Source organism: Rhodovarius lipocyclicus, from assembly GCF_009900765.1.
Lineage (GTDB): Bacteria > Pseudomonadota > Alphaproteobacteria > Acetobacterales > Acetobacteraceae > Rhodovarius > Rhodovarius lipocyclicus.
Genome location: NZ_JAAABL010000009.1, coordinates 1 through 56,279 on the forward strand (window position 1 = coordinate 1; position 56,279 = coordinate 56,279).

At 70.8% G+C, this 56,279-nt stretch carries 51 protein-coding genes (1 of these 51 running past the window's edge); 23 read left to right on the forward strand and 28 right to left on the reverse strand.

The genetic code is table 11. From position 1 onward, the window contains the following. Window positions 1-146 precede the first annotated feature (146 nt). Genes ccmI through ccmC form a run of 7 tightly spaced genes read right to left on the reverse strand, consistent with a single transcriptional unit; the run spans window position 147 to window position 5,303 of the window. Window positions 147-929, reverse strand: coding sequence for a c-type cytochrome biogenesis protein CcmI (gene ccmI, locus GT007_RS09710; protein ID WP_160121407.1), 783 nt, complete (start codon window positions 927-929; stop codon window positions 147-149). Continuing rightward, entirely contained in the window at window positions 926-1,369 is a 444-nt protein-coding gene (locus GT007_RS09715) for a cytochrome c-type biogenesis protein (protein WP_201451861.1), read from the reverse strand. Before GT007_RS09715 ends, ccmI begins: the two co-directional genes overlap by 4 nt. Further along, a complete protein-coding gene (locus tag GT007_RS09720) occupies window positions 1,366-1,929 on the reverse strand; it encodes a DsbE family thiol:disulfide interchange protein (RefSeq protein ID WP_160121408.1) in 564 nt (187 codons plus the stop codon). Before GT007_RS09720 ends, GT007_RS09715 begins: the two co-directional genes overlap by 4 nt. Further along, entirely contained in the window at window positions 1,926-3,902 is a 1,977-nt protein-coding gene (locus GT007_RS09725) for a heme lyase CcmF/NrfE family subunit (RefSeq protein WP_160121409.1), read from the reverse strand. Before GT007_RS09725 ends, GT007_RS09720 begins: the two co-directional genes overlap by 4 nt. Then, window positions 3,899-4,420, reverse strand: coding sequence for a cytochrome c maturation protein CcmE (gene ccmE / locus GT007_RS09730; RefSeq protein ID WP_160121410.1), 522 nt, complete (start codon window positions 4,418-4,420; stop codon window positions 3,899-3,901). The genes GT007_RS09725 and ccmE overlap by 4 nt, the downstream gene beginning before the upstream one ends. After that, the gene (locus GT007_RS09735) at window positions 4,417-4,554 is read right to left on the reverse strand and encodes a hypothetical protein (protein WP_160121411.1); all 138 of its coding nucleotides are present in this window, start codon (window positions 4,552-4,554) and stop codon (window positions 4,417-4,419) included. The genes ccmE and GT007_RS09735 overlap by 4 nt, the downstream gene beginning before the upstream one ends. Further along, on the reverse strand, window positions 4,551-5,303 hold the full coding sequence (gene ccmC, locus GT007_RS09740; protein ID WP_160121481.1) for a heme ABC transporter permease CcmC: 753 nt from the start codon (window positions 5,301-5,303) through the stop codon (window positions 4,551-4,553). The genes GT007_RS09735 and ccmC overlap by 4 nt, the downstream gene beginning before the upstream one ends. Window positions 5,304-5,399: 96 nt before the next feature. Here ccmC and GT007_RS09745 point away from each other — a divergent pair, with 96 nt between their 5' ends. Both GT007_RS09745 and GT007_RS09750 read left to right on the forward strand, forming a co-directional pair. Further along, entirely contained in the window at window positions 5,400-5,810 is a 411-nt protein-coding gene (locus GT007_RS09745; protein WP_160121412.1) for an EVE domain-containing protein, read from the forward strand. Then, a complete protein-coding gene (locus GT007_RS09750; RefSeq protein ID WP_160121413.1) occupies window positions 5,807-6,151 on the forward strand; it encodes a Rieske (2Fe-2S) protein in 345 nt (114 codons plus the stop codon). Before GT007_RS09745 ends, GT007_RS09750 begins: the two co-directional genes overlap by 4 nt. Before the next feature lie 264 nt (window positions 6,152-6,415). Here the strand turns inward: GT007_RS09750 and GT007_RS09755 are convergent, their stop codons facing one another. After that, the gene (locus tag GT007_RS09755; protein WP_160121414.1) at window positions 6,416-7,144 is read right to left on the reverse strand and encodes a pyridoxamine 5'-phosphate oxidase family protein; all 729 of its coding nucleotides are present in this window, start codon (window positions 7,142-7,144) and stop codon (window positions 6,416-6,418) included. A gap of 83 nt (window positions 7,145-7,227) precedes the next feature. Here GT007_RS09755 and pdxR point away from each other — a divergent pair, with 83 nt between their 5' ends. Further along, on the forward strand, window positions 7,228-8,697 hold the full coding sequence (gene pdxR / locus GT007_RS09760) for a MocR-like pyridoxine biosynthesis transcription factor PdxR (protein ID WP_236571584.1): 1,470 nt from the start codon (window positions 7,228-7,230) through the stop codon (window positions 8,695-8,697). A 39-nt stretch (window positions 8,698-8,736) separates the two neighbouring features. Here the strand turns inward: pdxR and GT007_RS09765 are convergent, their stop codons facing one another. The 8 genes from GT007_RS09765 to GT007_RS09800 form a co-directional block, all read right to left on the reverse strand. Then, window positions 8,737-9,159, reverse strand: coding sequence for a hypothetical protein (locus GT007_RS09765; protein ID WP_160121415.1), 423 nt, complete (start codon window positions 9,157-9,159; stop codon window positions 8,737-8,739). After that, on the reverse strand, window positions 9,159-11,054 hold the full coding sequence (locus GT007_RS09770; RefSeq protein WP_160121416.1) for an AMP-binding protein: 1,896 nt from the start codon (window positions 11,052-11,054) through the stop codon (window positions 9,159-9,161). Before GT007_RS09770 ends, GT007_RS09765 begins: the two co-directional genes overlap by 1 nt. A gap of 80 nt (window positions 11,055-11,134) precedes the next feature. Beyond that, window positions 11,135-11,908 (reverse strand): short-chain dehydrogenase/reductase, encoded by a 774-nt coding sequence (locus GT007_RS09775; protein ID WP_160121417.1) that lies wholly within the window; start codon window positions 11,906-11,908, stop codon window positions 11,135-11,137. A 22-nt stretch (window positions 11,909-11,930) separates the two neighbouring features. Next, entirely contained in the window at window positions 11,931-12,662 is a 732-nt protein-coding gene (locus GT007_RS09780; protein WP_160121418.1) for a trypsin-like serine peptidase, read from the reverse strand. Beyond that, window positions 12,650-13,342: an NAD-dependent deacylase gene (locus GT007_RS09785; protein ID WP_160121419.1), complete on the reverse strand. Its 693-nt coding sequence runs from the start codon at window positions 13,340-13,342 to the stop codon at window positions 12,650-12,652. The genes GT007_RS09780 and GT007_RS09785 overlap by 13 nt, the downstream gene beginning before the upstream one ends. Window position 13,343: 1 nt before the next feature. After that, complete coding sequence (locus GT007_RS09790; RefSeq protein ID WP_160121420.1) at window positions 13,344-13,835, reverse strand: nucleoside deaminase; 492 nt, start codon at window positions 13,833-13,835, stop codon at window positions 13,344-13,346. A gap of 66 nt (window positions 13,836-13,901) precedes the next feature. Continuing rightward, on the reverse strand, window positions 13,902-14,819 hold the full coding sequence (locus GT007_RS09795; protein WP_160121421.1) for a Bug family tripartite tricarboxylate transporter substrate binding protein: 918 nt from the start codon (window positions 14,817-14,819) through the stop codon (window positions 13,902-13,904). Window positions 14,820-15,216: 397 nt separating this feature from the next. Then, window positions 15,217-17,061, reverse strand: coding sequence for an ABC-F family ATP-binding cassette domain-containing protein (locus tag GT007_RS09800; RefSeq protein WP_160121422.1), 1,845 nt, complete (start codon window positions 17,059-17,061; stop codon window positions 15,217-15,219). 134 nt (window positions 17,062-17,195) lie between these two features. Between GT007_RS09800 and mdh the strand changes: the two genes are divergently transcribed. Genes mdh through sucD form a run of 4 tightly spaced genes read left to right on the forward strand, consistent with a single transcriptional unit; the run spans window position 17,196 to window position 21,005 of the window. Beyond that, on the forward strand, window positions 17,196-18,149 hold the full coding sequence (gene mdh, locus GT007_RS09805) for a malate dehydrogenase (RefSeq protein ID WP_160121423.1): 954 nt from the start codon (window positions 17,196-17,198) through the stop codon (window positions 18,147-18,149). A gap of 5 nt (window positions 18,150-18,154) precedes the next feature. Then, window positions 18,155-18,904: a metallophosphoesterase family protein gene (locus tag GT007_RS09810; protein ID WP_160121424.1), complete on the forward strand. Its 750-nt coding sequence runs from the start codon at window positions 18,155-18,157 to the stop codon at window positions 18,902-18,904. A 10-nt stretch (window positions 18,905-18,914) separates the two neighbouring features. Then, a complete protein-coding gene (sucC, locus tag GT007_RS09815) occupies window positions 18,915-20,108 on the forward strand; it encodes an ADP-forming succinate--CoA ligase subunit beta (protein ID WP_160121425.1) in 1,194 nt (397 codons plus the stop codon). A 3-nt stretch (window positions 20,109-20,111) separates the two neighbouring features. Further along, window positions 20,112-21,005: a succinate--CoA ligase subunit alpha gene (gene sucD / locus GT007_RS09820; RefSeq protein ID WP_160121426.1), complete on the forward strand. Its 894-nt coding sequence runs from the start codon at window positions 20,112-20,114 to the stop codon at window positions 21,003-21,005. A gap of 63 nt (window positions 21,006-21,068) precedes the next feature. On the opposite strand, the gene GT007_RS09825 is transcribed toward sucD, so the two are convergent. Together GT007_RS09825 and GT007_RS09830 are read right to left on the reverse strand one after the other, a co-directional pair. Further along, window positions 21,069-21,839 (reverse strand): class I SAM-dependent methyltransferase, encoded by a 771-nt coding sequence (locus GT007_RS09825; RefSeq protein ID WP_160121427.1) that lies wholly within the window; start codon window positions 21,837-21,839, stop codon window positions 21,069-21,071. A 78-nt stretch (window positions 21,840-21,917) separates the two neighbouring features. Beyond that, on the reverse strand, window positions 21,918-22,817 hold the full coding sequence (locus tag GT007_RS09830; RefSeq protein WP_160121428.1) for a fumarylacetoacetate hydrolase family protein: 900 nt from the start codon (window positions 22,815-22,817) through the stop codon (window positions 21,918-21,920). Window positions 22,818-23,050: 233 nt separating this feature from the next. Between GT007_RS09830 and GT007_RS09835 the strand changes: the two genes are divergently transcribed. The 6 genes from GT007_RS09835 (at window position 23,051) to bcsD (ending at window position 34,520) form a co-directional block, all read left to right on the forward strand. Then, a complete protein-coding gene (locus GT007_RS09835; protein ID WP_160121429.1) occupies window positions 23,051-24,079 on the forward strand; it encodes a glycosyl hydrolase family 8 in 1,029 nt (342 codons plus the stop codon). 95 nt (window positions 24,080-24,174) lie between these two features. Then, window positions 24,175-24,984 carry a hypothetical protein gene (locus GT007_RS09840; RefSeq protein WP_160121430.1) on the forward strand — a complete coding sequence of 270 codons (810 nt, stop codon included), beginning with the start codon at window positions 24,175-24,177 and terminating at the stop codon, window positions 24,982-24,984. Window positions 24,985-25,002: 18 nt separating this feature from the next. Further along, on the forward strand, window positions 25,003-25,803 hold the full coding sequence (gene bcsQ, locus GT007_RS09845) for a cellulose biosynthesis protein BcsQ (RefSeq protein WP_160121431.1): 801 nt from the start codon (window positions 25,003-25,005) through the stop codon (window positions 25,801-25,803). Next, complete coding sequence (gene bcsA, locus GT007_RS09850) at window positions 25,800-30,281, forward strand: UDP-forming cellulose synthase catalytic subunit (protein WP_160121432.1); 4,482 nt, start codon at window positions 25,800-25,802, stop codon at window positions 30,279-30,281. The genes bcsQ and bcsA overlap by 4 nt, the downstream gene beginning before the upstream one ends. Next, window positions 30,281-34,036, forward strand: a complete 3,756-nt coding sequence (locus tag GT007_RS22780; RefSeq protein WP_160121433.1) for a cellulose biosynthesis protein BcsC — start codon at window positions 30,281-30,283, stop codon at window positions 34,034-34,036. Before bcsA ends, GT007_RS22780 begins: the two co-directional genes overlap by 1 nt. 7 nt (window positions 34,037-34,043) lie before the next feature. After that, a complete protein-coding gene (gene bcsD, locus GT007_RS09860; RefSeq protein WP_160121434.1) occupies window positions 34,044-34,520 on the forward strand; it encodes a cellulose biosynthesis protein BcsD in 477 nt (158 codons plus the stop codon). Window positions 34,521-34,551: 31 nt separating this feature from the next. Here bcsD and GT007_RS09865 read toward each other — a convergent pair whose 3' ends face one another. From GT007_RS09865 to GT007_RS09875, 3 genes are all read right to left on the reverse strand, one after another. Then, window positions 34,552-35,073 (reverse strand): GNAT family N-acetyltransferase, encoded by a 522-nt coding sequence (locus tag GT007_RS09865; protein ID WP_160121435.1) that lies wholly within the window; start codon window positions 35,071-35,073, stop codon window positions 34,552-34,554. Next, window positions 35,070-36,272: an amidase gene (locus tag GT007_RS09870; protein WP_160121436.1), complete on the reverse strand. Its 1,203-nt coding sequence runs from the start codon at window positions 36,270-36,272 to the stop codon at window positions 35,070-35,072. Before GT007_RS09870 ends, GT007_RS09865 begins: the two co-directional genes overlap by 4 nt. 73 nt (window positions 36,273-36,345) lie before the next feature. After that, a complete protein-coding gene (locus tag GT007_RS09875) occupies window positions 36,346-37,731 on the reverse strand; it encodes an esterase-like activity of phytase family protein (RefSeq protein ID WP_160121437.1) in 1,386 nt (461 codons plus the stop codon). Between the two features lie 218 nt (window positions 37,732-37,949). On the opposite strand from GT007_RS09875, the gene GT007_RS09880 reads away from it, so the two are divergent. After that, complete coding sequence (locus GT007_RS09880) at window positions 37,950-39,554, forward strand: ABC transporter substrate-binding protein (RefSeq protein WP_201451862.1); 1,605 nt, start codon at window positions 37,950-37,952, stop codon at window positions 39,552-39,554. Window positions 39,555-39,733: 179 nt separating this feature from the next. Here the strand turns inward: GT007_RS09880 and GT007_RS09885 are convergent, their stop codons facing one another. Next, window positions 39,734-40,402: an alpha/beta hydrolase gene (locus tag GT007_RS09885; protein WP_160121438.1), complete on the reverse strand. Its 669-nt coding sequence runs from the start codon at window positions 40,400-40,402 to the stop codon at window positions 39,734-39,736. A gap of 403 nt (window positions 40,403-40,805) precedes the next feature. Here GT007_RS09885 and GT007_RS09890 point away from each other — a divergent pair, with 403 nt between their 5' ends. From GT007_RS09890 to GT007_RS09900, 3 genes are read left to right on the forward strand one after another with little or no spacing between them, the layout of a single operon-like run. Further along, a complete protein-coding gene (locus GT007_RS09890; RefSeq protein ID WP_160121439.1) occupies window positions 40,806-41,291 on the forward strand; it encodes an Rrf2 family transcriptional regulator in 486 nt (161 codons plus the stop codon). An 18-nt stretch (window positions 41,292-41,309) separates the two neighbouring features. Beyond that, window positions 41,310-42,365, forward strand: coding sequence for a cysteine desulfurase family protein (locus GT007_RS09895; RefSeq protein ID WP_160121440.1), 1,056 nt, complete (start codon window positions 41,310-41,312; stop codon window positions 42,363-42,365). A gap of 57 nt (window positions 42,366-42,422) precedes the next feature. Further along, complete coding sequence (locus GT007_RS09900; RefSeq protein ID WP_201451863.1) at window positions 42,423-43,925, forward strand: tannase/feruloyl esterase family alpha/beta hydrolase; 1,503 nt, start codon at window positions 42,423-42,425, stop codon at window positions 43,923-43,925. Window positions 43,926-44,167: 242 nt separating this feature from the next. Here the strand turns inward: GT007_RS09900 and GT007_RS09905 are convergent, their stop codons facing one another. From GT007_RS09905 to GT007_RS09920, 4 genes are all read right to left on the reverse strand, one after another. Then, window positions 44,168-45,496 carry an MmgE/PrpD family protein gene (locus GT007_RS09905; RefSeq protein WP_160121441.1) on the reverse strand — a complete coding sequence of 443 codons (1,329 nt, stop codon included), beginning with the start codon at window positions 45,494-45,496 and terminating at the stop codon, window positions 44,168-44,170. Between the two features lie 114 nt (window positions 45,497-45,610). Then, the gene (locus tag GT007_RS09910) at window positions 45,611-46,582 is read right to left on the reverse strand and encodes a hydroxyacid dehydrogenase (RefSeq protein ID WP_160121442.1); all 972 of its coding nucleotides are present in this window, start codon (window positions 46,580-46,582) and stop codon (window positions 45,611-45,613) included. Between the two features lie 9 nt (window positions 46,583-46,591). After that, entirely contained in the window at window positions 46,592-47,191 is a 600-nt protein-coding gene (locus GT007_RS09915) for a thiamine pyrophosphate-dependent enzyme (protein WP_160121443.1), read from the reverse strand. A 4-nt stretch (window positions 47,192-47,195) separates the two neighbouring features. After that, window positions 47,196-47,732, reverse strand: coding sequence for a thiamine pyrophosphate-binding protein (locus GT007_RS09920; protein ID WP_457852340.1), 537 nt, complete (start codon window positions 47,730-47,732; stop codon window positions 47,196-47,198). A gap of 76 nt (window positions 47,733-47,808) precedes the next feature. On the opposite strand from GT007_RS09920, the gene GT007_RS09925 reads away from it, so the two are divergent. From GT007_RS09925 to arfB, 3 genes are read left to right on the forward strand one after another with little or no spacing between them, the layout of a single operon-like run. Then, window positions 47,809-49,164: an ethanolamine ammonia-lyase subunit EutB gene (locus GT007_RS09925; protein WP_160121445.1), complete on the forward strand. Its 1,356-nt coding sequence runs from the start codon at window positions 47,809-47,811 to the stop codon at window positions 49,162-49,164. Further along, on the forward strand, window positions 49,161-49,886 hold the full coding sequence (gene eutC / locus GT007_RS09930) for an ethanolamine ammonia-lyase subunit EutC (RefSeq protein ID WP_160121446.1): 726 nt from the start codon (window positions 49,161-49,163) through the stop codon (window positions 49,884-49,886). The genes GT007_RS09925 and eutC overlap by 4 nt, the downstream gene beginning before the upstream one ends. Beyond that, a complete protein-coding gene (gene arfB / locus GT007_RS09935) occupies window positions 49,883-50,302 on the forward strand; it encodes an alternative ribosome rescue aminoacyl-tRNA hydrolase ArfB (protein WP_160121447.1) in 420 nt (139 codons plus the stop codon). The genes eutC and arfB overlap by 4 nt, the downstream gene beginning before the upstream one ends. A gap of 7 nt (window positions 50,303-50,309) precedes the next feature. Here the strand turns inward: arfB and GT007_RS09940 are convergent, their stop codons facing one another. Both GT007_RS09940 and GT007_RS09945 read right to left on the reverse strand, forming a co-directional pair. Continuing rightward, a complete protein-coding gene (locus GT007_RS09940) occupies window positions 50,310-51,479 on the reverse strand; it encodes a Fic family protein (RefSeq protein ID WP_160121448.1) in 1,170 nt (389 codons plus the stop codon). Between the two features lie 80 nt (window positions 51,480-51,559). Next, a complete protein-coding gene (locus GT007_RS09945; RefSeq protein ID WP_201451864.1) occupies window positions 51,560-52,153 on the reverse strand; it encodes an ABC transporter substrate-binding protein in 594 nt (197 codons plus the stop codon). Between the two features lie 77 nt (window positions 52,154-52,230). Between GT007_RS09945 and hpnA the strand changes: the two genes are divergently transcribed. From hpnA to shc, 3 genes are all read left to right on the forward strand, one after another. Then, window positions 52,231-53,226: a hopanoid-associated sugar epimerase gene (gene hpnA, locus GT007_RS09950; protein ID WP_160121449.1), complete on the forward strand. Its 996-nt coding sequence runs from the start codon at window positions 52,231-52,233 to the stop codon at window positions 53,224-53,226. Further along, window positions 53,223-54,344, forward strand: coding sequence for a glycosyltransferase (locus GT007_RS09955; RefSeq protein WP_201451865.1), 1,122 nt, complete (start codon window positions 53,223-53,225; stop codon window positions 54,342-54,344). Before hpnA ends, GT007_RS09955 begins: the two co-directional genes overlap by 4 nt. 113 nt (window positions 54,345-54,457) lie before the next feature. Further along, window positions 54,458-56,279, forward strand: the 5' portion of a protein-coding gene (shc, locus tag GT007_RS09960; protein ID WP_160121487.1) for a squalene--hopene cyclase. Its footprint extends 179 nt past the window's final position; 1,822 of the gene's 2,001 nt are visible here — the first part of the coding sequence; its start codon is at window positions 54,458-54,460; its stop codon lies off the right edge, out of view.

Below are 56,279 nucleotides of genomic sequence, written 5' to 3' on the forward strand. Positions count from 1 at the left end.
CAAAGCACAGCCGCGCATCCATCGTGGATATCTCCGTCCAGGGCATCGACCGGTCCTCCCAGTCGATAACAAAGACTGTCACCCAGGTCGCCGGTCCAAACTGTCACCAACCTAGCCGGTTTGTACCGGGGCGGAGCCCCTGACTGCTACTGCCCCCGCAGCCTCTGCTCCAGCATCCCCCGCCAAGGCGCATCCGCCGGCGTATCGTTCAGCAGGGCCTGCCACACGCTACGCGCATTCGCGGCCCGGCCCGCCGCCTGTTCCGCCGCCCCTGCCAGGAAGCGCAGGCGCGGATCGGTGGGCGCGGCTTCCAGCGCGCGGGTCAGCACCGCCACGGCGGCATCCACCTGGCCGCGCTGCAATTCCACCTCGGCCAGTTCGCCCGCCAGCCCGGCGTCGAAGCGCGCCTCCAGTGCCTCCCGCAGGGCGGTGGCGGCGGCGTCGTTCTGGCCACGGTTGCGCTCGGCGCCCGCCAGCAGGATCAGGCCCTGGCGGCGCGCCTCACCGGGCGGCATCTGGGCGATGCGGGCGCGCAGCTGGTTCAGCAGGGCTTCGTCGCGCGCCGCGACTTCCTGCCGCAGGGCCAGCCCGGCCGAGGGCATCTCCGGCGTGCCGCGCATCAGGTACAGGCCCAGCGCCATGCCGGGGGCGGCCAGCAGCACGAAGACCAGCGGTAGCTTGTTGCCGGCGGGGGCCGGTTCCGGCGCCGGGGCGGCGAGCAGGCGGCGCTGCACCTCCAGCACCGCGTCGCGGTGGGCGGCGGCGTCCATGCGGCCTTCGGCCAGTTCGCGGTCGAGTTCCGCGAGCTGGCCGTGGAACAGGGCGCGGTCGGCCTCGGCGCGGCCGCGGGCGCGGGGGGCGCGCAGCAGCACCCAGCCCAGCGGCGCCATCACGGCCAGCGCCAGGGCGGCAATCCAGGCCCAGATCATGGGGAGTCCTTCAACCGGGCCAGCGCGGCCTCTTCCTCGGGCGACAGGGCGGCGGGGGGCGGGGTGGGCCGGCGGCGCAGCAGCATCAGCAGCACCAGCCCGAAGCCCAGCGCCAGCACCGGCGTGCCCCACAGCAGCGCCGTGGCGAAGGAGAAGGGCGGCCGCAGCAGGATGAAATCGCCATAGCGCGCGTGCAGGAAATCGCGGATCTGCGCCTCGTTCTGCCCGGCCACCAGCTTCTCGCGGATGATGCGGCGCAGGTCGCGGGCCAGGTCCGCCTCGCTGTCCTCGATGCTCTGCCCCTGGCAGACCATGCAGCGGATCTCGCGCCCGATGGTCTGGGCGCGGGCCTCGGCGGCGGGGTCCGCCAGCCGGTCGGCCGGCATCGTCTGGGCCAGGGCCGGGGCGGCCCACAGCAGCAGCAGGAACAGCCACCTCACGCGAAGCGCCTCAACAGCGGCCGCAGATCCTGTTCCAGCACCTCGGTGGTGATGGGCCCCGGCCAGCGCCAGCGGATGATCCCCTGCCGGTCCACCAGATAGGTTTCCGGCACCCCATACACCCCGAATTCGATGGCGGCCCGCCCCGGCTCATCCGCCGCCAGCCGGGCATAGGGGTTGCCGCGCCGCGCCAGGAAGGCGCGGGCGTCGCCGGCCTTGTCCTTGTAGTTCACGCCGAACACCGGGATGCCCTCGCGTTGCAGGGTCATCAGCTGCGGGTGTTCGATGATGCAGGGCACGCACCAGCTGGCCCAGAAATTCACCAGCACCGGGCGGGGCAGGTTCAGCAGATCGGCGCGGGCCAGCCCCGCCAGGGGCTGTTCGTCCACCGGCGGCAGGCTGAATTCCGGCACCGGCCGCCCCAGCAGGGCGGAAGGCACGGTGCGCGGGTCATAGCTGCCATCCTGCAGCCCATCCAGCATGTACCAGAAGCCGACACCGCCAGCCGCGGCTAGCCCCAGCGGGGCCGCCAGCAACAGGCGCCGGGATGTCTTGCTCATGCCTGCCCCATTCCGGCTTGCGCCACCTTCGCGCGGCGCTGCGGGGCGGCCACCCGCACCCGCCGGTCCGCCAGGGAGACGACGGCCCCCAGCGCCATGATCAGCCCGCCCAGCCAGATCCAGGGGGCCAGGGTATTGTTGTGCAGGCGCAGCACCGCCTGGCCTTCCCGCTCCTCGCCCAGCACGGCGTAGAGGTCGCGCAGGAAGTTGGTGCTGATCGCGGCCTCGGTGGTGGTGGTGCGGCCGATGGGGAAATAGCGGCGCTGGGGCCGCATGGTCACCACCGCGCGGCCGTCGCGCAGCACCGTCACCTCGGCGCGGCGGGATGTCCAGTTGGGGCCCTGGGCGTCGCGCACGCCCTCCAGCCGCCATTCATAGCCGGCGAAATGGGTGGATTGCCCCGGGGCCAGTGCCACCAGGGTTTCCGTCGCCAGCCCCATCCCCGCGATGCCGAGCGCCGAAACACCCAGCCCCGCATGCGCGATGGCGGCCCCCCAGGCCGAGAGCGGCAGCCCCCGCGCGCGGGCCAGCGCGGTGCGCAACGGCACGCGGAACAGCTGGATGCGCTCGATGATATCGGCCTTGGCGCCCGCGATCAGCCAGACGCCGACGCCGAAGCCCAGCGCCGGCCAGAACGGCACGCGCAGAATGGTCCAGGTGACGGCGAAGACGGCCGCCATGGCCAGCGCCGCCCACCACAGCCGCTGCACCACGGGCCACAGCACCGCGCGCTTCCAGGGCATCAGCGGCCCCAGCGCCATGGCCGCGACCAGCGGCAGCGCCAGCGGCAGGGTGGCCGAATTGAAGAAGGGCGGCCCGACCGAGATCAGCCGCCCCGCGATCAGGTCCAGGAACATCGGGTACAGCGTGCCCACCAGCACCACGGCGGCGATGCAGCACAGCAGCAGGTTGTTCAGCACCAGCGCGCCTTCGCGGGAGATCGGCGCGAAACTGCCCTGCGGCACCATGGACGGCGCGCGCCAGGCGAACAGCGCGAAGGCGCCCCCCACATACACCGCCAGCATGCCCAGGATGAACACGCCCCGCGCCGGGTCGGCCGCGAAGGAATGCACGCTGTTCAGCACGCCCGAGCGCACCATGAAGGTGCCCAGCAGCGACAGCGCGAAGGCCAGCAGCGCCAGCAGCACGGTCCAGATCTTCAGCGCGCCGCGCTTTTCCACCACGATCGCGGAATGCAGCAGCGCGGTGGTGGCCAGCCACGGCAGCAGGGAGGCGTTCTCCACCGGGTCCCAGAACCAGTAGCCGCCCCAGCCCAACTCGTAATACGCCCACCAGGACCCCAGCGTGATGCCCGCGGTCAGGAAGGCCCAGGCGCTGAGCGCCCAGGGCCGCACCCAGGCGCCCCAGGCGGCGTCCACCCGGCCCTCGATCAGCGCGGCCACGGCGAAGGCGAAGGTCACGGCCGTGCCGACGTAGCCGCCGTAGAGCAGCGGCGGATGCAGCGCGAGCCCGATATCCTGCAACAGCGGGTTCAGTCCCTGGCCGTCCGGCGCCGGCGGCCAGACGCGGGTGAAGGGGTTGGAGGTCATGAGGATGAACAGGGCGAAGCCCGTCATGATCATCCCCAGCACCGCCAGCACGCGCGCCTGTAGGCTGCTGGGCAGGTTCCGCCCGAAGCTGGCGACGGCCGCGCCGCACAGCGCCAGCACCAGCAGCCACAGCAGCATGGAACCCTCATGGTTCCCCCACACGCCGCTGATCTTGTACAGCAGCGGCTTCGCGGAGTGGCTGTTCTGCACCACGTTCAGCACGGTGGTGTCGTTCTGCACGAAGGCCGCGATCAACGCCCCGAAGGCGATGATGACCGCGAGCGCCGAGCCCAGCGCCAGCGGCGCCGCGGCGCCCATCAGCCGCGCGTCGCGCCATTGCGCGCCCATCACCGGCAGCACGGACTGCGCGAGCGCCAGGGCCAGCGCCAAGGCCAGCGCGAAATGACCGAGTTCGGGGATCAACCGCCGCTGCTCCGTTCGCTGGCCTGCGCGGGCTGCAACCGGTTCCAGCCCGCGGCCGGCGGCGGGTCGCCGCTGGCGGGGTTCCAGTGGCCGGAACGGCGCAGCGCGTCGGCCACCTCGGGCGGCATGTAGTTCTCGTCGTGGCGGGCCAGCACTTCCCGCGCGTGGAACACGCCATCGGGGCCGATCTGGCCCAGCGTGACCACGCCCTGGCCCTCCCGGAACAGGTCGGGCACCACGCCGCTGTACTGCACGCGCACGGTGTGCGCGCCGTCGGTGACGTTGAAGGTGATGTTGGGGCGGCCTTCGGCGGTGGTGCCGCGCGCCACGCTGCCCTGTTCGACCAGCCCGCCCAGGCGGAAGTTGCGGCCGGGGGGCGGCGGTTCGGCCGCGATGTCGGCGGGCGAGCGGAAGAAGACCAGATTGTCCTGGAAGGCGGTCAGCGTCAGGGCGGTCGCGGTGCCCAGCCCCAGCGCCGCCAGCAGCAGGATGGTCAGGCGGCGGCGTTTCGGCGTCATCGTTCGGCACTCTCCAGCCGGGCCAGGCGCCGGCGCGCCGCCCTGGCCCGGGCGGATATCATGAGGGCGGCCCCGGCGAAACCGCCCAGCACCGCCACCCAGCTGAGCGCCACATGCCACCAATGGAGCGTCATGCCACGTCCGCCCGGCGGGCCGCGGCCAGTTGCAGGGCGCGCAGGCGCCGTTCCAGCAGCCCCGCGCGCGTGGCCGCCAGCGCCAGCGCCGCGAAGGCCAGCGAGAAGCCCAGCCCATTCACCAGCAGCGGGTACAGAATGTCCTGATGCAGGCCCGGGGCGGCCAGCCGCGCCACGCTGGCGGGCTGGTGCAGGGTGTTCCACCAATCCACGCTGAATTTCACGATAGGCACGTTCACCGCCCCCACCAGCGCCAGGATCGCGCCCATGCGCGCCCCCCGGTCCGGGTCGTCGAAGGCGCGGGTCAGCGCCGCATGGCCCACCCACAGGAAGAACAGCACCAGCACGCTGGTCAGCCGCGCATCCCACACCCACCAGGTGCCCCACATGGGCCGGCCCCACAGGCTGCCCGTCAGCAGGCACAGCCCGGTGGCCAGCGCGCCGATCGGCGACAGCTCCCGCGCCGCGACATCGGCCAGCGGGTGCTTCCACACCAGCCCCAGCACCGAAAGCAGCACCAGCCCCGAGTAGCCACCCATGGCCAGCCAGGCCATCGGCACATGCACATACATGATGCGCACCGTCTCACCCTGCTGCCAGTCGGGCGGGGAGTAGGCGAGGCCCCACACCGCCCCCACGGCCAGCACGAGCAGCGCCGCCACGCTCAGCGCGGGCAGCAGCCATCGGGTGACGCGCAGGAACCGGCCCGGATTGGCCAGGAACTGCCAGCGGGAAGCCTGCTTGGGCATCGGGGCGGTGGTTGCGGTGCTCACAGGCTCAATCTAGGTGTTCACAGGGCGCCCGGAAAGCTCCGGGCCCCCTCGGATGGCTGAAGAGGAATGCATATGGCCCATTGGCTGGTGAAAAGCGAACCCGACGCCTTCAGCTGGGACCAGCAGGTGGCCAACAAGATCGAGCCCTGGACCGGCGTGCGCAACCACCAGGCGGCCGCCAACATGAAGGCGATGAAGAAGGGCGACCTCGCCTTCTTCTACCATTCCAATGTCGGCAAGGAGATCGTGGGCGTCGTGCGCGTTCATCGCGAGGCATACCCCGACCCCACCGACGAAACCGGCCGCTTCGTGTGCGTGGACATGCAGGCCGTAAAGCCGATGCCGGTGCCCGTCACCTTGTCGCAGATCAAGGCCACCCCGGAATTGGCCGATGTTTCGCTGATCCGGCAATCCCGCCTCTCGGTCATGCCGATCTCGGACGAGCATTGGGCCATCCTGTGCCGGATGGGCGGCTACAAGTGAGCGACCGCGTGCTGGGCGCGCTGGCCGATATCCCCGACGGCGGCGCGCGCGGCTATCCGCCCGCGCCCGGCGGCTTCACCGGCCTGTTCGCTATCCGGCGCGGGGAACAGGTGTTCGTCTATGTGAACTCCTGCCCGCATGTGGGCCTGCCGCTGGAAATGCAGCCCGACCGCTTCCTGGACCGCAAGGGCGAACGCATCATCTGCGCGGCCCACGGGGCGCGCTTTCAGGTGGAGGACGGGCTGTGCGTGTCCGGCCCCTGCATGGGCGATACGCTGGAAGCCGTGCCCGCGCGGGTGGTGGATGGGCAGGTGCTGGTGAGCGCTACGGCGGGGGTGTGAGGGCGCCTGTCAGGGCAGGGCGTAAAGGCCGAGGGGCGCCGCCCCTCGGGCACCCCGCAAAGGGTTGTAGCAACCCTTTGAGCCCATGAGTTTGGCGCCTTACCTTGCCAGGCGCGGCGCCATTTTCATTATTAAAATCAATAAGAAATACCTTCCCAGGATCGGCGCCAAACTCCTGGGGTCCAGGGGCCTTTCGGCTCCTGGCGGGGATGCAAGGGGCAGCGCCCCTTGCCCGGGGCCGGGGGCAGCGCCCCCGTCGTCGCCCTACTTCTCGTAATGCTCCCGGTACATTTCCAGCATGATGTCATCCAGCTTCCGGCCTTCGGTCCAGCCTTTCATGCCTTCGGGCATGGTCACGCCGGGCAGTTGGCGCGGGCATTCCTCGGCGGCGCCGATCACCTGCTTCACCGGGTACAGCGCGGTCCAGGCCGGCCAGGCGTAGTCTTCCTCGTCATCGGCGATGTGCATGTTGCGCACCTTGGCCGAGGCTTCGTCGATCGGCATGCGGATGAAGGTGGTGGCCTTCACCTCCTGCACCGTCGCGGGCCGCATGGTGGCGGCGCGGCCGGGGAAGAAGCGGTCGAGGAAGGCGTCGATCAGCTTGTGCTTCTCATCCAGGTCATCGACGATCGAGGCGGTGCCATAGGCCATGACGGAGCGGTAGTTGACCGAATGGTTGAAGCCGCAGCGCGCCAGGATCACGGCATCCAGATGCGTCACCGTCAGGCACACCGGCACGCCGCCCGACTGCGCGCGCACCATGCGGCTGGCGGAGGAACCGTGCCAGATCAGGTCATCGCCCTCACGCCAGAAGCTGGTGGGGGTGCAATAGGGCTGGCCGTCGATGACATAGGCGATGTGGCAGATCATCGCGGAATCCAGGATGTCGTAGACCGCCTGCTTGTCATAGGAACCGCGCTGGGGCTTGCGCTTCACCTTGTTGCGGTTGGTGACGGGGTAGGAATCCGGGGCGGGGGTTTCGGTTTCGGACATCAGGCGCTCCTGGCGGCGATACGGCTTGGTGGTCCCAGTCAACGCGCTTGATCGGTTTGCCAAAAGGTCCAATCCTGACCCAAATGAACATACCAATCGCCCCCGACTGGTCGGAATTGCTGGACCTGCCGCTGGACAGAGCCTCGGTGGTGCCGGTGTTCCGGCAGATCTATCTGGGGCTGCGGCGGCTGATCCTGGCCGGCGCCATCCCCGCCGGCGCGCGGCTGCCGCCCAGCCGGCGGCTGGCGGAACGGCTGGCGGTCTCCCGCACCTCCGTCGTCGGCGTGTATGAGCAATTGCTGGCCGAGGGCTATGTGACCGGGCGCGTGGGCGCGGGCACCTTCGTGGCGGCGGGCTTGCGGGAACCGCCGGAGCCAGCGCCCACCAGCGCGCCCCCGCGGCCTCACCCCCTGCCGGCGCCCGCCCTGCGCTTGGCGGCGCTGATGCCGGACCTGGCGCAATTCGGCCCCGCCCCCTTCAACACCGGCCGCTGCGGCATGGATGCGCGCAGCCTGGCGGAATGGCGCGGCCTGATCGCGCGCCACATGCGCCGGGCGGACCCCGATCTGCTGGGCTACACCGACCCGCGCGGCAACCCGCGGCTGAGGGAGGCGGTGGCGCGCTATCTGCGCACCTCCCGCGCCGTGCATTGCGAGCCGGAGCAGATCCTCATCCTCTCGGGCACGCAGCAGGGCATGGACCTGCTGGTGAAGGTGCTGCTGGAACCGGGCGACGCGGTGTGGGTGGAGGACCCCTGCTATCCCGCCCTGCTGGGCGCGATGCGGGCCGCCCGCGCCCGGGTGGTGCCGGTGCCGGTGGATGCCGCGGGCATGCAGGTGGCGCGCGGCATCGCCGCCGCCCCTCGGGCGCGGGTGGCCTATGTCACGCCCTCTCATCAGGCGCCGCTGGGGGTGGTGCTGTCCATGGCGCGGCGCCTCGAACTGCTGGCCTGGGCGCGGGAGGAAGGCGCCTGGATCATCGAGGACGATTACGACAGCGAATTCCGCTACGCCGGCCGCCCGCTCGCCAGCCTGCAGGGCATCGACGGAGAGGAAGGGCGGGTGATCTACCTGGGCAGCTTCAGCAAGGTGCTGTTTCCGGGGCTGCGGCTGGGCTACGCGGTGGTGCCGCGCCCGCTGGTGCCGGCCTTCACCGCCGCGCGCTATCTGGCGGACCGCCAGCCGCCCGGGCTGATGGAGGCGGTGGTGGCGGACTTCCTGGAGGAAGGCCATTTCAGCGCCCACCTGCGCCGCATGCGCGCCGAATACCGCACCGCGCGGGACCTGCTGGCGGAGGCCCTGCGAGAGCGCCTGGGCGGGCGGCTGGACATCACGCTGCCCGACCAGGGCATGCAGATGCTGGCCCGGCTGCCGGCGGGGGAAAGCGACATGGCCCTGTCGCAGCGCGGGGCCCAGGCCGGGCTGATGCTGCGCCCCGCCAGCGCCTATTTCCTGGAGGCCGAACCCCTGAACGCGCTGATGCTGGGCTTCACCGGGCACGCGCCGGAGGCCCTGCGCAACGGGGTGGAGGCACTGCGGGCGCTGATGGGGTGAGGGGGAGCCGCCAGGGGGCGCCGCCCCCTGGACCCCCGCTCAGGCCCCGCCCACCAGCCCGTCGGGCAGGTTGAACCGTTGCTGCCAATCCGGCCCTGGCGGGTATGGCGCGCCCGCCACCAGGTCCAGCACCTGCCAGCCGCCGTCCTGCCAGCCCAGCAGCACGTGGCAATCCGCATCGGGCACCGCCACGCGGCCGCGGAAGTCCGTATCCTGCCAGGCGATCACGCGCCCGCCCGGGCGGCGGGCCCGCACCCGGGCATAGGCCAGGTCGCCCGATTGCCGCATCGCCCGCACGCGCAGGTCCACCGGGCCGTAGGTGGCGTTGCGGAACAGGGGTTGCAGCAGGTCCAGCACCGCGCGCCGTCCGGTGCCTTGGGGGCCTACCTCCTCCACCTTCGGCGCCTGGGCGCGGGTGGTGGCGGGAAGGGCCAGCAGGCCGAACAGCGCGCGTCGCAGCATCAATCCTCGCCTCTCAGCTTGGCCGCGATCTCATCCAGGATCGCGGGGTCGTCGATCGTGGCCGGCACCGGAAAGGGCTCGCACTCGGCGATCTTGCGGATGGTGGCGCGCAGGATCTTGCCGCTGCGGGTCTTGGGCAGGCGGGCCACGATATGCACTTCCCGGAAGGCAGCCACAGGCCCGATATGTTCACGAACGCGGGAGACGAGTTCGCTCGCCACCAGCGCCTCCGGCCGGTTCACGCCGGCCTTCAGCACCACCAGCCCCATGGGCAGCTGGCCCTTCACCGCATCCGACCGGCCGATCACGGCGCATTCCGCCACGTCCCGGTGGCCGGAGAGCACCTCCTCCATCTCCCCGGTCGAGAGGCGGTGGCCGGCCACGTTGATCACGTCGTCCGTGCGGCCCATGACCCAGACATAGCCGTCCTGGTCCACCATCCCGGCGTCCGAGGTGTCGTAGTAGCCGGGGAAATGCGCCAGGTAGCTCTGGTGGAAGCGTTCGGGCGTGCGCCACAGCGTGTTCAGCGCGCCCGGCGGCAGGGGCAGGCGCAGGGCCAGCTGGCCCATGGTGCCGCGCGGCAGCTCGTGCCCGCCCTCATCCAGCGCCACCACGTCGAAGCCCGGCGCCGCGCGCCCGCCGGAGCCCGGGCGCAGCGGGAACATCCCCAACCCCCGGAAGGCGCCGGTGATGGGCCAGCCGGTCTCGGTCTGCCACCAATGGTCGATCACGGGGCGGTCGAGCAGTTTCTCGGCCCACAGCACCGTGTCCGGGTCGCAGCGCTCGCCGGCCAGGAACAGGGCCTCCAGCTTCGACAGGTCATGGCCGGCCGTGAGCCTGCCCTCCGGGTCGTCCTTCTTGATGGCGCGCATGGCGGTGGGGGCGGTGAACATCACCTTCACCCCATGTTCCGCGCAGATGCGCCAATAGGTGGAGGCATCGGGCGTGCCGACCGGCTTGCCCTCGAAGAACACGCTGGTCAGGCCCGCCATCAGCGGGCCGTAGACGATGTAGCAATGCCCCACCACCCAGCCGACATCGCTGGCGGTGAACATCACATCCCCCGCGCGCAGCCCATACATGTTGCCGATGGAGGCATGCAGCGCCACCGCGTGGCCGCCATTCTCGCGCACGATGCCCTTGGGCTTCCCGGTCGTGCCGGAGGTGTAGAGGATATACAGCGGGTCGGTGGCGGCGACCGGCACGCAGGGGTGCGGGGCGGCGGCGGCCACGGCTTCGCGCCAATCCTCGTCGCGGCCCGGGACCAGCTCGGCGCGCTGCTGGTCGCGCTGCAGGATCAGGCAGTGGGCGGGCTTGTGGGTGGCCTGCTCGATGGCGGCATCCAGCAGCGGCTTGTAGGGCACGATCCGCCCCGGCTCGATCCCGCAGCTGGCGGCCAGCACTAGGCGGGGCTGGGCGTCGTCGATGCGCGCGGCCAGTTCCGGCGCCGCGAAGCCGCCGAACACCACGGAATGGATGGCGCCCAGCCGCGCGCAGGCCAGCATGGCCATCGCGGCCTCCGGCACCATGGGCATGTAGATGACCACCCGGTCGCCCCGGCCCACGCCGCGCGCGGCCATGGCGCCGGCCAGGCGCTCCACCTCATGCAGCAGCTCGGCGTAGGTGATGTCGCGCCTGGTGCCGGTGACGGGGCTATCATAGGCCAGCGCCACGCGCCCGCCATGGCCGCGCGCCACATGGCGGTCCAGCGCGTTGTAGCAGGTGTTCAGCTCGCCATCCGCGAACCACAGGCCATAGGCGCCCTGGCCCGGGAAAAACGCCTTCGACGGCGGCTTGAACCAGTCGATGCCCCGGGCGGCTTCCATCCACCAGCCCTCGGGGTCGGCGGCCCAGGCCGCGCGCGCGGCATCGTACCCGACGGTGAGTCCGTCCATGGTTTCCTCCCTTTGTTGCGGATGGGATAGGGCGGCGCGCGCCCGGCTGTCCAGCACGATGAAAGGGAGGAGGGCGGAGCTTACCCCCTGTACATTCCCCCGCCATCCACATCGATGACGGTGCCCGACAGATACCCCCCGCGCGGGCTGGCGCAGAACACCGCCAGATCGCCGATCTCGGCCGGCGCGATGGGCCGGCCGAGCGGCAGTTTCGTCAGTGTCTCCCGCCAGCGATCGGCGTCGCCCAGGGCTTTTTCGGCGTTGAAGCGGGCCTGGCGTTCCATGCGCTCCGTCGCGGTCACGGCGGGGTTGATGCCCACCACGCGCACATTGTCGGCGGGCGTGGCCGCCCCCAACGCCTGGGTGAAGGCGATCAGCGCCGCATTGCCCGCGCTGCCGGCGATATAGCCCGCCTTGTTGGCCCGGCCCGCCATGCCGATCACATTCACCACCACGCCATCCTGCCGGGCCTGCATGCGCGGCAGGAACAGCTGCGTCAGGTGGATATAGCCGAACACCTTCAGGTCCCACGCGGCCTTCCAGCGTTCCATCGTCAGGTCCGCGATGCCGCCGGAGGGGATGGCCCCCGCATTGTTCACCAGCACGTCGATATCCGGATAGGCGGCGAACAGGCCCTCGCGCTCCTCATCGCGCGACAGGTCGGCGGCGACGGCGGTCACGGGCACCTGGAAACGGGCGCGCAGCCCCTCCGCCGCCTCGACCAGCGCGGCGGGGTCGCGCGCGGCCAGGATCACGGCGGCACCCTCGGCGGCGAAGGCCTCGGCGCAGGCCAAGCCGATGCCCTTGGAACCGCCGGTGATCAGCACCTGGCGGCCGGAAAGCTGCATGTCCATGGAACGATCTCCCGTTTCGGGGCTATCGTATCGCTTCCGCGGGCACCGCATAGCCGCGCGCGGCCCCCAGCTGCATGGCGACCACCACCCCCGCCACCGCGTATTGCCCGTCCGCCAGCTGCGTCAGCAGCGGCGCGCCGGAGCTGCCGCGCGTGCCGGCGCAGCCATGCACCAGCACCAGCCGGTTGGAATCGTCGCGCGCCGTGCCCAGCGCCTCGCAACGGGTGTCGGCCATCAGCACCTCCGGCCGGTCCTGCTGATAGCCGCCCAGCATCAACGGCGTGCCGCCCGGCAGCCCCCCTTCCAGCAGCCCCACATAAGGGCCCGGCAGGGGTGAGGCCAGGAACAGCACCGCCCAGTCCGAGCCGATCGGCCGGCGGTTGGCGGCATTGAACCCATCCCCCAGCCGGAAGCCGCGGATCCGGGCCTCCACCACATGCTCGCCCTGATGATAGCCCAGCAGGAAATGCACCGAGGACGCCCGCACCACCCGCCCCGTGCGCGCGCTGACCAGGCAATGGGCGGAGGTCAGCACCCGGTCCGGCGCGATGAGGGTGCCGGTGCAGCGCCCACCCACATCCGTCTGCACCCGGCCCAGCGCGTTCCAGGGCGGCTGGTGGCTGTCCACGGGCTGGCGCGGGTCCTCCGGCCCCAGCCCCGGCAGGGCGCTGCGCGGGATCACGCGCTGGGTGGGCGCCACCTGGGCCAAGGCCAACCCCGGCAGCAGGGCCAGCAGCGCGATTAGCCGCCGCACAGCAATTCCTCCACCAGCGCGGGCACCAGCACCCCGGCCGGGCCCTGCCGCAATTCATCGAAGCCATCCGCGACCGCCGAGGCCTCCGTGTTGACCTCGATGCTGCGGGCGTGGGGCGGCAGCATGCGCACGAAGCCCGCCGCCGGATAGACGGTGCCGGAGGTGCCGATGGATACGAACAGGTCCGCGTCCTCCAGCGCCGCCATGATGCGGGGCATGTCCATCGGCATCTCCCCGAACCAGACGATATCCGGCCGCAGGCGCGGGGCCGCACAGGCGGGGCAGGGGGTGGCGCGGGGCAGGGCGGCCGCCCATTCATGCACCGCGCCGCAGGCCTGGCAGCGCACGCGCTTCAGCGCGCCGTGCATCTGGATCATGGCCCGGCTGCCGGCGCGGGCGTGCAGGTCGTCCACATTCTGCGTCACCAGCAGGAATTCGCCCGGCCATTCGCGTTCCAGCCGCGCCAGCGCCAGATGGGCGGGGTTTGGCTCGACCTCGGCCAATTGCGCGCGGCGGGCGTCGTACCAGCCCAGCACCAGCTCGGGGTCGCGCGCGAAGGCCTCGGGCGTCGCCAGATCCTGCGGGCGGTAACGCCGCCACAGCCCGCCCGGGTCGCGGAACGTCGCCAGCCCGCTCTCGGCGCTGATGCCCGCGCCGGTCAGCACCACGAGGTTCGTCATCTCAGCCGCCCATCTGGCGGGCCCAGGCGTGCAGGATGGCCTCGGCTTCCGCGCTGGGATGCGCCTCGGCGCCGATGCGGCTTTCGGCCACCGGCACCCCGGCATCGGCGCGCAGCGCCGCCACGTCGCCCTGGCGGCGGATGGCCTCCGGCACGGCGGAGAGGATGGCGTTCGACCCCTCCAGGCTGCCCGCGTAATACACCCGCGCGATGCCCACGATGTGCATGGTGGCGACACACAGCGCGCAGGGCTCGCAGGAGGAATACAGCTCCGCCCCGCTCAGGTCCGTGCATTCCAGGCGCCGGCAGGCGTCGCGGATCGCCTCCGTCTCCCCGTGCGAGGTCGGGTCGTTGTGCAGGCGGGAGAGGTTGACCCCCCGGCCCACGATCTCCTCCCCCTTCACCACCACGGCGCCGAAGGGCTCGGCGCCGGGTTCGGACAGGGCGCGGCGGGATTGCGCGATGGCCTCGGCCATGAATGCGGGGCGGAACATGCCCACCTTATATCAGCGCCTTGCGGCGATGGGCGCTGATATGCGTGCTTTTTTTGCCCCGCGCCGTCAGTTCACCGAGAGGTTCATCGCCCGCACGGCGGCCCCCACCGTGTCGATCTGCTGCTGCACGAAGGCCGCGAATTCCGGCTGGCTCATGCTGCCCGGGGTGATGCCGTTCTGGGCCAGGCGCTCCAGCATCGCGGGCTGGGTCAGGGCCCAGTTCACCTCCGCATGCAGCCGGGCCACGATGGGCGCCGGCAGCCCCGCGGGCGCGGACAGGCCCAGCCAGTTCTCGGCCAGCAGCCCCTCCAGCCCGGCCTCGGCCGTGGTCGGCACCTCGGGCAGCATGGGGTTGCGGGCGGGGGCGCTGACGGCATAGGCCCGGGTGCGCCCGGCGCGCACATTCTCCACATTCTCCGGCAGGGTATCGAAGGACAGCAGGATCGAACCCCCCAGCAGGTCCGCCTGCATCGGCTGCGCGCCGCGATAGGGCGCGTGGGTCAGCGCGATGCCCGTGCGCGTTTCGAACATCGAGCCCAGGATATGCCCCACCGAGCCCACCCCCGAGCTGCCATAGACCGGCGGTGCGGGCTGCGCGCGCATCCAGGCCATCAGCTCCTGCATGTTGCGTGCGGGCACCGAATTGTGCGTGACCACCACCATCGGCGTCGCCCCGATATAGGCGATATGCGTGAAGCCCCGCGCCGGGTCATAGCCGGTGTTCCGGTAGATCGGCGGGGAGGTCACGATCGGCGCGGTGTTGGACAGCATCAGCGTGTAGCCATCCGCCGGCTGCTGGCTGACATGCAGCGCCGCCACCGTGCCGCCCGCACCCGGCCGGTTGTCCACCACGATGCGCTGGTTCAGCCGCGGGGCGATGGTGTCCGCCAACACCCGGGCCACGATGTCCGAACTGCCGCCAGGCGGGAACACCACCACGATGCGGATCGGCCGGCTGGGCCACTCCTGGGCCGAAGCGGGCATATGCCCATGAATCAAGCAGGCCAGGACGGCCAACACGACATTCCGCAGCAGGCGCATGCGCAAACTCCCCGATTCGATCCCGGCAGGGAGGGCTGTGCAAGGATGGTGCCAGGGCGGTCGGGGCGAAAAGACCGAGGGGCTCTGCCCCTCGGGCACCCCGCCAGGAGCCGAAAGGCCCCTGGACCCCAGGAGTTTGGCGCTGGTCCTGGGAAGGTGTTTCCTGTTGATATTTATAATGAAAATGGCGCCAAACCTGCCAAGGTAAGGCGCCAGATTCATGGGATCAAAGGGTTGCTACAACCCTTTGCGGGGATGCAAGGGGCGGCGCCCCTTGCCCAGGGTCCAGGGGGCGGAGCCCCTTGGCGGCCCCCTCGGGGGCCAACCCCCCTGAGCGGCCCTACTCCGCCAATTCCAACCATTCCTCTTCCAGCGCCGCGATTTCCTTCGCCACGGTCGCTTGCCGCTGCGTCGCGCGCAGGATCAGGTCCACATTGTTGTTTTCGTACAGTTTCGGGTTGGCCAGCGCGTCCGTCAGCGTTTTGGCTTCGGCCTGCAGTTTCTCCAGCGCCTTTTCCACCTGTTGCAGGCGCGCGCGGCGGGGGGCCTGGGCGGCGCGGGCCTCGGCGGCGGCGCGGCGGTCGTCGCGGCGGGTGGGGGCGGTTTCGGTCTTGGGGCCGCGGGCGCGTTCGGCCAGCCAGACGCGATAGTCGTCGATATCGCCGTCGAAGGGCGTGACGGCGCCATCGGCCACCAGCCACAGGCTGTCGGCCGCCAGCTCCACCAGATGCGGGTCGTGGGTGATCAGGATGACGGCGCCCTTGTAGTCCGCCAGCGCCCGCACCAGCGCGTCGCGCGCGTCGATATCCAGGTGGTTGGTGGGCTCGTCCAGGATCAGCAGGTGCGGCGCCTCGCGCGTCGTCAGCGACAGCAGCAGGCGTGCCTTTTCACCGCCTGAGAGCGAGGCGACGGTGGTGGTCGCCTTGTCCTGGTCCAGGCCGAAGCGCGCGAGCTGGGCGCGGCACTGGGTCTCGGTGGCCAGCGGCAGCGCCGCCTGCATGTGGCTCAGGGGTGAGCCGCGCAGGTCCAGCTCCTCCGCCTGGTGCTGGGCGAAGTAGCCGACGCGCAGCTTGGGGGCCAGGCGCACCTCGCCGGCCATGGGCTCCATGCGGCCGGCCAGCAGCTTGGCGAAGGTGGATTTGCCGTTGCCGTTGGCGCCCAGCAGCGCCACCCGGTCCTCCTGGTCCAGCCGCAGGGTCAGGTTGCGCAGGATGGGCCGGCCGTCATAGCCCGCGACGGCGTTGGTCATGGTCACGATGGGGGGCGGCAGCTCACCGGGGTCGGGGAACTCGAAGCGGGTGGCCGCGTCCTCGATCACCGCCTCGATGGCGGGCAGGCGTTCCAGCGCCTTCAGCCGGGATTGCGCCTGCCGGGCCTTGGTGGCCTTGGCGCGGAAGCGGTCCACGAAGGACTGCATATGCGCGCGCTGGGCCGCGATCCGGGCGTTCTGCGCCACGGTCTGGGCCATGCGCTCCGCCCGCACCCGGGTGAAGGTGGTGAAATTGCCCGAGTAGTAGGTCAGCTTCCGCTGATCCAGGTGCAGGATGCCGTCCACCGCGCGGTCCAGCAGGAAGCGGTCGTGGCTGACCAGCAGCACCGCGCCGGGGAAGCGGTTCAGCCAGCCCTCCAGCCACAGCGCGGCTTCCAGGTCGAGGTGGTTGGTCGGTTCGTCCAGCAGCAGCAGGTCGGGTTCCAGGAACAGCGCCTGGGCGAGGGCCACGCGCATGCGCCAGCCGCCGCTGAACTCCCCGCTCGGGCGGTTCTGGGCGGCCTCGTCGAAACCCAGGCCCGCGAGCACGGTGGCGGCGCGGGCGGGGGCTGCATCGGCGCGGATGGCGTCCAGCCGCGCATGGATGTCGGCCGCGCGCTCAGGCGGCGCGTGGTCCAGCTCGGCCAGCAGGGCGCTGCGCTCGGTGTCGGCGGCCAGCACGGTCTCCAGCAGGGTGGCCTCGCCGCCCGGGGCCTCCTGCTTGACGTAGCCCATGCGGATGCGCGCGGCGAAGCGGATGCGCCCGCCATCGGGTTCGAACTCGCCGGCGATGGCCTTCAGCAGGGTGGATTTGCCCGCGCCGTTGCGGCCCACCAGGCCCAGCTTGCGGCCGGGGTCCAAGTTGAAGCTCGCGCCCTCCAGCAGGGTGCGGCCGGCCACCCGCAGCGTCACGTCATCCAGGGTCAGAACGGTCATGGCGGGGTTCTAGCAGAAACCGGCCACTGCCCAAGAGATGGGCAGCACAACCAGCACGTTCCGCCCCGCCTTGCCGGGCCCCCGGATTGGTTCTAGGGAACCCGCAGACTCTTGACACCGCGAGGGAGGCCCTGATGGCCCGCAAGAAGATCGCTTTGGTGGGTGCCGGTAATATTGGCGGCACCCTGGCCCACCTCATCGGGCTGAAGGAGCTCGGCGATGTGGTGATGTTCGACGTGTTCCCGGGCGTGGCCTCGGGCAAGGCGCTCGACATCATGCAGTCCGGCCCCGTGGACGGCTTCGACAGCCACATGGTCGGCACCGGGGACTACTCCGCCATTGCCGGCGCCGACGTGGTGATCGTGACCGCCGGCTTCCCCCGCATGCCGGGCATGAGCCGTGACGACCTGGTCTCCAAGAACGCCGGCGTGATCGCGCAGGTGGCCGAGGGCATCAAGAACAACTGCCCGGACGCCTTCGTCATCGTCATCACCAACCCGCTCGACGCGATGGTGTGGGTGATGCAGCAGAAGTCCGGCCTGCCCCCGCAGAAGGTCGTCGGCATGGCCGGCGTGCTGGACAGCAGCCGCTTCCGCCTGTTCCTGGCGCAGGAATTCAATGTGTCGGTCGAGGACGTGACGGCCTTCGTGCTGGGCGGCCATGGCGACACGATGGTGCCGCTGACCCGCTACTCCACCGTGGCCGGCATCCCGGTGCCCGATCTGGTGAAGATGGGCTGGACCACGCAGGAGAAGATCGACGCGATCGTCGCCCGCACCGCCAATGGCGGCGGTGAGATCGTGAAGCTGCTGGAGCGCGGCTCCGCCTTCTACGCCCCGGCTGCTTCCGCGATCGCGATGGCCGAGGCCTATCTGAAGGACAAGAAGCGCGTGCTGCCCGCCGCGGCCCACCTGGATGGCCAGTATGGCATCAAGGACCTGTACGTGGGCGTGCCGGTCGTGATCGGCGCCGGCGGCGTGGAGCGCGTGGTCGAAGTGCAGTTCACCCCCGAGGAAGACGCGGCCTTCAAGAAGTCCGTGGCCTCCGTCGAGGAACTGATCGCCGCCTCGAAGAAGCTGGTCGGCTAAAGCCGGTGCGGCTTGCTGTGCTCTCCGATGTGCACGGCAACGCCCTCGCGCTGGAGGCGGTGCTCGCGGATGCGCGGGCCATCGGCTTCGACGCGATGGTGGACCTCGGCGACACCGTCTCGGGCCCCTTGTGGCCCGAGGACACGCTGGCGCTGATGGAAACGGCGGGCGCGCTCGCCATCCGGGGCAATCATGACCGGGTGGTGGGCTGCGACGCGCCGGAGACGATGTACGCGACCGACCGTTTCGCCCATGAACGGCTGGGCGCCGGGGCCCGCGCCGCGCTGGCCGCCAGGCCCGCCACGCTGCGGATCGGCCCGGTGCTGGCCGTGCACGGCACCCCCGCCAGCGACATGGACTATCTGCTGCATGAGGCCACGGCGGCGGGCGTGCTGGAACGGCGCGGCGACGCGGTGGCGGCCCTGCTGGGCGACACCGGCGATGCCGAGGTGGTCCTGTGCGGTCACACCCACCGCGCGCACAGCGTGCGCCTGGCGGATGGGCGGCTGGTGGTGAACCCCGGCAGCGTGGGCCAGCCCGGCTACAGCTGGGATGTGCCCGTGCCGCATGTGATGGAAGCCGGCGCGCCGCACGCGCGCTGGGCCCTGCTGGAACGCATCGGAACAGGTGCGCGGGCGGGATGGGAGATGACCCACCGGATGGTGGTCTACGACTGGGAAAAGGCTTCGGCCGAAGCCGCGCGCCATGGGCGGGCGGAATGGGCACGCAGCCTGGCTACGGGCTTCACAGCTTGAGGACGAACGAATGAACATCCATGAATTCCAGGGCAAAGAGCTGCTGAAGCGCTACGGCGTTGCGGTGCTCGACGGCTATGTGGCCGCCACGCCGGAGGAGGCCGAGGCGGCTGCGAAGAAGCTGCCTGGCCCGATCTACGTGGTCAAAAGCCAGATCCATGCGGGCGGCCGCGGTGCCGGCCGCTTCAAGGACGACCCGAACGGCAAGGGCGGCGTGCGCCTGGCGAAAAGCGTGGAGGAGGTGAAGACCAACGCCGCCGCCATGCTGGGCCATGTGCTGGTCACCAAGCAGACCGGGCCCGAGGGCAAGCAGGTCAACCGCCTGTACATCGAGGCCGGCTGCGACATCGCGCGTGAGCTGTACGTCGCGCTGCTGCTGGACCGCGAGACCTCGACCATCGCCATCATGGCCTCCACCGAGGGTGGCATGGAGATCGAGGAGGTGGCCGAGCACCACCCCGAGAAGATCCTGAAGGTGCATGTGGACCCCGCCACGGGTGTCTCCGGCTTCCATGGCCGCAAGCTGGCCTACGGCCTCGGCCTCGAAGGCAAGCAGGTCGCTTCCTTCGTGAAGTTCGTGACCGCGCTGTACCAGGCCTATATCGAGCTGGAATGCGCGATCGTGGAGATCAACCCGCTGGTGGTCACCAAGGCCGGCGACGTGGTGGCGCTCGACGCCAAGGTCTCCTTCGACGACAACGCCCTGTTCCGCCACAAGGACCTGGAAGCGCTGCGCGACGACACCGAGATGGACCCGAAGGAGCTGGACGCCGCCAAGTTCGACCTGAACTACGTGGCGCTCGACGGCGAGATCGGCTGCATGGTGAACGGCGCGGGCCTGGCGATGTCCACCATGGACATCATCAAGCTGTACGGTTCCTCGCCCGCGAACTTCCTGGACGTGGGCGGCACGGCTGACGCGGCCCGCGTGACCGAGGCGTTCCGCATCATCACCTCCGACCCGAATGTGAAGGCCATCCTGGTCAACATCTTCGGCGGCATCGCCAAGTGCGACATGATCGCCAACGGCATCGTGGTGGCCAGCAAGAACCTGCACCTGAAGGTGCCCCTGGTCGTGCGCCTTGAGGGCACGAACGTGGAGCTGGGCAAGAAGATCCTGGCCGAATCGGGCCTTGCGATCATCCCCGCCGACAATCTCGCCGACGCGGCGCAGAAGGTCGTCGCCGCTGTTAAGGGAGCCTGAACCATGGCCATTCTGATCGACGCCAACACCCGCGTCATGACCCAGGGCTTCACCGGCTCCCAGGGCACCTTCCATGCCAGCCAGGGCATCGCCTATGGCAGCACCTATGTCGGCGGCGTGACGCCGGGCAAGGGCGGCACCATGCACCCGGAGCTGAACCTGCCGGTGTTCAACACGGTGGCCGAATGCGTGGAGAAGACGGGCGCCAATGCCTCCGTCATCTACGTGCCGGCGGCCTTCGCGGCCGATAGCATCCTGGAGGCGATCGACGCCGAGGTGCCGCTGATCATCTGCATCACCGAAGGCATCCCAGTGCTGGACATGGTGCGGGTGAAGCGGGCGCTGGGCACCAGCAAGTCCCGCCTGGTGGGCCCGAACTGCCCGGGCGTGATCACGCCCGACGCCTGCAAGATCGGCATCATGCCCGGCCACATCCATCGCCGCGGCTCGGTCGGCATCGTGTCGCGCTCCGGCACGCTGACCTATGAGGCGGTGGCCCAGACCACGGCGGCCGGCCTCGGCCAGTCCACCTGCGTGGGCATCGGCGGCGACCCGGTGAAGGGCATGGACTTCATCGACGTGCTGGAGATGTTCCTGAAGGACGACGAGACCAAGTCGATCATCATGATCGGCGAGATCGGCGGCCAGTCGGAAGTGATCGGCGCGGAATACCTGAAGGCCAACAACTTCGGCCCCGGCAAGCCGAACAAGCCCGTGGTCGGCTTCATCGCCGGCGCCACCGCCCCTCCGGGCCGGCGCATGGGCCATGCGGGCGCCGTGATCTCGGGCGGCAAGGACACGGCCGCGGCGAAGATGGAAGCCATGGCCGCCGCCGGCATCCACATCGCGGACAGCCCGGCGGCGCTGGGTTCGACCATGGTCAAGGCGCTGGGCTGAGTTCAGCCGACGCATCCGAAGCCGGGGGAGGGCGACCTCCCCCGGTTTTTTTGTGCCCGGACGTCAGCCCCGGCTGGCGACCAGGTATTGCGCGAAGCCCGTCTTCAGCCACAGCGCGATGGTGCCGCGCACCACGTCGTCGGTCCGGTGCGCCACCAGCCGCATCGCATCCGCCAGCCAGGGCATGTGCACGCGGCCCATGGTTTCCAGCACGAAGCCGCGCGCGGAAAGCTGTTCCAGCACCTGTTCCATCGGCCAGGCCCGCACATGGGTCTTGTCGTCGTGGAAGTTGCTGATGAACACCGGCAGGCCCTGGTCGATGATGTCCGCGCGGGGCGGCAGGCGCCTGGCCGCGGGGCTCGGCCATTCCAGGTACAGCCGCGCGCCGGGCTTCAGCCGGTCCCGCAGATAGTTGAAGCTGCGGTCCAGGCTGTGCATGTGCTCGATGAAATGGGCGCAGATGGCGGCATCGAATTGCCGGCCGCCGAAATCCATCGGCGCTTGCTCGAAATCCCCGATCTCCACCCCGGCATAGCGCTGGAACAGCGGCGCGTCCTCCAGCGACAGCGCGTACAGCGCCAGGTCAGGCCGGGCGGGATGGGGCCAGTCCAGATGGCGGGCGAGCCCGCCATCCCCCGCGCCCATGTCCAGCACCTGCGCCCCCGGGGCCAGGTTCTTCAGGAAGACGGTGCGGGGGGAGATGGTCTGGTAATACAGGTCCACCGCATCCCGCCCCGGGTCCTCGCCCTGCCAGGCGCCGGCCCAGTCGAGCAACAGGCGCGCCAGCTCCTCCTCATCCAGACGATCGAGCGGAATGCCGGGTTGCGGAATCATGGCGCCTGCGCAGCTTGTGGTTGAAGGGATGCGATACCGCCCGCATCCCCCGCCCGCAAGCGTCGCCGCCCGCCAGCATCAGGCCTTCACGGGGTTCTTCAGCTTCCCGATGCCCTCCACCTCGATCTCGACCACGTCGCCGTCCTTCAGCACGCGCGGCGGCACCATGGCATAGCCCACGCCCTCCGGCGTGCCGGTCATGATCAGGTCGCCCGGCAGCAGGGTGAACCCCTGGCTGAGCTGGTGGATGATCGCCTTCACGTCGAAGATCATCTTGGAGGTGCGGGAAGACTGCCGCTGCTCCCCGTTCACCCACAGGCGGATGCCGACATCGCCGGTGTCCAGCTCGTCCGCCGGGATGATCCAGGGGCCCATGGGGCAGGAGCGGTCCAGCGACTTGCCCTTGAACCACTGGCCATGGCGGCGCTGCAGGTCGCGGCCGGTCACGTCATTGGCGATGGTCCAGCCGAAGACATGGTCCAGCGCCTTCTCGGGCGCGATGTTGGCGCCGGCGGTGCCGATCACGATGGTCAGCTCGGCCTCATAGTCCAGATACTGGGTGATGCCGGTGGCGCCGTGGTCCGGGATGGCGGCGTCGGGGCCGATCACGCATTCCGGGGCCTTGGTGAAGAATTGGGGATACTTCGGCATCTCCGTCTCGCGGCCCGCCACGCGGTCGCCCTCGGCCACATGGTCCATGTAGTTGCGGCCGACGCAGAACACGTTGCGCGCGGGGCGGGGGATGGGGGCCAGCAGCGTGACGGCCGCGGCCTCCAGCACGGCGGCGGGGGCCGGGGCCTTCAGGGCCGCGCGGATGGCGGCCAGGGCGGGCGCGCCCGCGGCCACGATGCCCTGCATGCAAGTGATGCCGCCGGGCAGCGCGCCGGCCGCCAGCAGGTCCAGCACCTGGGTGTCGCCCAGCATGGCGCCGGGGCGCGGGCCCTTGGCATCGGTGAAGGTGGCGAGTTTCAGCGCCATGGTTTCCTCTCCTTGGTCTCGGTGGCGCAGCCTGCTGTGGGGGCGGCGGGTTGACAAGGTGGGGCCGTTTCATCCCTGGGCATGCACGCGTTCGGGGAATCTTAGTACCAGCGCGGGAGAATGGTTGCTGTCAGCGCGCTGGCTCGCTACCTCTGGCGCCGGAGCTTGCCTTGCCCATGTCGATGTCCCGCCGATCCATGCTGTGTGTTGGAGCCTCCGCCGGTGTGGCTGGCTTGCGGCCTGCCCAGGCCCAGCCTGGTGCCAGCGACGCGGCCCAGGCCCGCGTGCGCGATGTCTGGGGCCAGTTCCGCTCCCGCTTCATGGCGCCCGAGGGGCGGATCATCGACACCGGCAACCGCAACATCTCGCATTCCGAGGGGCAGGGCTATGGCATGCTGCTCGCGGTCAATGCGGGGGACCGGCAGAGCTTCGACAGCCTGTGGGCCTGGACGCGGCGCAGCCTGCGCCGCCCGCGCGACCACCTGACGGCCTGGCGCTGGCGCCCCAACGCCCAGCATCCGGTCGAGGACCTGAACAACGCCAGCGACGGTGACCTGATGATCGCCTGGGCGCTGCTGCGGGCCGCCAGCACCTGGAATGTGCCCGAGTATCAGGAGCAGGGCGTGGCGATCGGGCGGGACATCCTGCGGCTGCTGGTGCGCAATGCCGGGGGGCTGACGGTGCTGCTGCCCGGCGCGCGCGGGTTCGAGCGGCGGGAATCCGTCACCATCAACCCCAGCTACTATTGCTTCCCGGCGATCCGGGCCCTGGCGGCGGCGGTGCCGGACCCGGCCTGGGTGCGGCTGGCCGCCGATGGGCTGCAGATTCTGCGCGCGGCGCGTTTCGGCCGCTGGAACCTGCCGCCGGACTGGCTGACCCTAGCGCGCAGCGACCGCCGTTTAAGCCTGCCTGAAAATTGGGCGCCGCGATTTTCCTATGACGCGGTGCGGGTGCCGCTGTTCCTGGGCTGGGCCGGGCTGGGGCAGGAACCCGCCGTGCAGTCCGCCGCCGGCTTCTGGGCGGACCCCGCCCACAACCACCTGCCGGCCTGGACCGATTTCTCGAACAACGGGGTTTCGCCCTACAACGCCTCCCCCGGGATCGCGGCCATCGCGGGGTTCTCCGCCTCCGTCTCCGGCCGGGGGCTGCGGGTTCCGGCGGCCGCCCAGGCGCCGGCCGACCCGATGCCGGACTACTATTCCGGTGTGCTGACTGCCCTCGTTTCGCTCGCGCGGCGCGATTCAGGTGCGGATTTCTGGTGACAACTGCCGGAAAATGATCCGAATGGGGGACGAGGCCGGTTTCGCTCCCGAGATGTTGAGGGCATTGTGCCCGCCGAGTCTGGGGATATGAGGATATGGCACAGGACAGTGATGTGGCCCGCGTGGCCGCCGCGCTGAATACGCCCGGCTTGCGGTACCGCAGCTTCGGTAACGAGCCTGTGCGCGTGCGCCCCGCGCCACCCGTCGTGGTGGAGGAGGTGTTCCCCGAGGCGCTGGAACCCGAATTCGCGCCTGAATCCGAGTTCCTGCCCGAATCCGCGCCCGAGTCGATGGCCGAGCCGGAACTGCCCCCGCTGCCGCCGTTGAATTTCGAGCCGCTGCCCGAGCCCCCGCCGGTTGTGGCCGCTGCCCCGGTGGAGCCGCCGCCGGCGCCCGAACCCCCGCCGCCGCCGCCCCCGCCGCAGCCCGAGCCCCCGGTGCTGCGGCCCGCGGCACCCGAGCCGGTGAGCGCCCCGCTGTTTTCCTGGCCCGAGACCACCCCGGTCGCGGCCCCGCCCGCGCCGTCCCTGCTGCCGGAGGTAGCGTCGAGCTATGCCGCGCAACCCAAGCCGGCCGCCAGTTTCCGCCTGTTGGAAGCGATCGGGATGAACCCGGAGGAACAGGCGGCAGCCACCGTTCCCGCCCCGCAGGGCGGTACCCTGGCCCTGCTGCGCAGCGCGGTGGCCGAACCCGCGGCGGCCCCGCAGGAATTTTTCAGGACCGGCGGCGCGCAACCCCAGGTTGCGCCGGCGTCGCCTCTGGGTTCCGTGATCGGGTTGCTGCCAGCTGCGGCCGTGACAGTTCCTCTTTCTGACGTTATGCGCCTAGTGGCGGGCGGGTCTGCCCCACTCGCATCCCCCTTTGACGCGTTTCGTGCTGCGCTTGGTGCGCAGCCGCAGCGCTAAGAGAATGCCGGAGGCCCCATGCCCCTGATTGTGTTCGCGTCTCCTAAGGGGGGCGTCGGTAAGACCACCATGGCTGTGAACATCGCGGACGCCATGCGCCGCAATGGTCGCCGCGTGCTGGTGATCGATTTCGACCCTCAGAACACGCTGCGCCTGCACTTCGGTGTACCGCTCTCCGATACAGCGGGTTTCCTGGCCGATCTGCCGAAGCGCCCCGACTGGCGCAATGTGGTGCGCCAGACGCCTTCGGGCGTGATGCTGCTGCCGCACGGCGCCATCGACATCCGTGGCGCGCTGGGCCTGTCCTCGGCCCTGGAACGCGACCCGGAGCTGCTGGCAGCGCCCCTGCGCTCCATCCTGGCGGACCCCGGCCTGCTGGTCATCGCCGACACGCCCCCGGGGCCCAGCCACGCGCTGAACCTGCTGGCGCCGATGGCCAGCATGGTGGTGGCGGTGCTGCTGGCGGACGCCACCTCGGCGGCGCTGGTGCCCGATATCGACAATGGCCGCTTCCTCGGCTCGGGCACCATGGCGGCGCTGTTCGCCGGGCGCCTGCGCGTGGTGCTGAACCAGGTGGACCCGAACACCCGCCTCTCCCGCGCCGCGGCGGAGACGGTGGCCCGCCACCTGGGCCCGCGCCTGCTGGGTGCGGTGTGCCGCGACGAGGCGGTGGCCGAGGCGCTGGCCGCCCAGCGCATGCTGCTGGACCTGGCGCCGAACAGCCGCGCCGCGGAGGATATCCGCGAAGTGGCCCGTGGCGTGGAGGCAGCGCTGCCTGTCGTGCCTGATACCTTGCAAACCGGCTGGGGTGCTCGATGAGCTTTGTGGCACCTCGGCGCGAGCTGATCGCGCGCCTGCCCTTCATGCGCAGCCGCCTGTTCGGCTGGGTGTCCTTTCTGGTCGGCGTCCTCGCGGCGCTGACCTTCATCGTCGTGCCGCTGCAGCCGGAATACCAGCTCTGGCTGGCGCTCGGCGGCGTTGTCATTTTCCTGGTGTTGAATCGGTTCCAGGGCCGGACCGTCACGCTGGCGCTGTGCATGCTCTCCGTCATCGTGTCATTGCGCTACATCTACTGGCGCCTGGCGGAGACGCTGGACTACACGGGCTTCTGGCAAACCTTCCTGGGCACCGGCCTGCTGATGGCCGAGGTCTACGCCGTGGTCGCGCTGGTGCTGTCCTATTTCCAGGTGCTGTGGCCGCTGGACCGCAAGCCGGTGCCGTTGCCCGACGACCCGGAAACCTGGCCCACTATCGACGTCTTCATCCCGACCTACAACGAGCCGCTGGAGGTCGTGCGCCCGACGGTGTTCGCCGCGCTGGCGCTGGACTGGCCGCGCCACAAGCTGAACGTCTATGTGCTGGACGATGGCCGGCGTGAGGAATTCCGCCAGTTCGCCGCCGAATGTGGCGCGGGCTACATCATCCGCCCCGACAACAAGGGGGCCAAGGCCGGCAACATCAACCACGCCCTGGCGCAGACCGACGGCGAATACGTCGTCATCTTCGACTGCGACCACGTGACGACGCGCGCCTTCCTGCAGATGACCGTGGGCTGGATGCTGCGCGACCGTGGGCTCGCGATGGTGCAGACGCCGCACTACTTCTATTCGCCCGACCCGTTCGAGCGGAACCTGGCCTCCGGCCAGCGCGTCCCGAACGAGGGCCTGCTGTTCTACGGGCTGATCCAGCAGGGCAATGATTTCTGGGGTGCGTCCTTCTTCTGCGGCTCCTGCGCGGTGCTGCGGCGGACGGCGGTGGAAGAAGTGGGCGGCGTGCCCACCACCACCGTGACCGAGGACTGCCACCTGTCGCTGAAGATGCAGAAGGCGGGCTGGCGCACGGCCTATCTGCGCGTGCCGCTGGCCGCGGGCCTGGCGACCGAGCGCCTGATGCTGCACATCGGCCAGCGCATGCGCTGGGCGCGCGGCATGGTGCAGATCCTGCGCCTGGAGAACCCGCTGCTGGCCACCGGCCTCAGCATCCCCCAGCGCATCTGCTACTTCCTGGCGATGTTCCACTTCCTGTTCCCGCTGCCGCGCTTCGTGTTCCTCACGGCGCCGCTGGCGTTCCTGCTGCTGGGTGAGAACATCATCGCGGCCTCGCCGCTCGCCATCGTGGCCTATGCCGGCCCGCACATCATCCACTCGGTGGCCACCGCCTCCCGCGTGCAGAAGAAGGTGCGCCACAGCTTCTGGTCCGAGATTTATGAGACGGTGCTGACGGTGTATCTGCTGCCCGTCACGCTCGCGACCCTGCTGGACCCGCGCCGCGGCCGCTTCAACGTGACCGACAAGGGCGGCACGCTGCAGGAAGGCTACTTCGACCTGCGTGCCGTGGGCCCCAACATGGTGCTGGCGCTGTTCCTGGTGCTGGGCGTGCTGTCGGGCATCTACGGCCTGGCGGCGAACCCCCCGGCCAGCCTGGAATTCCAGGCCTACGCGCTGAACCTGGTCTGGGCGACCTTGTGTCTGCTGACGGTGCTGGCGGGCCTCGCCGTGGGCCGCGAACGCCGGCAGATCCGCGAACGCGCGCGTATCGGTGCCGAGATCGGCTCCGCGATCGTGCTGCCGGATGGCCGGCGCATCACCGGCATTTCCGAAGACCTTTCCCTGGGCGGCGCCGCCCTGACGATGGAACGCCCTTCAGGCCTGGAGGAAGATCAGTTGGTAACCGTTGAACTGCAGATCGGTTCCGAGGCCGTGGCCGTGCCCGCCGAAGTGCTGCGCTGGCAGGATGGCCGCGCCCAGATTCGTTTCGTGCCGCAGGATCTGCGGGATGAGGGCCAGATCGTGCGCGCGGTGCTGGGCCGCGCCGATGCGTGGGTGAACTGGGATGCCAACCGCCCTGACCAGCCCTTGCGTTCCTTGAAGGAGGTGGCTGTGTCCATCGGTGGTCTGTTCGCGGGTGGTTCGCAGTTCTCCTTCCGGCGCAAGGATACGTCGCCCCCGCGTGGCCCTGGTGGCCGACAGGGCCTGGGCCGTGCTGCGGCGGTGCTGCTGGCACTCGGCCTGGCGGCCAGCCCGGCCCAGGCGCAGCGCGCGCCGGCCGGCCCCGCCGGCGCCCCGCCGGCCCCCCCCGCCCTGGGTTCGGCCCCGGCCGCGCCCCAGCCGATCATCGACACCACCCCCACCCTGACCACGCAGCAGGGCCAGCCCGGCCCGGGCACGCGGCGCGAAACGCGCACCCTGCGCCAGCTCGGCCTGCGCGGCCCGATGCAGATGCGCGGCGTGAGCGACCTTCAGGGCGTGCTGTTCGGCGTGCGCGGCGATGAGGTGGTGACGCAGGCGACGCTGACGCTCTCGGGCGCCACCTCGCCCGCGCTGATCCCGGAACTGAGCCAGATCGCCATCACGCTGAACGAGCAGTTCATCGGCGCGATCCAGCCCGACCGGGCGCGCCCCGCCTTCGGCCCGCTGCAATTCCCGGTGAACCCGGTGTTCTTCGCGGACAACAACCGCCTGAACTTCCGCTTCTCCGGCCGCTATGCGGTGGAATGCAACGACCCGCTCTCGGGCCTGCTGTGGTCCACGATCAGCGACACCGCCACCCTGTCCATGACGCTGGAGCGCCTGCCGCTGACGCGCGACCTGGCGCGCCTGCCCGAGCCCTTCTTCGACCCCCGCCTGCTGCGGGAGCCGTTGAACCTGCCCGTGGTGGTGAACGAGGGTGCCGGCAATGAGCTGGTGCGCGCGGCGGTCATCGCGTCCTCCTGGTTCGCGGTGCAGGCCGACTATCGCGGCGCCAACTTCCCCGTGCAGGGCACGGTGCCGGAACGCGGCAACGCCGTGATCGTGGCCTCGGGCACCGACAGCGTGCCGGGCCTGACCCTGCCGCGCTTCGATGGCCCGACCCTGGCGCTGGTGGTGAACCCGAACGACCCGAACGGGCTGCTGCTGGTCATCGGCGGCCGCACCCCGGCCGAGGCCGTGACGGCCGCGACCGGCCTGGCGATCGGCCGTGAATCGCTCTCGGGCGAATCGGCCATCGTGCAGACCCAGCAGGTGCCGGTCCGCACCCCCTATGACGCGCCGCGCTGGATCCGCACCGACCGCCCCGTGCGGCTGGGCGACATCATGGACCCGTCGGAGCTGCAGGCCTTCGGCTATGTGCCGGGCCCCATCTCCGTGCCGTTCCGCACCGCGCCCGACATCTACACCTGGCGCAACCGCCCGCTGGAGGCCGATATCCGCTTCCGTGCCCCCCCGGGGCCGGTGATGGACGTGGCGGTCTCGCGCCTCGATGTGGCGGTGAACGACGTGTATCTGCGCAGCCTGCCGCTGCGCGCCAGCGAGCCGTCCTGGCCCTGGTCCTGGATCCAGCGCCAGGTGGGCAGCGGTTCCGACCGCAGCCAGGCCACCTTCGGCATCCCGCCCTGGATGGTGTTCGGCCAGAACGAGCTGCAGCTGCGCTTCGATATGCGCCCGCTGCACCGGGGTGACTGCGTGGCCGTGCCCGGCGACGTGCGCGCCGCGATCGACCCGGACAGCACCATCGACCTGTCCAGCGCGCATCGCTTCGCCACCCTGCCGAACCTGGCGCATTTCGCCAGCTCGGGCTTCCCGTTCACGCGGCTGGCGGATCTTTCCCAGTCCGCCCTGGTGCTGCCGGAACGTCCGAACGCCCAGGAGCTGTCGGTGGCGCTGGGCCTGATCGGCCGCATCTCCGCCATCGTGGGCTACCCGCCGGTGGGCCTGTCCGTGGTGCGCCCGCAGGGGCTTGAGGCCTCGGCGGACCGCGACCTGATCGTGGTCGGCACGCTGGGCCGCCAGCCCGCGCTGCAGACCCTGCTGCGCGACGGCCCTGTAACGGCCGAGGGCAATCGCCTGTCGGTGAACCTGTCCGACCCGCTGGGCGATTTCCGCGCCATCTTCGGTGGCAGCCAGGCGCGGGAGCAGCGCGAGCGCGTCTCCGCCCAGCTCTCCACCCCCGGTGAGGCGCTGGGCCTGCTGGTGGGCTTCGAAAGCCCGCTGCGCAGCGGCCGTTCCGTGGTGGCGCTGACCGGCGCTTCCGCCGCCGGCCTGGAAAACATGCTGGGCGCCCTGCGCGACCCCGAACAGCAGCCCCGCATCCAGGGCGATGTGGCGCTGCTGACCGGTGGCCGGGTGGAGGGCTATCGCCTCGGTTCCACCTATGGTGTCGGCGTCCTGCCGCCCTGGATGTGGCCGCAGTATTATCTGGCTGAGCGCCCGCTGCTGATCCTGGGCATCGCGCTGCTGGCGATGATCCTGGTCTCCGCCCCGATCTACTGGGTGCTGCGCCGCCGCGCTGCCCTGCGCCTGCGAGCGAGGACTCACTGATGAGCTACCGCAAGAGCCTGCTTTCGGCCGTCTTCGGCATGGCGCTCGCCATGCCCGCGATGGCGCAGCAAGACACGCGCGGCATCCAGGCCCTGCTGGACCAGGCGAATTACTGGCGCCTGCAGAACCGGCCGGAACTGGTCGTGCGCACGCTGGAACGGGTTCTGGCGGTGGATCCCTCCAACGCCGACGCGCTGGCCGGGGCCGCCCAGGCCCAGGCCCAGATCGGCAACCGCTCCGCCGCGGAGGGCTATCTGGCCCGTCTGCGGCAGGCCGCCCCGCAGGACCCGCGCGTGAGCGAGACGGACATCAACGTCCGCGCCGCCACCGTGGACCAGGGCGCGCTGGCCGAGGCCCGGCGCCTGGGCCAGGCGGGCCGCACCGCCGAATCCATCGCGCGGTACCGTGAGCTGTTCCGCGGCAACCAGCCGCCGGACAATTACGCCGTCGAATTCTACCAGACCCTGGCCGGCACCGAGGGCGGCTACACCGAGGCACGCGACGGCCTGGCGCGCCTGGCCCGCCGCTTCCCCACCGACCAGCGGCTGGGCCTGGCCTATGCCCAGGTGCTGACCTTCCGCGATGAGACGCGCAGCCAGGGCATCGACCGCCTGCGTGAGCTGGCGCAGAACCCCGAAGTGGCGAACACCGCCGTCGCCGCCTGGCGGCAGGCCGTGTTGTGGCAGGGCGCCAACCGCGCCTCCGTGCCGCAGCTCGAAGCCTTCCTGCAGCGCTTCCCGAACGACACCGTGGTGGCGCAGCGGCTGGAGGAAAGCCGCTCCGCCCAGGCCGGCGGGCCCGACCCCGCCTCCGAGGGCCGCATCCGCGCCTTCGAGAGCCTGAGCGCCGGCCGCCTGCCGGACGCCACGCGCGGCTTCGAGGCCGCGATCCAGGCCAACCCGAATGACGCCGATGCGCTGGGCGGCCTGGGCGTGGTGCGCCTGCGCCAGGGCCGTTTCGCCGATGCCCGGCAGCTGCTGGAACGCGCCATCGCAGCCAACCCCGAGGGCCGCGCCCAGTGGGAGGATGCGCTGAACGGCGCCTCCTACGCCGCCGAGCTGGCCAGCGCCCGCGCCGCCCTGGCCCGTGGCGACCTGGCCACCGCCGAGACCAACCTGCGCCGCGCCATCAACCGCAACACGCCCGACCGCGCGGATGCCGAGGCCCTGCTGGGCGACCTGGCGCTGCGCCGTGGCGACCTGGCTGGCGCCGAGCAGCGTTACCGCGCGGCCCTGGCCCGCCGCCCGAACCTGGGCGCCGCGGCCTCCGGCCTGTTCGAGGTGCTGAACCAGCAGGGCCGCTTCGCCGAGGCCGAGCAGCTGCGTGCCCGCATGGGCAGCGCCTTCGGCGGCGGCAGCCCCGAAACCCAGCGCGCCTATGCCCTGCGCGCCGAGGCCGCCCGGGCCTCCGACCCCGGCCAGGCCGCCGCCCTGCTGACCCAGGCGGTGCAGACCGACCCCAGCAACCCCTGGGCGCGGCTGGATCTGGCCCGCATCTACTCCCGCTTCGGCCGCGCGGCCGAGGGCCGGCAGATCGCCGAGGGCCCCGTGCTCTCGGGCGGCGGCTCGCCCGACCAGCTGCACGCCGCGGCGCTCTACGCCAACGACGATGGCCGGCCCGAGGACGCGCTGCGCTACCTCTCCGGCATTCCGGTGCGGCTGCGCAGCCCGGACATGAACCGCCTGCTGCAATCCGCCCGCACGGAGCAGGAGGCCCGCCAGGGCACCGCCCTGTACCGCGCCGGCCGCCGGGGTGAGGCCCGCGCCGCCCTGACCGCCATCGCCGCCCGACCGGACCCGACGGGGTCCTCCGCCGCTTCCGCCATCCGCGCCATGGGCCGCGCGAACGACCGCGTGGGCGCCGCCGAGGCCGGCCGCGCCTATATCGCCGCCAACCCCAGCGCCGGCGCCCAGGCGCGGCTGGCCGTGGCCGGCGCACTGCTCTCGGCCGGTGCCGCCGCCGAGGCCGCGGCGCTGTCCCGCAGCCTGGAAGTGGCGCCGAACCTGTCCGCCGAGGACCGCCGCCAGGCGGCCGCCCTCTCGACCGGCCTCGCCATCCAGACCTCGGACCAGCTGAACCTGCGCGGCGACCAGGCCGCGGCCTTCGACGTGCTGGCCCCGGCCCTGCAACGCGACCCCGGCTCGGTGCCCGCCAACCTGGCCCTCGCCCGCCTGTACCAGGGCGCCGGCCAGCCGCAGCAGGCCCGCCAGATCACCGAGGGCATCCTGCAGCGCGACCCGCGCAACATCGACGCGCGCGTGGGCTCCATCGAGGCGGCGATCGCCGCCCGCGACTTCGCCCGCGCCGAGGCCCTGCTGGTCGAGGCCCGTGCCCTGAACCCGGGCGACCCGCGCGTGGCCCTGACCGAGGCGCGCATCGCCCGGGCCTCCGGCAATTCCAGCCGCGCGCTGCGCGCCCTGGAACTGGCGGCCGAGCAGCGCCGCGCCCAGGGCATCGTGGCCGATGTGCCCACCGCCGAGCCCGCCGCCGGCGGCTTCGACAACCCCTTCCGCCGCCTGTCCCGCGCGGGTGCGCTGGGCGGGGCCAGCATGGGCCAGTCCGACCCGCTCTCGAACGAGATCGCGCGCGAACTGTCCCAGGTGCGTGAGGAAACGGCGCTGCGCATCCAGGGCGGCATCGGCTTCCGCAGCCGTTCCGGCTCGGCCGGTTTCGACCGGTTGGACGAATACTCCGCGCCGATCGACACCTCCTTCTCGGTGCCGGGCGCGGGCGGGCGTGCCACGCTCAGCGTCACGCCGGTGTCCATCAGCAGCGGCCAGCTGGACAGCACCAGCATCGACTCGCTGCGCCGCTACGGCTCCAACGCGCTCAGCCAGGATCTGCGCCAGCAGATCGGCGCCACCACGCAGATCTCGGCCGCCACGCGTGACCGCTATGCCCCGCGTGACACCAATGCCAGCGGCGCCGGGCTGGGTCTGGCCTATTCGCGCGGCAGCTTCAACGTGGATATCGGCAGCTCGCCCGTGGGCTTCCGGCGCCAGAACATCCTAGGCGGTATCGAGATCGCGCCCGCGATCACCGACAATTTCCGCGTCCGCCTGATCGCGGAACAGCGCGCGGTGACGGACAGCTTGCTGTCCTGGTCCGGCGTGCGGGATCCGAACAGCGGCACCACCTGGGGTGGCGTCGTCCGCTCCGGCGGGCGGTTGCAGCTGGAATACGTGACGGGCCCCGTGGGCGTGTACCTGATGGGCGGCTACAGCGCCTTCACCGGCAGCAACGTGGCGCGCAACCATCGGTATGAGGCCGGCGCGGGCGTGCAGTACACCGTGTGGCGCCTGCCGAACGAGGAGCTGACCACCGGCGTCGATGCCGTGTTCTTCGCCTATGACAACAACCAGCGCCTGTTCACCCTGGGCAATGGCGGCTACTTCTCGCCGCAATCCTATTTCGCGGTGAACATCCCGGTGGATTGGCGGGCGCGGTCGGGCAACTTCGCCTGGCGCCTGGGCGGCACCGTCGGCTACCAGTCCTTCCGCGAGGACAGCGCGAAATACTTCCCGCGTGACGCCGGGCTGCAGACCCAGCTGGAGCAGACCCTCACCAGCGATCCCACCCTGCGTGCCATCCAGGCCGGGCGTTCCGAATCCGGCATCATCGGCGGCGTGCGGGCGGATATCGAATACAGCGTGAGCAGCAGCTTGCGCCTGGGCGCGCTGCTCCGTTACGAGCGGACGGCGAACTGGGAGGAGGCACGCGGCCTTCTCTACGCGCGTTATCGTTTCGACCGGTGAAGATGGCATGAGCGGACACCAGATCACGGACCCCAACGCCATCTCCTACCTCGCGCGGCGCGGTGTGGCGGCGCAGTGGCGCGGCTTCCTGCGGGCGCTGGTGGAAACGCTGGACACCCACCTGGACGCGGCCAGCCGCGACGCGCTGCTGCGCGCCGTGGGTGGGCGCATGGCGCAGCTCGCGGCCATCCCGGCCTGCGGCACGCTGGCCGAACTCGAAACCCGCATGAACGACGTGCTGGCCGCGGCCGATTGGGGCTATGTCCAGATCTCTCTGGATGCGCAGGCCAAGGCGCTGGTCATCAGCCATCACGCGGCCCCGGCGGTGTCCACCCATCATGACGCCCAGGGCGCCTGGGTGGGGGCGGTGCTGGAAGGCCTCTACGCCGGTTGGCTGGCCGCGCAGCCGGGTGCCGAGGGCGGCGTGTCCGTCACGCGCCAGCCCTCCAGCGCCGGGGTCATCACCCTGCGTTACGGGAAGTAAGGGGCGCTACGGGAAGTAAGGGGAGCCCCCCTTACTCCGGAACCGTGCGGTCGGCCTCGCCCAGCGGGCGCTGCATCAGCACGACGTCCACCCAGCGGTTGAACTTCATCCCCACCGCGCGCATCACGCCCACCTGCCGGAAGCCCAGCGCCAGGTGCAGGCCGATCGAGCCCACATTCTCGCTGTCCCCGATCACGGCCAGCATCTGCCGGAAGCCCTGCTTGCCCGCGCGGTCCAGCAGCGCCGCCACCAGCGCCTTGCCCACGCCCTGGCCGCGCACGTCGTCGCGGACATAGATGCTGTCCTCGGCCGAGAAGCGATAGGCGCTGCGGTCCCGGTACTGGGCGTAGTAGCCATAGCCCGCGATACCCCCCGCGTCGTCCTCGGCCACCAGCCAGGCGCAGCCGGCCTTCTGCACCTTGGCCATGCGGGCGGCCATGTCGGCTGCGTTGGGCGGCTCCTCCTCGAAGGTGCCGGTGCCGTGCTGCACATGGTGCGCGTAGATGGCCGCGATGGCCGGAATATCGGCCGCCACGGCGTCGCGGATGATCACAGTCCCAACTCCTTCGCCACTTTCACCGCCAGCCGCATCAGCATGCGGTCCCGCCCCGCGGCCGCCACCAGGGAGAAACCGACCGGCGCGCCATCCACCACGGCCACCGGCATCGAGACCTCCGCCAACCCGCCGAGGCCCGAGATCGCCGTGCCGCCCATGGTGCGCTCGCGCACCGCGTTCTGTTCATCCTGCGTGGCCGTCAGCCTGGGCGGGGGCAGGGGAGAGGTGGGATAGGCCAGCACCGCGCCGCCCTGCAACAGGCTGCGCATGCGGTGCTGGAAGCGGCGGCGGAAGGCGCGGCCGGCCGCGGCCTTTTCCGGGGCCATGTCGCGCGCCGCGTCGAAGCGCGCGCCCACGCCGGGGCCGAATTCGGGCTTCGTGCGGCTGATCCAGCCGCCCAGCGTCGCCCAGGCTTCCTCGGCCTGCATGCAGCGGAAATTCTCGTACAGCTGGTGCAGCCCTTCGGGTGCCACCTCCATGCGCATGGCGGTGCCCATGACGCGCTGCGTGGCCTCCAGCGCCGGCAGCAGGGCGCGCGCCACGGCGGGGTCGGAGTTGATCCAGACGTCCTCGGGCTTCAGCAGCGGGCCGGCGGGCAGGCAGTCGGGCCCGCCCGGTTCCATCGGCAGCAGCTGTTCGCCCACCAGCAGCAGGGTGGCGGCATCGCGCGCGAACCAGCCCGGCGTGTCGAAGCTGGGGCCGAGCGCGCAGGCGCCCGCCAGGCTGATCGCGCCCCAGCTGGGTCGGATGCCGAACACGCCGCAATAGCTGGCCGGGATGCGCACGGAACCGCCCGTGTCGCTGCCCATGGCGAAATCCACCAACCCGGCCGCGACGGCGGCGGCGCTGCCGCAGGAGGAACCGCCCGGGAAGCGGTCCGGCGCCTTGGGGTTGCGAGGGGTGCCGTGCCAGACATTCTCGCCGGTCAGGCCATAGGCGAGTTCGACCGTCTTGGTCTTGCCCGTCAGCGTGGCGCCGGCTTCCAGCAGGGTGGTGACGATGGGGGCGGTGGCCGCGGCCGTGCCGTGGGTGCGGGCCCATTCGGGGTGGCCATAGCTCGTGACCTGGCCGGCCACGTCATACAGATCCTTGACCGCGAAGGTCAGTCCGGCGAGGGGGCCGCTCTCCGCCCCCTTCACCATCACCCTGGGGCCCGGAATGAAGGGGCCCGCAAGGTCGTTGTCCGTCTCAGCCATCCCGCTCCGTCCTTCATGCGCCCTGTAACGGTGGCATGTTAGACGGGGCGGGCGCGTTGAGAAGCCACCTGCCTCAGCGGGCGCGCAGAAGTTCCGGCACCGAGAGCAGGATGAACTCATTGTCGTCCGCCCGCAGCAGGTGGCGGCCGCCCGAGAAGGGCAGGTTGTTGTCATTGCCGACGATGATGTGGTCGGCATCGACCATCGCCACGTTCTCGATGGTGAAGAACGGGAAGGTCAGGCGGTTGGCCGGCGCGTTGGCCGGCAGGTCGCCGCGCTGGCGGGCCAGGTTCTCAGGGTCCTGGATGTTCATCAGGTCGATGTGGGCGATCTTGCGCACGAAGCCCTCGGCGTCCGCCGCACCCAGGTCGATCAGGTAGATGCGCTTGAAGCGGGCGGGGTTGGGGAAGCAGGGCTGCGGGCCGGTGGGCGACTGGCCCTGGGCGCAGGCGCGGCCGGGATCGCCCTCGCCATCGTCACGCTCGATCACCAGGGCGCGGCGGTCGTCGATCATGTTGAAATCGCCGATCGCGGTCGCGCCTTCCTCCAGCCGGTAGCGCAGGTTGCGGCCGGTCCAGGCGCCGGCGCGCACGTCGAACTCGATCATGCGGAGGAAGCGGCCCTCGGGCTCGGCAGTGCCGGCGCGCAGCAGGGGCTGTTCCAGCAGCGCCCACAGGCGGCTGCCATCCGGGGTCTGGGCCATGCCCTCATACCCGCCGGAGCGGCGGGCGCGGAAGGCGTTGGTGGCCGCGGGGGTGGCCGGCAGGTTCAGCGCGGGGTTGTCCGGGCCGATCACCGTCTCCTGGCCCAGGCGGGTGTCGATCACGCGCTGCACCTGGCCCTCGCGGGAGACATGGATCAGGTAGGGGCCGAACTCGTCGCCCAGCATGAAGCTGCCATCGGCCAGCGGCTGGATGCTCTCGATGTCGAAGTCGGCGCCGGTCAGATAGCGGCGCTCGGAGCCCTCGGTCACGATCCGGAAGGACACGCGGCGGGCCGCGTCATTCAGGAAGATCGTCTCCAGCCGCTCCACCCGGCCGGTGGCCCAGTCGGGGCGGATGCGGTGCAGCATCAGCATGGCGTCCGGCGAGTTGCGGCGGTTGCCGAAGCCGTTGTCGGACAGCGTCCAGTAGGTGCCGGGCTGATCGGCGGCGGGCTTGATGCCCGAGAAGCCCTGGATGGGCTGGCCGATGAAGGGCAGGGACAGGCCGGTGGGGCGGCTGCCATGCATCGCGCCTGTGTCACCGGGGATGGTGCCGATCGCGTCCGTGCGGGTGTTGCCCGCGCCGGTGAAACGGCCGGAGAGCAGGAAGTCGCGCGGGGCGTCGGCCGGCGGCAGCACGAAGGTGGCGGCCGGCAGGATGGCGTGCCCCGCGAGACGCGCGGGCAGGGTCTGGTCCGCCCGGGCGGGGCTGGAGATGGCGATGGCCGCGACGGCAGCCAGCAATGAGGCACGCATGGAACACTCTCCGGAATGAATGCCCGGCGGGTTACAGCGCTGTCATTGCGTGCGTTTGTCGGAATCGTGACGGTTGGATGGATGTCGCTGGGCAGCGCTGCCGCCGCTCTGCCCGGCCCATAGGCAACCCGCGCCTGCCGGCGCCGATTCCGCGCCCGCGGCGCGTTGCGCGCGCCACGCCCGCCGCGCGAGCCTGCCCCCAGCACAGGAGAGACCGGATGAACCGCAGGGATATGCTGCTGGGGGGCGCCGCCATGGCCGCCGCCCCGCTTTCGCAGGGGCAGGCGCAGCCCGCCGCCGCCAACACGCTGCGCGTGGCGATGACGGTCGCCGATATCCCCCTGATCACCGGCCAGCCCAGCCAGGGCGCCGAGGGCAACCGCTTCGGCGGCATCACCGTCTATGACCCGCTGATCGCCTGGGACCTGTCCAGCAGCGACCGCGCCGCCGCGCTGAAGCCCAGCCTGGCCGAGCGCTGGTCCGTCGCCGATGACGGCAAGACCTGGACCTTCAACCTGCGCTCCGGCGTGCGGTTCCATGATGGCAGCCTGTTCGATGCTGAAGCGGTCGCCTTCAACCTGGGCAAGCTGATCGACCGCGACGCGCCGCAGTTCGACCGCATGCAGGCGGCCCAGGGCAGCCTGTATTCGACCAACATCGCCCGCTGGCGGGTGAAGGATGCCTCGACCATCGAGGTCGAGACCAAGACGGTCGATGCCGTCTTCCCGTATCTGTTGGCCAATGTGTTCATGTCCTCTCCCGCGCGGTGGCGTGAGATGGGGCAGAACTGGGAGCGCGTGGCGACCAACCCCTCCGGCACCGGGCCCTATGTGGTGGAGCGCATCGTGCCCCGCGAGCGGCTGGAGGCACGCCGTTTCGGCGACCATTGGAACGAGGCCCGCCGCCCGAAGCATGAGCGCCTGGCGCTGATCCCGATGCCGGATGCGCTGACGCGCGTGGCGGCGCTGCTGTCGGGCCAGGTGGATTTCGTGGAGGCACCGCCGCCCGACGCCGTGCCGCGCATCCGCGCCGCCGGGCACCAGGTGGTGACCAACGCCTATCCGCATATCTGGTGCCACCAGCTGTCCATGCTGCCGGACAGTCCGTTCCGGGATGTGCGGGTGCGTCAGGCCGCGAACCTGGCGATCAACCGCCCGGCCATGGTGCAGATGCTGGGGGGGCTGGCGATCGCCGCCAAGGGCATGGTGAACGAGAACCACCCCTGGTTCGGCGCGCCCAGCTTCAAGATCGAGTACGACCCGGACAAGGCCCGCCGCCTGCTGGCGGAGGCCGGGTACAGCCGCGCCAACCCGGTGCGGACGAAGTTCATCATCGCGCCCTCCGGCTCCGGCCAGATGCAGCCGCTGCCGATGAACGAGGCGATCCAGCAGGATTTCCGCGCCGTCGGTATCGAGCTGGAATTCGAGGTGATGGACTGGGAGGCGCTGCGCGCCCGCCGCCGCGCCAGTGCCGAGGGCCCGGAAAACCGGGGCATGCACGGCATCAACAATTCCTGGGGCTTCTGGGACCCGGATATTGGGCTGCTGGGCCCGGCCTATGGCCGCGGGCGCATCGTGGGCGGCTTCAACTGGGGCAATTACCAGGACCCGGTGGCCGACGATTTGTGCGAGGCGGCGCGCCGCACCTTCGACGTGAACGCCCAGAACGCCATCCTGGCGCAGTTGCACAGCCGGCTGGTGGACCAGGCGATGTGGCTGTGGGTGGTGCATGACGTGAACCCGCGCGGCCTGGCGCGGCGCGTGCAGGGCTTTGTACAGGCCCAGAGCTGGTACCAGGACCTGACGCCGATAACCTTGTCCTAGCCCTCGGGCACCGGGCGCGCGCATCCGCGCGCTTGGCTTACGGCGCGCCGAGGGGAGCGCCCGGTGGCGCTGCCTGATGGGCACCGCCGGCCGCTTGCGGCCGGAAACGGCGGGCTACAGGCAACAAAAAAACCCGCCGGGGCTGCCCCCGGCGGGTTTTTTCCGGGCCGCAGACCCGTTCAGTCGGCGGCCAGCGCCATGCGGGACTTGCCCATGATGGCCTGCACATGGTCCTGCGCCATATCGGTCACGCGCTCCACCTGCTCGGGCGTGTAGACATGCCCGGCGTTGCCGATGGTGCGGTAGTCGATCGAGACGCCCTTCTGGGTGTTCAGCTTCTCCACCAGCTTGGAGACACTGCCGACGGGCACCAACTCGTCATCCTCGCCATGCACGACCAGCCCGCCGCAGGGGCAGGGGGCCAGGAAGCCGAAATCATAGTGGCTGGCAGGCGGGGAAATGCAGACGAACCCGCCCATTTCGGGCCGGCGCATCAGCAACTGCATCCCCACATAGGCCCCGAAGGAATAGCCCGCGACCCACAGCATGCTGGCGGCGGGGTTGACGGCCTGCAGGAAGTCGAGCGCGGCGGCGGCATCGCTGATCTCGCCGATGCCGCCATCATAACGGCCCTGGGACTTGCCGACGCCGCGGAAATTGAACCGCAGCACGGAAAAGCCCATGGCCTGGTAACGCTGGAACAGCGCGTGGATCACGCGGTTGTTCATGGTGCCACCGTGCAGCGGGTGCGGGTGCAGCAGCAGCGCGACGGGGGCGTTGGGACGCTTGGCGTGGTGGTAACGGCCTTCGAGACGGCCATCAGGGCCGGCGAACATCACTTCAGGCATCGAACCCAGGCATCCATTTTCTGGGGCGGGCCGCGCCGGAAAACAGGTGCCCATCGCAGCCCCCTGGAGGGCCGCGGTGATGAAGCACATCTCTTCCGGCCCGCGCGCCGCCGCATGCGGGTGGACACCATCCACGCGCCCTCTTTTTCGGGGGCGTTCATGGGAACCCTCGTTCATCCGGCCGATTGACGGCGCATGAACAGGACCATAGCCTTCGCAGGGCAAAGCGCGTTGGGCCAGGCTGAAAGGGTCGCTTTGGCGGTGTCCGTTCCAAAGCTGTTGTAATGATAGTGAGTCCGAGCCGCGTTTTCTAATGGATTCAGCCAGCCGCGTGCATGGCTGGGTTCCACCCGGCGCATGCCAGGAAAAGCACGGCCGGATTAGCACGAAAGGTTCGCTGCCCATGCGCATCTCCACCCGGGGGCGCTACGCCGTCATGGCGCTGGTCGAGCTGGCGGCGCGGGAAGCCACCGCGCCCGCCCCACCGCCCGGCCGCCGCAAGCCCCCTGTGTCGCTGGCGGAGATCGCTGCCTCCCAGATGCTGTCCCTGGCCTATCTCGAACAATTGTTCGGGCCGTTGCGCCGCGCGGGGCTCGTCACCTCCACCCGGGGGCCCGGGGGCGGCTACCGCCTGGTGAACCCGCCGCAGCAGATCACCGTGGCCAGCATCATCGAGGCGGTGGAGGAACCCTATCTCACCCGCACCGAGGGCTCTGAGGCCCTGACCGGCGAGCCCTGCCGCACCGAGCGCCTGTGGCAGGAGCTGGACCTGCATGTGCAGCATTTCCTGGAGGGCATCAGCGTGGCCGATGTGCTGCATGGCCGGGTCTCCGGCCGGGCGGGCGCGCCGCTGCCCGCGCTGAAGCAGGAATTGCCCGAACGCGCCTGAGGGCCCATCTGCCCGCGCATGCTGTACCTCGACGCCAACGCCACCGAATCGCCCCGCCCCGCCGCGCTGGACGCGGCGCTGGCGGCCATGCGGGTGGCGGGCAACCCGTCCTCCATCCACGCCGCCGGCCGCGCCGCCCGCCGCGTGCTGGAGGACGCGCGTGAGGCCATCGCCCGCGCCTTCGGCGGCATCCCCGCCGACACGGTGCTGACCGCCGGCGGCACGGAGGCCGACACGCTGGCCCTGCGCGGGCTTTCCGCCGGCCGCCGCATCCTGGCCGGCGCCACCGAGCACCCGGCCATCCGCGCCATCCCCCACACCGAGATCCCGGTGCAGCCCGATGGCACGCTGGACCTGGCGGCGCTGGAGGCGCTGCTGGCGGAAGGCGAACCCGCCCTGGTGGCCGTAATGGCCGCCAACAACGAAACCGGCGTGCTGCACCCGCTGGAACAGGTGGCCGCCCTGTGCCGCGCCCATGGCGCGCTGCTGCATGTGGATGCCGTGCAGGCCGCGGGCCGCATCGCCATCCCGCCCGGGTGGGACAGCCTGGCCATCTCCGGCCACAAGCTGGGGGCGCCGATGGGGGCGGGGGCGCTGCTGCTGCGCCCGGGCCTGCATCCCCAGGCCATCATCACCGGCGGCGGGCAGGAACGCGGCAGGCGCGGCGGCACCGAGCCCTTGCCCGCCATCGCCGGCATGGGCGTGGCGGCGGGCCTCGCGGTGCCGGACCCCCGCATCGCCGCCCTGCGGGACGCGATCGAGGCCGGCCTGCCCGAGGGCGCGCTGGTCGCGGGCCAGGCCGCGCCCCGCCTGCCCAACACCAGCTGCGTCATCCTGCCCGGTGTCTCGGCGGAGCGGCAGTTGCTGCTGCTGGACCAGGCTGGGGTGTGCGTTTCCTCCGGTTCGGCCTGTTCCTCGGGCAAGGTTTCGCGCTCGCACGTGCTGCTGGCCATGGGGCTGGGGGAGGGGGCGGGCCAGGCCATCCGCGTCTCCCTGCCATGGGACGCGCCGGAGGATACGGCGGAACGCTTCCTGGCGGCTTATCGCGCGATGGCGCAGCGGCTGCGCCGATAGGGATTGCCTCCCGCCCCGCATCCTGGCCAGGATGCGGAAAAATGACGGGAGGAAGCGATGTTCACCAGGATCATCCTGGCCGCCGCGCTGTGGCTGATGGCCAGCGGCGCCCAGGCGCAGACCACTGATTGCGCGGCCCTCGCCGGCATGGCGATCCCTGACACCAACCTGCTCTCCGCCACGCTGGTGCCCGAGCGCGATGGGCTGCCCGCCCATTGCCGGGTGCTGGGCTATGTCCGCCCCGCGATCAATTTCGAGCTGCGGCTGCCGGTCAGCGGCTGGAACGGCAAGTTCTACATGGTGGGCTGCGGCGGCTTCTGCGGCCAGGTGCTGAGCGAGCGGCCGAACTTCACCAACGCCATGAATTTCGGCCTGCGCCGCGGCTATGCCGCCGCCACCACCGATGCCGGCCATTGGGGCGCCGGCGCGACCGACGCGCGCTGGGCCTGGAACAACCGCCAGGGCGAGATCGACTGGGGCACCCGCGCCATTCCGGAGGTCACCCGTGCCTCCCGCGCGCTGGTCGCCGCCTTCTACACGCGCGGGGCGGAGCGCTCCTATTTCGCCGGCTGTTCCACCGGCGGCCGCCAGGCGCTGATCGAGGCGCAGCGCTTCCCCGACGATTTCGACGGCATCATCGCGGGTTCCCCGGCGCTGGACTACACGGGCCTCGTCGCCACCTTCCTGGCCTGGACCACCCGCGCCAACATGGATGCCGAGGGCCGGCCCATCCTGACCCACGCCCGCGTGCCGCTGATCCGCCGCGCCGTGACCGAGGCCTGCGACGCCGCCGACGGGCTGGCGGATGGCCTGATCAACAATCCCCGCGCCTGCCGCTTCGACCCCGCCAGCCTGCAATGCCCAGCCGGGACCAGCGGCGAGCAATGCCTCAACCCCGCCGAGGTGGGCGTGCTGCGCGCCTGGTACCAGGGCCCGCGCAACGCCGCCGGGCAGCAGCTCTACCCGGGCGGCATCCCCCTGGGCTCGGAGGCGTTCTGGCCGGTCTGGCTGACGGGTTCGGCCACGGCACCCGCCGTGAACCCGGCCTTCGCGCTGAACTTCCTGCGCTACATGGCCTTCCAGGACGACCCGGGCGAGACCTACCAGATCACGCAATTCGACTTCGAGCGCGACCCCGCCCGGCTGGCGCCCATGGCCGCGCTGTACAACGCCACCAGCCCGGACATGGCGCGCTTCCGCCAGCGCGGCGGGCGGCTGATCGTCTATCACGGCTGGGCCGATGCGATCGTGACGCCCGAACGCACCGTGGAATGGTTCGAGGCCGCCACCCAGGCCGCCGGCGGCCGCGCCGAGATGGACCAGTTCGCGCGGCTGTTCATGATCCCGGGCTTCGACCATTGCGGCCTGTCCCCCGCTGGGCCCGGCATCAACGAAACCGGGCTGGACCCGCTGACCGCGCTGGAGAACTGGGTGGAACGCGGCCAAGCACCGGCGTCGATCATGACCACCCGCAATACGGAACCGCGCTGGAGCCGGCCGGTGTGCCCCTGGCCGCGGGAAGCACGGTACAACAACGGGAACTTTGCCTGCGCGGAGTGATGCGAGGGGGCGCTGCCCCCTCGCGCTCCCCCGCCAGGAGCCGAAAGGCCCCTGGACCCCAGGAGTTTGGCGCCGACCTTGGGGAGGTGTTTCTTATTGATATTTATAATATAATTGGCGCCCGACCTGCCAAGGTCAGCGCCAAACTCATGGGTCCAAAGGGTTGCTACAACCCTTTGCGGGGATGCAAGGGGCGGCGCCCCTTGCCGGGGGGGGCCAGGGGGCGGAGCCCCTTGGCGGCCCTACTCCGGCAATTCCTCCCCCACCCACAGCCGCGCCAGCAGTGTCTCCGCCGCGTCTTCCCCCAGCACCGGCACGGCCAGTTCCCGAAATTTCGCGGACAGTTCCTCATCGCTCAGCGGCATGTCGGGGTCGCCTTTGCGGGTCGGCTGATGGTGGGTCAGCACGCGGCCGTCGTTCAGTTCCACCTCCACCTGGGCGGCGCGGCGGCGGGGGTAGGCGCTGGCGAGTTCGGGGCTGAGGCTGACGCTGACGCGCGGCATCACGGCGCGGATGGCGGGGTTCACCAGGTTGGCGGGCTCGAAGGCGGCCAGCCGCACGCCGCCGAGGACCAGCAGCGCGCCCATGCAGTATTGCGCCGAGAAGCGGCATTCCTGTTCGGTGCGGGCGTCGGGGCGGTCGGTCACGTCCTTGGTGGCGCTGTAGCCGGCGATGTGGATGCGCTTCACGTCCTCGGCGCCGAAGCCATAGGCGGCGCGCAGGGTCGTCACCGCGTCCAGCGCCGGGAAGATGTGCCCGCAGCAGCCGTGGTTCTTGAAGGTGATCTGGCCGATCACCGGCGTGTCCAGCCCGGCGAGGGCCAGATCCCAGCGGCCGGTGCTGTCGCTGGTGGCGGCGGCGAAGCCCACGGGGCCGTGCAGCACGTCCAGCGCGCCGGTCATGCCGGCGGCGGCGGACAGGGCGGCGAGGGTTCCGGCCTCGGCCGCATGGCCGGGGTGGAGCGGCTTGGACATGCCGTCGCCCCGGAACGCCTGCTGCAACCCGCCGGCCATGGTGGCCGACAGGGCGATGGCGTGGGCGATCTTCTCCTCCTCGCAGCCGAGGATGACGGCGACGGCCGCCGCCGCGCCCATGGTGCCGACGGTGCCGGTGGTGTGCCAGTTCTTGTAATGGCTGGGGGTCACGGCCATGCCGATGCGGCAGGCGACCTCATACCCCGCCGTGATGGCGCGATGCAGGGTCTCCAGGCTGGCGCCGTGGTGCTGGGCGGCGGCCAGGGCGGCGGCGATGGTCACGCTGCCGGGGTGGTGGCCCGAGTCGCGGTGGATGTCGTCGAATTCCACCGTGTGGCTGGCCACCGCGTTCAGCAGCGCCGCGTGGCGGATGCCGGAGAGTTCCCCATCCACATAGCAGCGGGCGCGGCCCGCGCCCCGTTCCCCGGCCAGGGCGGCCGCCATCAGCGTGCCGGGCGCGCGGCGGGCGCCGGGTACCAGGCAGGCGAACCAGTCCACCATCGCGCGGCGCACCGCGTGGCGCGGAGGCTGTACGGTGGCGGCGTGGGCGGCCAGCGCTAGCAATGGATTGGTGGAAACGAGCGGGGCCTCAGGCATAAGAAGATCCTTGTTCTTTTTTGTAAAAAAGAACCAAAAAACTTTTATCAGTTTGAGGTCACCCCAAACTGATAAAGTCTTTTTGCTTCTTTTTCTTCAGAAAAAGAAGGTACTTTAATCGTTCCTTTTCAGCACTTCCCGGTTGATCACCATGTCGGGGTCCAGCTCGCCCTTGAAGTGCCCGACAATGCTCTCGACGCAGGAAAGCCCCATGCGGCGCATGCACTGCACGGTGGCCGCCGCGCTGTGCGGCGTCACGATCATGTTGGGCGCGTGCAGCAGCGGGTTGCCCGGCTTCACGGGTTCATCCCAGAACACGTCCACCCCGGCGGCGGCGATATGGCCGGAGGTCAGCGCATCGGCCAGCGCCTGTTCCTCCACCAGCGTGCCGCGGGCGGTGTTGATGAGGCGCGCGCCCTTCTTCATGCCGCCCAGGAAGGCGCTGTTCACCATGCCCCGGGTTTCGGCGTTGGAGGGGCAGTGCACCGTCACCCAATCCGCCTGCGCCAGCCCTTCCTCCAGCTTCACGGGCGTGTAGCCTTGGCCGACGATGGTGTTGCGCGGCACGTAGGGATCGTGGACCAGCACCTGCATGTCGAAGGCGCTGCACAGCTTCGCCACCTTGCCGCCGATGCGGCCGAACCCCACGATCAGCACCTTCTGCCCCGCCAGGTCCCAGCAGGTGGGCACGTCGGTGTTAGTCCATTTGCCGGCGCGGGTGTTGGTGTCGAAGGTGGGCAGTTGCTTGGCCAGGCTCAGCATCAGCGCCAGCGCGTGCTCGGCCACCGACAGGGCGTTGGCCAGCGCGGTCACGGTCAGCGGAATGCCGCGCTTGGTCAGTTGCGGCACGTCCACCGCGTCATAGCCCACGCCATGGCGGGCCACGATGCCGAGCTTCGGCGAGATGGAGAGGAAGTCCTCATTGATGGGCGTGGCGCGCACGATGATCGCGTCGCCCTCGGCCATGGCCTTTTCCAGCGCGCCCCGGTCGTCGGGGTTCACGGATTCCCAGGTGTAGCCGGGCTCGGCCTCGATGCGGGCGATGGCGTCCTGATGGACGCCGCGCAGCAGAACGATATGGGGCATCGGGGTTCCTTATTCGAAAGCGGCCTGGGGGCCGAGCATGGCTTCGCGCATCCGCGCCTGCAGCACCGCGCCCTCTCTCGGGGGCAGCACGAGCGGCAGGGAGGCCGCGTCGATCTTCGCCAGCGCGAAGACCAGGCCGGATTTCGCGTGGATGGCGCGGCGCAGGGCGGGCACGTCCTCGGGCGTGTTCACCCGCTGGGTGGTCTTGAAGCCGGCGCCCTGGGCCATGGCCACCAGGTCCACGCCGTGATGGGTCGCGGTTTCCTGCATGCCGGTCTCGCCGTAATGCTCGTTGTCCAGCACCAGGATGGTCAGGTTGCGGGGCGCCTTCACCGCGATGGTGGCCAGCGCGCCCACGCCCATCAGCATCTCTCCGTCGCCAGTGATGACCAGCACGGGGCGTTCCGGCTGCGCCAGCGCGATGCCGAGGCCGATCATCGCCGCCCCGCCCATGCCGCCCCACAAAGGCAGGTTCAGGGGCGTGTCGCCCACCGCCGTGATGTCCCAGGCGGGGGCGCCGAGCCCCGCCACCACCGCCAGGTCGCCCCGGCCTTCCAGCACCGCGCCCACCAGCGCGCGGCGATGCAGCTTGCCGCTTTCCGTCAGCATGGGCTCAGTCCTTCCCGAACGTCTTGGCGCCGATGATCCGCTGCCCGATCAGGGTGGCGGTGGGGCGATAGGTGTTGAAGGCGAATTTCAGCGTCGCCTCCACGCTAGCGCCGATGTCCTCTGCCTTGTCGGCGCGGTTCACCAGCGTGCCCATGGCTTCCAGCACGGTCTGGGTCGCCTGGCCCATCGGCACCTGGGCCGGGTTGAATTCGCCATAGTCGCCGCGCATCGTCACCAGCATGGGCATCGGCGTGCGGTGCAGGGCCCCCAGGCTGAGCATGTTGATGCAATTGCCGACGCCGGAGGACTGCATCAGCAGCACGCCGCGCTGCCCGCCCAGCCAGCCGCCGAGCATCATGGCCACGCCCTCCTCCTCGGTCGTGAGGGTGACGACGTTCATGTCGTTGTCGGCGATGCAGCGCTTGATCAGGCGCGAATGCCCGGCATCGGGCACCAGCGCCACCTGCCGGACGTTATACTGCTTCAGCAGCGCATAGATGGTTTCTGGCCAATCGGTGGCCGCACTTGTCGTCGTGCTCACCATTTCCCCCGGTCTTGCTTGTCCGGACAGCTTCCCGCCGCTGGCGTGGCTTGTCCAGAGCGGGCAGGATGGCGCCATGGCATTCGCGCACACATTGGGCGGCACACGATACGTGTTCGAGGATCTGCGCGCGCTGCTCGCGCGGGCCACGCCCTTCCGCTCCGGCGACGCGCTGGCCGGTGTCGCGGCGGGCAGCGCGGCGGAGCGCGTGGCCGCGCAATACGCGCTGGCCGACCTGCCGCTGCGGCATTTCCTGCATGAGGCCGTGGTGCCCTATGAAGCCGATGACGTCACGCGCCTGATCCTGGACACGCATGACAGCGCGGCCTTCGCGCCCGTGGCCCACCTGACGGTCGGCGGCCTGCGCGACTGGCTGCTGGGCCAGGCGGATACGGCGGCGCTGACGGCCCTCGCCCCGGGCCTGACGCCGGAGATGGTGGCAGCCGTCAGCAAGATCATGCGCATCAGCGACATGGTGCAGGTGGCGCAGAAATGCCGGGTGACCACGCGCTTCCGCAACACCATCGGCCTGCCGGGGCGGCTGTCGATCCGGCTGCAGCCCAACCACCCGACCGATGACGCGCGCGGCGTGGCCGCCGCCGTGCTGGACGGGCTGATGATGGGCGCGGGCGATGCCGTGATCGGCGTGAACCCCGCCACCGACAATATCGAGACGGTGCAGCGCCTGCTGTCCATGCTGGACGAGGTGCGGGACCGTTTCGACATCCCCACCCAATGCTGCGTGCTGTCCCACGTCACCACCACCCTGCTGGCGATGGAGCGCGGCTCGCCGGTCGATCTGGTGTTCCAGTCCATCGGCGGCACCCAGGGGGTGAATGAGAGCTTCGGCGTCTCGCTGGCCTTGCTGGGGGAGGCGCATGACGCCGCCCGTGCCCTGAAGCGCGGCGAGAACGTGATGTATTTCGAGACCGGCCAGGGCAGCGCGCTGTCGGCCAACGCGCATCACGGCGTGGACCAGCAGACGATCGAGGCCCGGGCCTATGCCGTCGCGCGCCGCTACGCGCCCTTGCTGGTGAACACGGTGGTGGGCTTCATCGGCCCCGAATACCTGTTCGACGGCAAGCAGATCCTGCGCGCGGGGATGGAGGACCATTTCTGCGGCAAGCTGCTCGGCCTGCCGATGGGGGTGGATGTCTGCTACACCAACCACGCCGAGGCCGATCAGGATGACATGGACACGCTGCTGACCTGCCTGGGCGTCGCGGGCGTGACCTACATCATGGGCATCCCGGGCGCGGATGACGTGATGCTGGCGTACCAGTCCACCTCCTTCCACGACGGGATGTATGCGCGCGCGGTGCTGGGCAAGCGCCCGGCGCCGGAATTCGAGGCCTGGATGGACCGCATGGGCATCGGCGCCGGGGAGGCCATCCCCGCCGCCCTGTCGCCCGCGCTGATCGGCCTGGCATGAGCCAGCTTCCCAGCAGCCTGCGCCGCTTCACCCCCGCCCGGGTGGGGCTGGGCCGTGTCGGCACCGCGCAGCCGAGTGCGGCGCAGCTCGCCTTCAACGCCGCGCACGCCGCGGCGCGGGACGCGGTGTGGTCGGTGCTGGATGTGCCGGCGCTGGAGGCCGCGCTGCCGCCGCCCGTGCTGCGCGTGCGCAGCCAGGCGCGGGACCGGCGCGAATACCTGCTGCGCCCCGATCTGGGCCGCAGGCTGCACCCGGATGATGCCGCGATGCTGGCCGATCACAAGGCGCCCGGCAGCCTGGTCTTCCTGGTGGCGGATGGGCTGTGCGCCACGGGGGTGCAGGCGCATGCCCCCGCGCTGATCCGCGCCGTGGCCCCCCTGCTGCCCCTGCCGTTGGGCCCGGTGGTGGTTGCCGCCCAGGGCCGCGTGGCGCTGGGCGACGCGGTGGCCGAGGCGCTGGGGGCCGCCGCCGTCGCCGTATTGATCGGGGAGCGCCCGGGCCTGTCGGCGCAGGATTCGCTCGGCTGCTATCTGACCTGGGCGCCGCGCATCGGCCGCACCGACGCCGAGCGCAACTGCATCAGCAATATCCGCCCCGAGGGCATGCCCCCCGCCGAGGCCGCGCCGAAACTGGCCTGGCTGGTCCGCGCCGCGATGGAGCAGGGTGAGACGGGGGTGGCGCTGAAGGATGAATCGCCCAACCTGCCGTTGCTCGGCCCATGATCCAGGTCACGCGCCGCATCCGCCTGGATGAGAAGGAGCTGGAGGAGGATTTCCTCCGCGCCTCCGGCCCTGGCGGGCAGAATGTGAACAAGGTGGAGACGGCGGTGCAGCTGCGCTTCCCGCTCGGCACCAGCCCCAGCATCCCCGAGGATATCCGCCCCCGCGCCATCGCCCTGGCGGGCGGGCGGATGACGAAGGATGGCGTGCTGATCATCACCGCCCAGCGCTTCCGCACGCGGGAGCGCAACCGGGTGGACGCGCTGGAACGCCTGCTGGAACTGCTGCGGGAGGCCGCGAAGCCGCCCCCGCCCATCCGCCGCGCGACCAAGCCGACCAAGGGCAGCAAGGAACGCCGGCTGGCCGGGAAGGCGAAGGATTCGGCGACGAAGAAGATGCGGCGGGCGCCGATGGATTGAGGCGGGCTCAGCTCTCCGCCTTCTCCCGGTAGATCGCCAGGACTTCCTCGGCCGCATAGAGGCGGTTGCGGGCATAACCCGTGCGCTCACGCAGGATGCCCGCTTCCTGCAACTGCCGCACGGCCAGGGCCGCGGCGGGGAAGGAGACGCCGAGCTCCGCGCTCAGGCGTTTCACCGTCAGCACCGGATAATGCGGCAGCAGGTCCAGCGCGCGCCGCGCGGCCGAGCCGGCGCGGAAGACCCGCCGGGCCCGCCATTCCGCGCCCAGCGCCTGCAGCCTGGCCTGGGTGCGGACCAGCGCATCGGCGGTGGCGGCCACGGCCTCCGCCAGGAAGCCCACCGGCACATGCCATTCCAGCCGCTGCTGCGCCGCCTGCAACGCCTGCATGTAGTCCGCCCGGTGCGTCTCGATATAGGGCGAGAGATACAGCGGCACCTGGCCCTCGGCGGCCATCATCAGCGGCAGCAGCAGGCGCCCCACCCGGCCATTGCCGTCACGGAAGGGGTGGATCGCCTCGAAATGGGCATGCGCCACGGCCATGCGGGTGACCAGCGCCTGGTGCTGACCCAGCGGGTCGTCCTCTCGGCGCAGGTAGCGCAGCTGGTCCTCCAGGCAGGCGGCGACCCGCGCCGGCGGCGGTGGGTTGAAGATGGAGCGCCCGATATCCCCCCCGCCGCCGATCCAGACCACCTGTTCGCGCAGGGCGCCGGGCAGGTCGCGATAGTCCGGGTCATGCGCCATCACCTGGCGGTGCAGCTCCTCGATCAGGGGGCGAGTGAACAGGGCCGGTCCCTGGCTGCCAGCGAGCGGCAGCAAGGCCTGCAAGGCCAGCGCGTAATCGCGCACCTGCATGGAGGGGCCGGGTGGCGGTGCCTCCGCTTCCTCGGTGCCCAGCAGCTCGTCCAGCGTGCTGTGGGTGCCTTCCACCGCGCTGGAGCTCACGGCCTCCTGCCGGGGCAGGATGCGGCTGATGAGGAAGGTATCGGGCAGGGTGCCGGCCAGGGCCTGGATACGGGCCAGGGCCCCCGCCGCCCGCTGCAACGCCGGCAAGGCGGGCAGCAGGTCCAGCATCCCGGTCGGCGGTGGCGGCGGCACCACCCCATAGGCATGGCCATGGGGCGGCGGCAGCCGTTCCAGCCTGTTCAGGATGGCGGGGCAGAGCCTGGAGCGGTCCATAACCTTGAATATGGCACGCTTTGGCTGGTCATGTTAAAGGTTATTTGGTCAACCTTTAATTCTGGCCGCCATATTCAACCTTACCCCAGCAGCGTATTCGCCCGCCGCGTCAATTCCTGCGTCAACCGCGTCGCCCCGCCCTCACGGATCAGCCCCGCGAATTCGCTGCGCCGGCTGGCCAGCTCGCTGATGGTGCCGGTCAGGTACACATCCACCACGTGCCCGTTGCGCACCAGATAGCTCAGCACCACCGGATCCTGCCCGCCGGTGCGGTTCAGGGTGCTGCGCACCAGCTGGTCGTTGTTCGGCAGGCTCTGCACGCCCTGGGTGGTGAAGGTCTCGCCCGCGAAACCGTCGAACCGCGCGGCGTAGGTGGCGATGGACCAGCGGGAGAACGCCTCGGTCAGCGCCTGCTGCTCGGTGGGGGAAAAGCCGGTCCAGGGCGGACCCACGGAAATGCGCGTCATCGCCGCCAGGTCGAACACCTGGGACATCACCGGGGCCAGCCTGTCATACCGGCCGCGTGGGCCCAGGCGCTGGGCGTTGCGCATGATATCCAGCAGCGTGGCGTGGAAGGTTTCGATCACCGCCGCCGGGCTTTGCGCGCGGGCCGGAAGGCCGGACAGCGGCAGGCTGAGCAGGGGAAGGCCCATCAGGGCCGTGCGTCGGGACAACATGAACATAAATATAGCATTCACCCTGGAATGAATCGAGGGTGGACCCCGGCGCCGCGTCGCGCCACAAGGCTGCCATGCACGAAAGCTTCACCACGCTGCTGACAGGGGGCACTGGCTTCCTGGGCTGTTCCGTGGCCCGGGCGCTGGTGGCCCGCAGCCACCGCGTCGTCGTCCTCGCCCGGCCGGAGACCCCGCAGAAGGTGCTGGAGGGCGTGCCCGTCGCCTTCGTGCCCGGCGACCTCACGGACCACCGCTCCCTGAGCCTGGCGCTGGAGGGCTGCGACGCCGTCATCCATTGCGCGGCCGACTACCGCATCTTCGTGCCCGACCCCGCGCGCATGTTCGCCGTGAATGTGGACGGCACCCGGGCGCTGATGCAGGCCGCGCTGCGGGCAGGGGTGCGGCGCATCGCCCATGTCTCCTCCGTCGCCACGCTGAAGCCGCGCGCGGACGGCGCCCCGGCCACCGAGGCCGATGCCGCCACCCCCGAACAGGCCATCGGCCCCTACAAGCGCAGCAAGACCGAGGCCGAGCGCCTGGTGGAGCGCATGGTGGCCGAGCAGGGCCTGCCGGCGACCATCGTGAACCCCTCCACCCCCATCGGCCCGCGGGACCGCCGCCCGACGCCCACCGGGCGCATCATCCTGGAAGCCATGCGCGGCCGCATGCCGGCCTATGTCGAGACCGGGCTGAACCTGGTGCATGTCGAGGATTGCGCGGCGGGCATCGTGACGGCGCTGGAACGCGGCGCCATCGGGGAACGCCACATCCTGGGCGGCCAGGACGTGACCCTGGCCGAACTGCTGGGCCATATCGCGAAGCTGAAGGGCCGCCGCGCCCCCTTCCGCCTGCCGCGCGCGCCGCTCTACCCCATGGCCTGGGTGGCCGAGCAATGGGGCCGGATCGCGGGCACCGAGCCGATGCTGACGCTGGATGGCCTGCGCATGGCCGAAAGCCGGATGTTCTTTTCCGCCGCCCGCGCGCGCGACGTGCTGGGTTTCTCGGCACGCCCTTGGCAACAGGCGGTCGAGGAAGCGATGGCCTGGTTCGAGGCGGAGGGCATGCGGTGATCTGGCTGGCCGCCGCTTCCCTGGTCTCCTGGCTGGTTCTGCTGTTCGCGCGCGGCTGGTTCTGGACCGGGCGCGACGATGACAGCGCGGTGCCTGCCGATCCGGCGCATTGGCCGGACGTGACCGTCGTCATCCCCGCGCGCGACGAGGCGCCGAGCATCGCCGCCACCGTGCGCTCCGTGCTGGCGCAGGATTACCCGGGGCGGATCAGCCTGTTCGTGGTTGATGACCGCTCCTCCGACGGCACCGGCGCCATTGCCCGCGCGGCGGGCGATGAGCGCCTGACGGTGGTGCAGGGCCAGGGCCGGGCGGAGGGCTGGACCGGCAAGCTGTGGGCCTTGCAACAGGGCCTCGATGCCGCGAAGCCCACCACCCCCTACATCCTGTTCACCGACGCCGACATCACCCACGCCCCTGACAGCCTGCGCTGCCTGGTGGCGCGCGCCGAGGCGGGCGGGCTGGTGCTGGTCAGCCTGATGGCCAAGCTGCGCTGCGAGAGCGCGGCCGAGCGCTGGTTCATCCCGGCCTTCATCTACTTCTTCCAGATGCTCTACCCCTTCCGCTGGGCCAATGACCCGCGCGCCCGCACGGCCGCCGCCGCCGGGGGCTGCGTGCTGCTGCGCCGCGCGGCCTTCGAGGCCGCGGGCGGGCTGGCCAGCATCCGCGGCGCCATGATCGACGACTGCACCCTGGCCGGCGTGATGAAGCGCCAGGGCCCCATCTGGCTGGGCCTGACGGAGCGCGTGCACTCCCTGCGGGCCTGCGAGACGGTCGAGCCCATCCGCAAGATGGTCGCCCGCACCGCCTATGCGCAGCTGCGCTATAACCCCTTCCTGCTGGTGGGGATGCTGGCGGCGCTGTCGCTGGTGTTCCTGGCGCCCCCGCTGCTGGCGCTGTGCGGGCCCGGCTGGGCGCGGGCGCTGGGCGCGCTGGCCTGGGCGGGGATGGTGCTGTCCTATGCCCCCACCCTGCGCCGCTATGGGCTGGGCGTGTGGCGCGGGCTGGCCCTGCCGGGCATCGCATTCTATTACATGCTCTTCACGCTCGACAGCGCCATCGCCGAATATCGCGGGCGCGGCGGGATGTGGAAGGGCGAGGCCGCGCCGAAGCGGCCGTGAACTAGCCGCCATGTTGCACCCCGGGGGTGCCTTATGGCTTCGCACAAGCCCCGTTCCTGGCGTAGAAACGCCGATCAGGGGTGATTTCTCAGGGGATTCCGGTTTTGCCCAGACTGCATGAACTCGCCTTGGCCCCGGCCGCCGAGGCGCCGCGCGGCAAGATCCTCGACGCCGCCATCACCCAGGCGCGTGAGTCGCTGCTGAGCCGCCAGAACGCCGACGGCCATTGGGTGTTCGAGCTGGAGGCGGATGCCACCATTCCCGCCGAATACGTCATGCTCCAGCGCTTCTTCGGCAAGTCCGACCCGGCGCGAGAGGCCGCGATCGGCCGCTATCTGCGCCGGTTGCAGGAGCAGGAGGCACCGACCGCCCAGGGCGGCTGGCCGCTGTTCCATGGCGGGGTGCTGGATGTCTCATGCTCGGTGAAGGCGTATTTCGCCCTGCGCCTGATCGGCGACGCGCCGGACGCGCCGCACATGCAGCGCGCGCGTGACGCCATCCTGGCCAAGGGCGGCGCCGCCCGCAGCAACGTGTTCACCCGCGGCACGCTGGCGCTGTTCGGCATGGTGCCCTGGCGCGCCGTGCCCGTGATCCCGCCGGAAATCATGCTGCTGCCCAGCTGGTTCCCCTTCCATATCGGCAAGATCAGCTACTGGGCCCGCACCGTGGTGGTGCCGCTGACGGTGGTGAACGCCCGCCGCCCGAAGCCGCTTTCCCCCATCGGGTTCGACCTGCGCGAACTGTTCGTGCAGCCGCCCGAGGAAGTGAAGGAATGGCCCGGCGGCGCCCATCAGCAGGAGCCCTGGGCCACCCTGTTCCGCGCCCTGGACTGGGCGCTGCAGCGCGCCCAGCGCCTGTTCCCCCGCACCCACCGCGCCCGCGCCGAGGCCGCCTGCGAAGCCTTCGTGACCGAGCGCCTGAACGGCGAGGACGGGCTGGGCGCCATCTATCCGGCCATGGCCAACGCCATCTGGATGTACCATTGCCTGGGCATCCCCGACACCGACCCGCGCGTGGTCACCGCCTGGGCTGCCATCGAGAAGCTGGTGTGCGAGCGAACCGACGGCGAGGTGTATGTCCAGCCCTGCCTGTCCCCGGTGTGGGACACGGCGCTGGCCAGCCACGCCCTGCTGGAGGCCGGCGGCGATGAGGCGGCCGACGCCGTGAAGCGCGGCCTCGATTGGCTGGCGGAGCGCGAGATCACCGATGTGGTGGGCGACTGGGCCTGGCAGCGGCCGGACCTGAAGCCGGGCGGCTGGGCCTTCCAGTACGCCAACGCCCATTACCCCGATGTGGACGACACCGCCGTGGTCGCGCTGGCGATGGACCGCTACCGGCGAGAGCACGCGCCTCTGGGCGAAAAGTCCGAGGCCGCCGTGACCCGCGCGCGGGACTGGGTGGTGGGCATGCAGTCCAAGGGCGGCGGCTGGGGCGCCTTCGACGCCGACAACAACTACCACTACCTGAACAACATCCCCTTCGCCGACCATGGCGCCCTGCTGGACCCGCCGACCGCCGACGTGACGGGCCGCTGCCTGGCCATGCTGGCGCAGCTGGAGGAGACCGACACCCGCCCCGCGCGCGAAGCGGTCGAATACATGCTGGCCGAGCAGGAGCAGGATGGCGCCTGGTATGGCCGCTGGGGCGTCAACTACGTCTATGGCACCTGGTCGGCGCTGACGGCGCTGAACGCGGCCGGCCTGTCGCACCAGCACCCCGCCATGCGCCGGGCCGTCGCCTGGCTCGAATCCCGCCAGAACGCCGATGGCGGCTGGGGCGAGGATGGCGACACCTATCCGGGTCGTGGCGGCACGAAGCCCGATGAGCTGAGCCGGCCGGGGGTCAGCACATCCTCCCAGACCGCCTGGGCGCTGCTGGCGCTGATGGCGGCCGGTGAGGTGGACAGCCCCGCGGTCGCGCGCGGCGCGCGCTGGC

Bases quoted from the DNA above. Each gene is read 5' to 3' on its own strand.
- ccmI (WP_160121407.1), bottom strand. From the start codon at position 929: ATGATCTGGGCCTGGATTGCCGCCCTGGCGCTGGCCGTGATGGCGCCG.
- GT007_RS09720 (WP_160121408.1), bottom strand. From the start codon at position 1,929: ATGAGCAAGACATCCCGGCGCCTGTTGCTGGCGGCCCCGCTGGGGCTA.
- ccmE (WP_160121410.1), bottom strand. From the start codon at position 4,420: ATGACGCCGAAACGCCGCCGCCTGACCATCCTGCTGCTGGCGGCGCTG.
- GT007_RS09735 (WP_160121411.1), bottom strand. From the start codon at position 4,554: ATGACGCTCCATTGGTGGCATGTGGCGCTCAGCTGGGTGGCGGTGCTG.
- ccmC (WP_160121481.1), bottom strand. From the start codon at position 5,303: ATGCCCAAGCAGGCTTCCCGCTGGCAGTTCCTGGCCAATCCGGGCCGG.
- GT007_RS09745 (WP_160121412.1), top strand. From the start codon at position 5,400: ATGGCCCATTGGCTGGTGAAAAGCGAACCCGACGCCTTCAGCTGGGAC.
- GT007_RS09755 (WP_160121414.1), bottom strand. From the start codon at position 7,144: ATGTCCGAAACCGAAACCCCCGCCCCGGATTCCTACCCCGTCACCAAC.
- pdxR (WP_236571584.1), top strand. From the start codon at position 7,228: ATGAACATACCAATCGCCCCCGACTGGTCGGAATTGCTGGACCTGCCG.
- GT007_RS09765 (WP_160121415.1), bottom strand. From the start codon at position 9,159: ATGCTGCGACGCGCGCTGTTCGGCCTGCTGGCCCTTCCCGCCACCACC.
- GT007_RS09770 (WP_160121416.1), bottom strand. From the start codon at position 11,054: ATGGACGGACTCACCGTCGGGTACGATGCCGCGCGCGCGGCCTGGGCC.
- GT007_RS09775 (WP_160121417.1), bottom strand. From the start codon at position 11,908: ATGGACATGCAGCTTTCCGGCCGCCAGGTGCTGATCACCGGCGGTTCC.
- GT007_RS09785 (WP_160121419.1), bottom strand. From the start codon at position 13,342: ATGACGAACCTCGTGGTGCTGACCGGCGCGGGCATCAGCGCCGAGAGC.
- GT007_RS09790 (WP_160121420.1), bottom strand. From the start codon at position 13,835: ATGTTCCGCCCCGCATTCATGGCCGAGGCCATCGCGCAATCCCGCCGC.
- GT007_RS09795 (WP_160121421.1), bottom strand. From the start codon at position 14,819: ATGCCCGCTTCGGCCCAGGAGTGGCCCAGCCGGCCGATCCGCATCGTG.
- GT007_RS09800 (WP_160121422.1), bottom strand. From the start codon at position 17,061: ATGACCGTTCTGACCCTGGATGACGTGACGCTGCGGGTGGCCGGCCGC.
- mdh (WP_160121423.1), top strand. From the start codon at position 17,196: ATGGCCCGCAAGAAGATCGCTTTGGTGGGTGCCGGTAATATTGGCGGC.
- sucC (WP_160121425.1), top strand. From the start codon at position 18,915: ATGAACATCCATGAATTCCAGGGCAAAGAGCTGCTGAAGCGCTACGGC.
- sucD (WP_160121426.1), top strand. From the start codon at position 20,112: ATGGCCATTCTGATCGACGCCAACACCCGCGTCATGACCCAGGGCTTC.
- GT007_RS09825 (WP_160121427.1), bottom strand. From the start codon at position 21,839: ATGATTCCGCAACCCGGCATTCCGCTCGATCGTCTGGATGAGGAGGAG.
- GT007_RS09830 (WP_160121428.1), bottom strand. From the start codon at position 22,817: ATGGCGCTGAAACTCGCCACCTTCACCGATGCCAAGGGCCCGCGCCCC.
- GT007_RS09840 (WP_160121430.1), top strand. From the start codon at position 24,175: ATGGCACAGGACAGTGATGTGGCCCGCGTGGCCGCCGCGCTGAATACG.
- bcsQ (WP_160121431.1), top strand. From the start codon at position 25,003: ATGCCCCTGATTGTGTTCGCGTCTCCTAAGGGGGGCGTCGGTAAGACC.
- bcsA (WP_160121432.1), top strand. From the start codon at position 25,800: ATGAGCTTTGTGGCACCTCGGCGCGAGCTGATCGCGCGCCTGCCCTTC.
- GT007_RS22780 (WP_160121433.1), top strand. From the start codon at position 30,281: ATGAGCTACCGCAAGAGCCTGCTTTCGGCCGTCTTCGGCATGGCGCTC.
- bcsD (WP_160121434.1), top strand. From the start codon at position 34,044: ATGAGCGGACACCAGATCACGGACCCCAACGCCATCTCCTACCTCGCG.
- GT007_RS09870 (WP_160121436.1), bottom strand. From the start codon at position 36,272: ATGGCTGAGACGGACAACGACCTTGCGGGCCCCTTCATTCCGGGCCCC.
- GT007_RS09875 (WP_160121437.1), bottom strand. From the start codon at position 37,731: ATGCGTGCCTCATTGCTGGCTGCCGTCGCGGCCATCGCCATCTCCAGC.
- GT007_RS09880 (WP_201451862.1), top strand. From the start codon at position 37,950: ATGAACCGCAGGGATATGCTGCTGGGGGGCGCCGCCATGGCCGCCGCC.
- GT007_RS09885 (WP_160121438.1), bottom strand. From the start codon at position 40,402: ATGCCTGAAGTGATGTTCGCCGGCCCTGATGGCCGTCTCGAAGGCCGT.
- GT007_RS09890 (WP_160121439.1), top strand. From the start codon at position 40,806: ATGCGCATCTCCACCCGGGGGCGCTACGCCGTCATGGCGCTGGTCGAG.
- GT007_RS09895 (WP_160121440.1), top strand. From the start codon at position 41,310: ATGCTGTACCTCGACGCCAACGCCACCGAATCGCCCCGCCCCGCCGCG.
- GT007_RS09900 (WP_201451863.1), top strand. From the start codon at position 42,423: ATGTTCACCAGGATCATCCTGGCCGCCGCGCTGTGGCTGATGGCCAGC.
- GT007_RS09905 (WP_160121441.1), bottom strand. From the start codon at position 45,496: ATGCCTGAGGCCCCGCTCGTTTCCACCAATCCATTGCTAGCGCTGGCC.
- GT007_RS09910 (WP_160121442.1), bottom strand. From the start codon at position 46,582: ATGCCCCATATCGTTCTGCTGCGCGGCGTCCATCAGGACGCCATCGCC.
- GT007_RS09915 (WP_160121443.1), bottom strand. From the start codon at position 47,191: ATGCTGACGGAAAGCGGCAAGCTGCATCGCCGCGCGCTGGTGGGCGCG.
- GT007_RS09925 (WP_160121445.1), top strand. From the start codon at position 47,809: ATGGCATTCGCGCACACATTGGGCGGCACACGATACGTGTTCGAGGAT.
- eutC (WP_160121446.1), top strand. From the start codon at position 49,161: ATGAGCCAGCTTCCCAGCAGCCTGCGCCGCTTCACCCCCGCCCGGGTG.
- arfB (WP_160121447.1), top strand. From the start codon at position 49,883: ATGATCCAGGTCACGCGCCGCATCCGCCTGGATGAGAAGGAGCTGGAG.
- GT007_RS09940 (WP_160121448.1), bottom strand. From the start codon at position 51,479: ATGGACCGCTCCAGGCTCTGCCCCGCCATCCTGAACAGGCTGGAACGG.
- hpnA (WP_160121449.1), top strand. From the start codon at position 52,231: ATGCACGAAAGCTTCACCACGCTGCTGACAGGGGGCACTGGCTTCCTG.